The sequence below is a fragment of the Portibacter lacus genome, from assembly GCF_021533215.1.
GTDB lineage: Bacteria > Bacteroidota > Bacteroidia > Chitinophagales > Saprospiraceae > Portibacter > Portibacter lacus.
Genome location: NZ_JAJNKA010000003.1, coordinates 576,714 through 626,061 on the forward strand (window position 1 = coordinate 576,714; position 49,348 = coordinate 626,061).

Sequence of the window (49,348 nt, forward strand, 5' to 3'; positions counted from 1 at the left end):
CCGAATTCGCCTGGTGTACCGGAAGAAACAGCAGCGAACACTTTGATCGCTGAATACAATGACTTAGCGTCGGTTCAGGCTTTATTTAGCAAACATGATGACATCGCATGTGTAATCTTGGAGCCTGTTGCAGGGAATATGGGATGCATTCTTCCTAAGGATGGTTTCCTTCATGAACTGAAGGCATTGTGCCATAAAAATGGAGCGTTATTTATCATGGATGAAGTGATGACCGGATTCAGATTAGCACCTGGAGGAGCACAAGAATATTTCGATATTCAAGCTGACATCATCTGCTTTGGAAAAATAATAGGAGGAGGTATGCCTGTAGGTGCTTTCGGAGGTAGAAAGGAAATATTTGAACATTTAGCACCTCTTGGTCCGGTATATCAAGCGGGTACACTCAGCGGCAACCCTGTTGCAATGACGGCTGGAATCACAACATTGACCATTCTAAAAAACACACCAAGTATCTACACGGAGTTAACGGAAACCGTAAAGAATCTACACCAGTCTCTCGGTGAAATATTGAGCGAAAAAGGCATTGCTCATCATATCAATTCCATTGGTTCAATGATAAGTATTTTTTATACTGATCGAGAAGTGCATAGTTATGGAGATGCTAAGACAACCGATACTGAGTTATTTGGTAGACTTTTCCACCACGGATTAAAGTCGGGAATTTATCTACCGCCGAGTAACTATGAATCTTGGTTTCTAGGAAAAGATATTAAGGACAAAGAAGTTGAGAAAATTTTAGAAACCTTTAAGACTTTCTAATTCTAAAGAGTCCATCTGGTTTCGCAATTCGCAGGTCATATATATTATGATTTTTAATAATATATATTTGGTATTATTCCTCTTTTATTGAATATTTGCAGCTGATAAGGAAATAAAAAAGTATTTTTATGGCCTAGGAATTATTAAAGTTGAATGTCATTTAGTTTCAGCAGCCTATTGGTAAACCATTTGTAATTAAAAAAGCATAACCAATTTAGACCTGACTTTGACATGTTAAGCCACAATTTAAAATGCCGAAATTATTTTCAGTATTACTGATACTCTTGCCTATATTTTTGTTCGCAAATGAAATTCCTCACAGGGTTTTACTAGCAGATCGCACGAATATTGACATAAAAATCGATGGTTCCTTAGATGAGGAAGCATGGACTAAAGCCAATATAGCGGATAAGTTCACTACCTTAAATCCTAAGCCAGGTCTTCCTGCAAATTTCGAGACTCAAGTAAGAATTCTCTACAATGATAACTCCTTGTACATCGGTGCCTTACTGATTGATCCTGAGCCGGATCAAATCATGAGACAATTATGCGAGAGAGATGGAAGCACCAATGCCAGTTCTTTCGAAATAATGATCGATGCCTACCAGTCGGGAATCAATGGATTCGGTTTCAAAGTTTCCGCTGCAGGAGTTCAACGAGACTATTTATTAACTCCTGAAGGCTCGGATAGCAACTGGGACGCTGTATGGAATTCCAGTGTTAAGATCACGGAATTTGGTTGGGTAGTTGAAATGGAAATACCTTATTCTGCGCTAAGGTTTCCGAAGGCTGATGTACAGAAATGGGGCATTAACTTTAGCCGTGAAGTTCGAAGAACTAGAGAAACCAGTTATTGGAATGAAATCGACCCGACTATCGAGGGAATTCTAACTCAAGCTGGCGTTCTAGAAGGTATTCAAAATATAAAAACGCCGGTAAGGCTTATGGTGACGCCATATCTTTCCTTCGGTGGAAGTACCAACTTAAAGCAAGAAGGTTCTTTAAGCACAGGAATCAGTGGTGGAATGGACTTGAAATATGGTATAAATGACGCATTTACGTTAGATATGACCCTCATTCCTGATTTCTCTCAAGTGAAATTCGATGAACAAGTACTAAACCTTACACCTTTCGAGGTCCAATTCGATGAGAATCGTGCATTTTTCACTGAAGGAACAGAACTTTTCCAAAAAGCGAATCTCTTTTACTCTCGTAGAATCGGAGGGGCACCGCATAACAGCAAACGAATATTTGATAAAGAAAAGGAAGGAAACCGAATTACTCGGTATAATAATATCACTCAATTATTAAATGCCACTAAAATATCGGGTCGATTGCAATCGGGATTAGGAATCGGTGTATTTAATGCTGTGGTATCCGAAAGCACGGCAGATTATGTCACACAGAATGGAGAAACACAAAGTGTTCAAGTTAATCCATTGACCAATTACAATGTCCTTGTAGCTGATCAAAATTTAAAAAACAACTCTTTCATTTCGTTGATTAACACGAATGTACTCCGGTTCGGAGATGATTATGACGCGAATGTAACAGGAACCGAGTTTGACTTCAGAACTAAAAATCAGAAATACAGTTTCGCTGGTTCTTCAGCCTTAAGTCAGAAATACTATTCAGAATATACTGATCTAGGTTATACTTACAGTCTAACGGCTGGTAAAATTAGAGGTCGTTATAATTACGAGTTAAGCTATAAGGAAGAGAGTCCTAATTATGATATAAATGATTTCGGATTTCTACTAAGTCCGAATGAGCGGACGGTTTCTTTACGAGGATCGTATAATAATTACAATGCGAGGCCTAAAAATATAGACACTTACAAACTAACCCTTTCCAGTTTATATTCAAGGTTAGTTGCTCCGAATGTTTTTACAGATTTCTCAGTTACCTTAAATACTTTCTTGAGAACGAGCGATTTCACAGGTGCAGGTGCAACCCTTCGCTTAGAACCAGTTGTGACCTACGATTATTTCGAACCAAGAACACGAGATTATTCTCAGTATTATGCTTTTCCTACCAACTGGTATTTTAATTCATTCGTCAGTACCAATTACAACAAGCCAATTGCGCTTGATGCTAATATCAATGTAAGATCATGGAACGAAGAGAATCGAAATCTGGTTTCTTTCGAAATAGAACCAAGATGGCGGGTGAATAACAAAATAAGCTTGGACTGGAGCTATGGATGGTCACTGAACAAAAATGATGTGGGCTTTGTCGCTAATTCATATGATGTACCAGGTGTAGAAAACCCAGTTATTTTCGGAAAAAGAGACCGGAAGACGGTGGTAAATCAGTTCACTACGAAAATTCTTTTCAATGAGAACATGTACATTAATCTAATTGGTCGACATTATTGGTCGAAAGTACATTATAACAGCTACCATCTTCTAGGGTCAAAAGGTGAACTTATCGAAACATCTATCGATGATATTGCTGATGATGGTCGTAAAAAGTACGATGTTAATTTCAACTTGCTCAATATGGACCTCGTCTACAGTTGGCGATTTGCTCCCGGAAGTGATTTGATTTTCGTCGTGAAGAACTTTGCGAATAACGGAGCGGAAATAAGAAACTTAAGACCTAGTTATTCTAAGAGTGTTCAGTCAGTGTACGAATACAACAATAATTTCTCTATGAATATTAAAGTTTTATACTTCATAGATTACTTTAAAACTGCACAGAAATTTAATTCTTAGAAACCTTATCTGCGATTTCCATCCATTCCATTTCTAAGTCTTCGATCTCCGACATTAATATTCCCATTTCTTTAGATAGTTCCGACATCTTATCTGAACTTAGTGAAGAATCTGAAAACTTTTCGGTGATCTCGTCCTTTCTCTTTTCATTCTTAGCAAGCAACTTCTCTATCTCATCCATCCTGTGCTTGTCTTTGTAGGATAGCTTTTTTTGATTGTCAATGTTTTTCTGAGGTGCAGGAGCAGGTTCTACTTCTACAACTTTCTTCTTCTCAGTAGATTTATCAGGGAAGAACTCTTTTTCTCTCAATTTGAATTCAGAATAGTTACCATTAAAATCTTTAATAATGCCACCTGGTCGTAAAATGAATATGTGATCTACAATTTTATCCATAAAATAACGATCATGCGATATGATCAACAGACAACCCGTGAAAGATCGTAGATACTCTTCTAACACATTTAGGGTAACAATGTCCAAGTCATTCGTAGGCTCATCCAGAATTAAGAAATTCGGATTCTGCATCAGAACCGTCAGCAAGTAAAGCCTTCTCTTCTCTCCACCTGAAAGTTGTGAATAATAGACTTGCTGCTGATCTCTACTAAAAAGGAATTTCTCTAGTAAAGATGTTGCGGTCAATTTCATTCCTTTTTCAAGTGGAATATATTCCGCAATATTCCTTACCACATCGATCACTCTTTGATCTTCCGAAAGTTCTAGACCGTCCTGGGCAAATATACCAAACTTAACCGTTTCACCTACTACAACCTTTCCTTCGTCCGGTTGAATCTGCTGTGTTAACAATTTAATAAAACTTGACTTCCCTACTCCATTCGGTCCGACGACGCCAATCTTTTCACCCTTCTTGAATTTATAATAAAAGTCATTCAAAACTTTCAAATCTCCGAAAGATTTATGAACGTAATATGCTTCTAAAATTTTACTTCCTAGACGTTCTGATTGGATAACGAATTCAACTTCATCTTGCGTTATATTCTGATGCGCTTTTTCTTTGATTTCATCGAACTTATCAACTCTTGATTTCGCTTTCGTTCCACGAGCTTTGGGTTGTCTTCTAATCCAGTTTAACTCTTTAGAATACAGCTTCTTCATCTTCGCAAGATTCGCTTGCTCTGTCATCTGGATACTTGCTTTCTTTTCTAAGTATTCAGAATAGTTTCCTTTAAATGAGGCTAGCTTTCTTTCATCTAGGTCAATGATAATGTTACAAACTCTCTCTAGAAAATACCTATCGTGTGTTACCATAAACACTGTCAGATTAGGCTGTTGCAGAAATTCTTCTAACCACTCAATCATCTCTAGGTCCAAGTGATTCGTAGGCTCATCCAGAATTAAAAAGTCTGGATTGCTTATTAATACTTTAGCAAGAGAAAGTCTTTTCTTCTGACCACCAGAAAGGTGCTTCACTTTCTGATCAAGGTTAAGAATCTTTAACTTTCCCAGAATTTCTTTCACCTTCGCTTCTATGTCCCACGCCTTAAGATCTTCTATTTTAGTGATGGCATCTTGAATAGCTTCTTGATCCTTAGCCAGCATTGCTTTTTCATATAACTGAATGGCCTTAATCTGAGGGCTGTCACTATTCAGCGCTTCATCTAGAACACTTAATTCATCGAGAAGCTGAGATTCTTGTGTCAAATAAGCAATATTGATATCCTTCTTGAATAAGATTTTTGCCTGCTCACCTTCTACCGATTCTTCTCCATTAAGAATCTTGAGAAGTGTTGATTTCCCTGTACCATTCTTAGCAACAAGGGCAATTTTATCTCCTTCGTTAATGGATAAGTTCAGATCTTTAAAGAGTGTTTTCTCTCCAAAAGTCTTCGAAGCATTTTCTATAGTAAGGTAATTCATAATTCAATTTCGACCCGCTAAAGTAACGCTAATGCAGTAAACTATGATAACAATTGTTAAAGAGAACAAATTATTTAAAAGTTAACCGAATAATTCTGCATTAATATTCATTATTGCTATGTATTAAAACGGCATTATATCCCGAATAAGTGAACCTAAAAATTGACAATTATCAAAATAAATCCATTCTAGAGTAAATTTAATTAAAAACACAACACTACTCATAACAATCTAATTACCTGACTATTACGTCTATTAAACAACCCAACAAATAACTGTTTAAAGAAAAAATTGACCTTCAAAATAAAAAAATTATTAAAAACGTTTTGACATATCGGTAATTGTAGATACGTTTGTGTTATGGATTTGAAATTAGTGACTGAAATTAGCAAGTGTTTAGCAAATCAAACACGTATTGAAATTTTAGAATGGTTAAAGAATCCGGCGGAAAATTTTCCTCCACACACAAGCATTGACCACTATGATGATGGTGTCTGTGCGACTTATATTTATGAAAAATCTGGGCTTTCTCAATCGACGATTTCCAACTATCTTACCAATATGGAAAAATGTGGATTATTAGTATTAACGAGACATGGTAAGTGGTCATATTTTAAGAGAAACCAAGAGGTCATAAATGAGTATACTGAGTTTTTAAAATAGTTTTTTTTTACACAACATATCGATATATACAAATTTGACGATTTGAGATGGAAATATTTTTTAATGTAATCGGTTGGTTAGGATCTGGGCTTGTCATTACAGCTTATGCGCTAACATTGAAAAGTGAGAAATTTATTAAAGTTGGAAGGTATTTTAATTTAATAGGAGGAGTTCTAATCGCCTCTAATTGTTATTATTTCAATGCCATTCCACCATTTGTGTCGAACCTAATATGGGCCATCATTGCAACGTTCACCATTTTTAAATCGCGGAAAGAAGGAAAAATTATTTCAAATATATAAGAAAATTAAAGTTTTTTTCTGAGGAAAAAGCAAACTAGATTTTCTACTTTCCACAGCTTATTTGTCGGCATCTTACTAAATAGTATTAATTATTTAAGCAATCTTAGGGCTAGAAATAAATAGGGCTATGTAAATTATCACCTATCATCAATCAGTAAAGCCAAAAAAGAACAAAATGATTAAATTATTACGATTCGATTCGCTAGAAAATCGGGAACCAACTTATGCTGAAGTAGAAGGATTAGACTTAGTAGTCATTAGATATGAAGAAAATGTTTCCGTTTTATATGGTCGATGTCTTCATAGAGGTGCACTGCTTTCAGATGGATATGTAAAGGGTGATAACTTAATATGTGGCCTGCATGACTGGGATTATCGGATCGATACTGGGGTAAGTGAATACAATAATGAGGAGGTACTAGAGAAATTTACCTCTGAGATAAAAGACGGTTTCGTCTGGGTAGATGAACAAGAAATAAAAGATTACTTGAAAGAATTTCCACAACCTTTCAATCGGGATGCATATCTAGGTCTATATGCGGATACTCATCCAGAAAACACAGAACCATATACCTCATATATCAAGGAGCTATCCAGAAATGGATTAAAGAATTACGGGCATCATGGCCCTTCAGCTTCTATGGGAGTGGACAGAAACACGCTTCCGAAATGGAATGATATTCAGATCCTCCCTGCTCAGTTAGCAACGCGACCTTTATTAGATGAAGAAGAGGTTTCTACTCAAGTGGTCATAGGCAAAAATGCTAAAAAACCTTTGATGATCGATATTCCACTTTTTGTTTCTGATATGAGTTTCGGGGCACTTTCTAAGGAAGCAAAAATAGCTTTATCCATGGGTGCAGAAATGTCAGGAACGGGAATATGCAGTGGTGAAGGTGGGATGTTACCTGAAGAACAAGCAAACAATTCCAAGTATTTCTATGAATTGGCATCTGGAAAATTTGGCTTTTCATGGGATAAAGTAATGAAGGCACAAGCTTTCCATTTCAAAGGTGGACAAGGTGCAAAGACTGGGACCGGAGGACATTTGCCTGGGAACAAAGTCACGAAAGAAATTGCTGAAGTAAGAGGATTACAGGAAGGAGAGACGGCCATTTCACCTGCTGCATTTCCTGACTTAAAAACGGTGGATGATTTCAAAAAAGTTGCGGAAGAAGTGAGAGCAAAAACAGGAGGAATTCCTGTCGGATTTAAGATTGCAGCGAGTCACATAGAAGCAGATATTGACTTTGCATTAGCGGTAGGAGTCGATTACATTATTCTTGATGGTCGAGGTGGAGGAACTGGTTCAGCACCGACGATTCTAAGAGATCATATCAATGTTCCTACTATCCCGGCGTTAGCGAGAGCGAGAAAGCATCTGGATAAAATAGGTGCAGACAACATCACACTTATAATCACTGGAGGCTTACGTGTTCCAGAAGATTTCGCTAAGGCGATGATGTTAGGTGCAGATGCTATTGCTGTTTCTAATTCTGCATTGCAAGCAATCGGATGTCTTGGCATGAGAGCTTGTGGTTCTAACAACTGCCCAGTCGGAATTGCCACTCAGAAAGAAGATCTTAGACAAAGGTTAATTATCGAAGCATCTGCTCAGCAATTGAAAAATTTCTTTGGCGCGGCCAATGATTTAATCAAGGTTGTAGCAAGAGCTTGTGGATATGATGATGTGTCTAAGTTTAATCATAATGATCTATCAACTTATAATTATGATATGCATCGATTAACAGGAATCATTTATGCTGGTATGGTTTAGCGATATAAAACTTCGCTGACATTTAGACCAGTAAGCCAAGTGAAGCTTTGCGCATTAGCAAGGACTACTGAGCTAAATGTTAATTACAAGGTAAGTTATGGGTTTCTATTTTCAAGTTTATAGTTAACCTCTAATTTCATGACCTGGCATTTTTAATTAGTATATGCGGATAGGATGAAAGTGTCAGGTTTTCCATTCTATTGTCCTACTTCAACTTATTATGGCTCTACGATCTTAGCATAAACCCAAGTTCATATATTCAAGTATTCATCCAAGTTATATTATTAGTCAATAAAAATTCTTTCTATGGAAGGTTAACACTTAAGCTTCCCTTCTATTCATAACATTGAGAGGCTGACTGGAGGTCAGACTCTCAATTATTCGGCCCTATTCTATTCCTCGTCCTGGTGTATATGGCGCTCCTGCTTTACCTAGTTGTTGCTCATACTCCTCAACTGCATCTAGAAAGGCACTTAAGTCAATTTTAAATTGATCTAGTGCTGACGCTGCGTACTTTAAACTTTGCTTATAAGTTTCCGTTGGTTCTTGTGTTGTATCCCAATGGCCTCCTTTAACTTTCCATACATACGACATAATTGAGGCCGTTGTAGACTCATTCATTCCACTCAAAACTCGATCTCCATATAAACGTGTTTGCAAAATTTTCATTTTCTCTTCCAATTCAGCAAGTCCAGCAAATAATACTTGTGAAGCTTTTGGAGTTTTTAATAATGCAGCTTTCATGTATCTAAAACTTTCGCCTGCTTCTCCTAAATTCCTCCCTGCTATAGAAGCTTGTCTCGCAAGCTCACTCGTTTTTAATTGGAATTCACCTATTGCTTTATAATCTACATTCGAATCATTGCCAGCAACAGACTTCACCTTAAATTCTTGTTTTTCACCCTGAGGCAACAATTCTCCATCGTAGTAAATAAACAATTGAGCACTATATTTCCCTGGGACCACTAACGGTCCTTGTGAAGTACCAGCCCATGGTGGCACAAAATCAGGTTTGGATAAATTGATCGGATCTAAAGCTGGATGTCTTAAGTCCCATGTGATTCTATTTAACCCTTTCTTTGCCTGCGCTTCTATCCAATTAATTGGATCCCCATTTTCATTACTTATCAGGAGCATTGCCTGAGGATTACTTTCACTAGATTCTTTTCTTAACTGATCCCAACCAGGAAAGGGAATACTTACTTCCTTCTTATTCAATTCCTTTTCCGCATCTTGCCTTTTTGATTTTGAAGTCTCTGGAACCGAGCTTAAATAGTAGGTTATCATTGCTCCAAAATCAGGATTATCAGCAACATAATTGCTACTACCCAAAGTCGGCATACCTTTCGCTTGTAATGGTGCATTCGGAATATACCACCAAGCATCTCTTATTGGGAATAATGCACTCTTTTCTTCATTAACCACTCGACTCATTTCTCTCAATGGCGAATAATCATCTAGTATATAAAATCCTCTCCCGAAAGTAGCCCCCACTAAATCATTGTCTCTAGTATGCAATTCGATATCACGAAAAGCTATCGTAGGAACACCATTTCCAAGTTTCAACCAATTCACTCCCATATTAGGCGAGAAGTATAACCCATATTCTGTTCCTATAAATAAAAGATTCTCATCGATATGATCTTGTCTAATCGCCCACACAATCGTACTTTTTGGCAAATCACCTACTATTGATTTCCAAGTCTTTCCACGATCCTTACTCATAAATAGGTAGGGCATAAAATCGCCAAACTTGTGTCCATCTGCTGCGACAAACACACCATTTCCATCATGAACAGATGCTTCTACATCATTGATAAATACTCTTTCAGGAACTTGCGGCAGGTTGCTGATATCCGTCCATGTACTACCATCATTTGCAGTGACCTGAACTTTCCCATCATCTGAACCCGTGTAAAGTAACCCTTCCACAAGAGGTGATTCTGAAATAGCCGTTAATGTCGAATACTTAGACATCGCTCCATTATCGTAAAGCGCATCGACACTCCATACCCGATCGATCGTTTCTAATTCATATCTATTCGTATTCGTTGTAAGATCTTTACTTATTGCAGTCCATGAATTTCCTCGATCTTCACTTTTCCACACCCGCTGAGAACCAAAATATATTCGCTGATGGTTATGCGGACTAACTTGAATAGGACTATCCCAATTCCATCTTTCTGGATCATCTCCAGGTGCTGGCTGCGGTTGAATATTTAAAACTTCATGGTTTCGTTTGTCATAACGATGCAATAAGCCTCCTTGAATCTCCATATAGGCAATATGATCATCTTCAGGATCAAAAGTAGAATCATAACCATCAGCGCCAAGCGGAACTAACCATTCTTGATTTCGTATTCCTTCTATATTCGTCGTTCTTGATGGCCCAATCAGTGTTCCTAAATCTTGAGCACCTCCAATAATGTTATAGAATGGCTCTGCATTATCCAATCCCAATTTATAAAATTGAGAAATAGGCATATTCGAAAAATGTCTCCACGATGTCCCCTCGTCAAAAGTTTCATAAAGTCCAGCATCTGAACCTGCAAGCAAATGATTACCGTCATTTGGATCTATCCATAATGCGTGATTATCACTATGTTTTTCTCGTCCAGTCCCTAAGTAGTCAAAATGCTTACCACCGTCTCTTGTTACATGAAAGAAAACGTCCATCTGATAAACGAGATCTTCATCTTCAGGTGAAGCTTCGATTTCCTGATAGTAATGTGGACCTGTACCTCCTGAAATATAGCTATTTTGCTTTTCCCAAGACTCGCCTTGATTGACTGATTTATAAAATCCTTTCTCTTTATCATTTGCTTCTATAGTAGCATAGACAAGATTCGAATTAGCAGGTGTTACAGCTAATCCAATTTTTCCTACATCACCTTGTGGTAATCCTGTTTTTATTTTCTTCCAAGTCTTTCCAGCATCCGTGGACTTAAATATTCCTGATTCGGGACCACCTGCTAATAGGGACCAAACTTGGCGTCTTCTTTGATAAGCAGCAACATACATTACTTCTGGATTAGCAGGATTAAATTCAACATCCGTTACCCCAGTGTTTTCATCTATATGTAAAACCAACTCCCACGTCTTTCCAGCGTTTATAGACTTATACAAACCTCTATTGCGGCCTGAAGCCCATAAAGGACCTTCTGCAGCAACAAATATGATGTCGCTATTTCTCGGATCGACAAGTATTTTTCCAATGTGCTCTGATTTATCGAGTCCCATATTGGTCCAAGTAGATCCACCATCCCCACTTCGATACACTCCATCACCCCAAGCTACATGACGACCACTTACATTTTCACCAGTTCCAACCCAGACCACCTCTGTATTATTTGGATCTATGGTAACTGTTCCAATCGAGTACGATCCTTCATTATCAAAAACAGGATCCCAAGTTGTGCCTCTATTCGTTGTTTTCCATAATCCTCCAGATCCAACAGCAACATACCAAGTATTCAAATTTTCTGGATGAACAGCAATATCAGCAATCCGTCCTCCCATCATGGCAGGTCCAATGCTTCTTAATTTCAGATTATTTACTGCCTTTTCTAGTTTTTCTTTTTGGTCAATTTGGGCAGTGGTAATAGAAATTGAGAATATGAAAAATGAAATTGTTGTGATGATTGCAGCAGTGAGTTGATTATTATACATAGTGGATACTTTTTTACCATTTTATTGTCAAATGGTTTTCTTGATTCTAAAGTAAATATTTTTTTAGAGAAAGAGATAGAAGTTTAAATTTAGCTTCTATCTATAGTTGGATCTAACCAATTCAAAATTGATATCATCACTGAAAGAAATAACATCACAAGTATCATTTGGATATTATCGCCTTCTGCTTTCCAATTATAAAATCAACCAATATTGCAGTAAGTTTCGCTGTTAATCCATCAACGTCAAACCTTGGATTTAATTCCGCTAAATCACATGATATCACCTTGCCAGACTGAAACAAAAATGATAATACTTCCTGAACAAAAAATGGACTAAATCCTAATGGAGATGGAGCACTTACTCCTGGTGCAACTGCAGAAGTAAAACCATCCAGATCGATAGAAATATATAGGTAATCATTTCGCTCTAAAAACGGAGAAAGTTTCGCTTTAACTTCTGCTAGCTTCTGTAAGACAGCATCATGATTTAAGATATAACCTACCCCTTTTTCATCTGCAATTTCAAATAATGATTTCGGGTTAGAAGATTTTTGGATGCCAATTACAAAGTATTCTGCGGATTCATACTTATCTAAAATTTGCTTAAACGGAGTTCCTGAATTCGGTTTCGACTCTATAGGTCTTAAGTCGAAATGTGCATCAAAATTGATAACTCCTATTTTATGTTTATCGCTATCTTTAATCGCATTATAGATTCCTTTGAAATGCCCATATGCAATATCGTGTCCACCTCCGATTGCAATAGGAAAAATCTTCTTTTGAATTAAGCTCGATGTAACCGCAGCAAAGGTATTCTGACAAACCTCTAAAGCTCCATTAACACAAGAAACATCTCCTGCATCTAATAATTTAATATCAGAATGATGAAATGCCAATTTTGACAACTTCGCTCGAAATGACTTAGGACCATCGAATGACCCTATCCTACCCTGATTTCTTCTAACACCTTCCTCACAAGCATAGCCGAGTAGTGCAATTTGATTTCCATCTGATTCAATGCTTTCATGCACATCAACAATTTCAATGGCTTGATAATAATATTGAATTCCATCCTCCTCCCTTGTGATTCTGCCCTTCCATTGACTTGGCTTAGTAACTTGATATTCTTTTCTCATAATTATACTTCCTTCCCCTTTAAATATACTTTGTCAATGTTATTCGTCCCAAATGAATACGGTAAGACTCCATAGGAATTAATCTCCTTTGTCAATATTAGATTTGCCATTTTCCCCTTCGTAATACTTCCAACTTCTTTCTCAAGCCCCATGGCATAAGCGCCATTTATCGTCGCCGCATTAATGGCTTCTTCTGGTGTCAATTTCATTTTGATACAAGCGGTCGCTACCACAAAGTTCATGTTTCCCGAAGGAGCAGATCCTGGATTATAGTCACTTGCTAAAGCCAATGGTAACCCAGCTTCAATGATTTCACGTCCTGGCGTATATGGAATTCCCAAGAAATAGGAACATCCTGGCAGTGCAACAGGCATGGTTGATGTATTTTTCAAAGCTTGAATATCTTCCTTCCTCATCACTTCTAAGTGATCAACTGAAAGCGCATTAAACTTAACACCGGCTTGAACGCCTCCGATCGCATTAAACTGATTCACATGTATTTTGGATTTTAATCCATGCTTTTGTCCAGCGGCTAATATGTATGCTGTATCCTCCACAGAAAAGTAGCCTTTCTCGCAAAACACATCAACATAATCCGCAAGTTTTTCCTTCGCAATGATAGGCATTACTTCTTCTGCCATCAACTTAAGGAATGCAGCTTTGTCCGTTTTGTATGCTTCAGGAATAGCATGTGCTGCAAGAAAAGTAGCTTTTATTTCTATTGGAAAATTTACTTTAAGTCGTTTGATAACTTTTAGCATTTTCAATTCTGCTTCACGCGTCAATCCATATCCAGATTTGATTTCAAGAGCGCCAGTCCCCATTTGCATAACTTCTTTCAAGCGAACTTTACTTTGCTTATACAGCTCTTCTTCTGAAATTTCTTGAAGCTTCTTTGCTGAATTTAGAATTCCACCGCCTTTGTTCGCAATTTCTTCATAACTCATACCATTGATCCGGTCGATAAATTCTCCTTCCCGATTTCCAGCGTAGACCAAGTGACTATGGGAATCACACCAAGCTGGCAAGATCATTTTCCCAGTAGCATTCACAATGTTCGCTATGGTTATATCCGGGCAATCTTTCATTTCACCAAAATCTACAATCCTTCCTTCTCTGACCAATAAGAAGGCATTCCGAAGGGTCGGTAAATTTTGCATTTCGGCACCCGAAACAAAGGAACGGTCCTCGGTTCGAACCTGAATTAATTCCTTGATATTTATAAATAAGATTTCCATTGTTTCAGTACTTAATATTTATTCAAGCTTTTCAAAATGTCCATAAAAAGGTTATTACCTATTTAGTTTAGATTTCAGATCCATACGTTCATGAAGCACCCTTACTATTTCCATGAGCGGCCTTTCTAGTTTACGATAAAAAATAATATGCTTATTAATCTTTGCCCCTCTTAAGTCTTCAATTAATTTAAAATACGCTTTACCTTTTTCTGGATTTTCAGCCAACACGTCACATTCTGCTAGAATTTCATTATAATATTTATCAGCTTGTTTTTCAGACCAATTGTCAAAAGTATAATTCCATATATCTGTTAAATCTTTAACAGCACGTTTCGTTAATACGTATTTAGCCATGCTTGGTTCTTTGAAGTTTGAGCTGCTTCAAATGCTCCTCAGGATCGAAATCCACAGCAATACCACTATCTATCCCTTCTTGGATTACAGCCTTCAAAGCATAATATTTTTGCTCTTCTTCTTCTAAGAGTCTTAATCCTGCCCTTATTATCTCACTTGCATTTTTATACCTGCCTTCTTTGATTCGAAATTTGATAAACTCTTCAAAATGCTCTCCTAAAGCAACAGATGTATTCTTTCCCATGATTTCCAAAATTTTAATAAAATTACCAATTTTAGGTAACATAGTCAAATGGAACATTTTACAGCAATCCTTCCAGCAATCCATCATCCACCAGATTCGGAACCGTCACTTCTAAGTCTGGCGTCCTTGCCATTTCCCTTTTTATAGCAAATATCGCATCTTTATTCCTAGCCCAACTCCTTCTTGCAATTCCATTATTTACATCATAAAACAACATACTTTTTAACCGCTCATCTGCTTCCTCAGAACCATCCAAGACCAAGCCAAATCCACCATTCACTACTTCTCCCCAGCCGACACCGCCACCATTGTGAATCGAAACCCAAGTCGCCCCTCTAAAACTATCACCGATCACATTGTGTATCGCCATATCTGCCGTAAACTTGCTCCCATCATAGATATTCGACGTTTCTCGATATGGTGAATCTGTCCCACTTACATCATGGTGATCTCGACCTAAAACTACTGGGCCGATCTCGCCGCTTGCTACCGCCGCATTAAATGCAGAGGCGATTTTTGCTCTTCCTTCTGCATCAGCATATAAGATCCGTGCTTGCGAACCAACGACCATTTTGTTATCCTTAGCATCCTGAATCCATGTGATATTATCTTGCATCTGTAGTTGTATTTCTTCAGGAGCCGTTTTCATAATTTGAGTCAACACTTCTCCTGCTATTTCATCCGTTCGATCTAAATCAGAAGGTTTTCCCGAAGTACAAACCCACCTGAAAGGTCCAAAACCATAATCAAAACACATCGGTCCTAGTATATCTTGAACATAAGATGGATACTTAAAGTCAATCTTATTCTCTGCCATCACATCAGCTCCTGCTCTGGAAGCCTCCAATAAGAATGCATTCCCATAATCGAAAAAGTAAGTTCCTTTATGAGCGTGTTTATTGACTGCAGCTGCATGTCTTCTCAGTGATTCTTGAACCATTGACTTAAACACTTGCGGCTCTTCCCTGATCAATCGATTCGATTCCTCGAAGGTAGTGCCTACTGGATAATAGCCTCCAGTCCATGGAATATGCAATGAAGTCTGATCGGAGCCTACATGAACAAAGATATCTTCCTTATCAAATCGCTCCCAAACATCTACCACATTTCCAATAAACGCAATAGAAACAACCTCATTTTTGCTTTGGGCTTCCTGAACTCTGTTGATCAATTCATCCATATCACTAATTAGCTCGTCCACCCAACCTTGACTATACCGCTTGGTTGCCGCTTGTGCATTCACTTCTGCGCAAATCGTAATACAGCCAACGATGTTTCCAGCTTTCGGTTGAGCACCACTCATGCCTCCAAGCCCTGCCGTAAGAAAAATCTTCCCCGCAGGCGTTTCTCCTTTCGGTAGAATCTTACGGAAGGCGTTCATTACTGTTATCGTCGTCCCATGAACGATCCCTTGCGGACCTATATACATGAAAGATCCAGCTGTCATCTGGCCATATTGTGTGACTCCTAAGGCATTAAACTTTTCCCAGTCATCCTGCTTCGAATAATTAGGAACCATCATTCCGTTCGTCACAATGACTCTTGGTGCACTTTTCGGAGATGGAAACAAACCCATCGGATGTCCTGAATACAAATGCAAGGTCTGATTATCAGACATCTTTGCAAGGTATTGCATGGTCAGTAAATACTGAGCCCAATTCTGAAAGACAGCTCCATTTCCACCATAGGTGATTAATTCTTCTGGGTGTTGCGCAACTGCAGGATTGAGGTTATTCTGAATCATCACCATAATAGCTGCAGTCTGAACGGACTGTGCCGGATAATCTTTAAGCGGCCTTGCATACATTTCATAATTAGGCTTAAATCGATACATATAGATACGACCGAAATCCTTCAACTCTTGTGCAAATTCTCCCGCCAATTCTTGATGCCAAGCTTTAGGAAAATAACGCAGTGCATTTCGAATCGCCAATTTCTTTTCTTCATCACTTAATATATCCTTCCGCTTCGGCGCATGGTTTGCCTCAAGATTATACGATCTTTTCTGAGGAAGTTCTGACGGAATACCTTGTAATATTTGTTCTTGAAATGTCATACTTTAGATTTTTATATCGCTACTGCAAAGGCTCTGTTCTTTACCAATTCGATTAAACGATTAATGTCATCTTTCAACTTTCGATCTGCTTCCAATTTGGAAACATGTTGTCTGATCAATTTATGATTCTCTTCGATGATATCTGAGCATTGATTAGGCCTTCTGAATTCAATCGCTTGCGCGCCATACATCAGTTCGATGGCCAATATTTTCTCAATATTCCCGAGTATTTGATTGAATTTTCTTCCTGAAATGCTACCCATAGAAACGTGGTCTTCTTGCCCGAGGGAGGTTGGAATACTATCCGCCGAAGCAGGAAAACACAATGATTTATTTTCCGATGCCAATGCTGCAGTAGTGTATTGAGGAATCATTAACCCCGAATTGAGGCCGCCATTCAAAGTAAGTAATCGAGGCAAGCCATACTTTCCTTCTAACAACAAATAACATCTTCTATCAGAAATATTTCCCAGTTCTGATGCCGCGATCGCCGCATAATCCAAGACCATAGCCAGCGGTTGGCCATGAAAATTCCCACCAGAAATCGCTTCATCCTCACTCAACACAATCGGATTATCTGTCACTGAATTCAATTCTATTTCTGTCATCTCCTTTAAATGATTAAAGGCATTTCGCGAGGCGCCATGAACCTGAGGTATACATCTTAAAGAATAGGGATCTTGTACTCGTTCGCATCCTTCATGAGATTTCAGATTCTCAGAACCTTCAACTAATCTTCGCATTCTTTTCGCAACTTGAATGCAACCTACGAAAGGTCGTATTTCATGCAGCCTAGCTTTGAATGGATCAGCACTGCCCTGAAATCCTTCTAAACTCATTGCTCCTGCAACATCCGCCAGATCTAACAGATAGTCCATTTTATACAGACCCACAACAGCATGCGCCAGTATAAATTGTGTCCCATTAATCAATGCCAGACCCTCCTTCGCGTGCAAACTGATTGGTTCTAAATGATGCTCCGCTAAGCCTTCTGAAACAGGGATTAATGAATCCCCTTTCCAAAATTCTCCTTCACCTATTAAGGAAAGGAATAGATGCGATAATGGTGCTAGATCACCTGAAGCGCCTACTGAACCTTGCTCTGGAACCATCGGAATTAAATCATGGTCTATGAAATACAAGATTCTTTCAATGACAGAAAGTCGGATTCCAGAATATCCTTGACACAAAGCATGAACCTTGCAGATCATCATGATCTTAGACAACTTACGATCTATTGGATTGCCGACTCCTACGGCATGTGTGATCAATAGATTCTCTTGTAACTTACTGGTCTGCTCTCGAGAAATAAGCGTGTCGCAAAGTGGACCGAAACCAGTATTGATTCCATATACTGCCCTACCCGATTCAGCTAGCGTTTCTAATTTTACTCGACAAGCATTCACCCTTTCGATGGTTTCAGGAGTAAGTACACCTTTCAACTTCCCATTAGCAAGGTCAATGACTTTATCTACGGTCAAGTGATCGATACCATAATTGAATTCCATATGCAGTAATTTTAATTCTATAAAAATAAGCTTAGATTTGATACTTAACAAGATCAATAAATCATCAATTAATAACTATGTGTTATCAATTAGAACTTCGACATCTTCGCTATTTCTTAGCTGTTGCAGAGGACTTACACTTCAGGAAAGCAGCAGAGCGATTATTCATTTCACAGCCTGGGCTTAGTAAGCAAATCAAGGAAATGGAAGTCGGAATGGGTGTTAAACTTTTCGATCGACATAACCGAAAAGTTGAGCTAACACAAGCTGGGGAATTTCTAAAAGTAGAACTGAAGAATTACTTTAGTGGACTCGAACACATTATCGAACATGCGAAATTGTTGAATGATGGATTGTTAGGTGACTTGAAAATAGGCTATGTGGGTTCTGCTATGCAAAAGATCATCCCTGACTTACTGCTGGCATTCCGGAAACACCACCCGAAAGTCTTGTTTAATCTAGAAGAAATAGATAATCAAGGGCAGATCGATCGATTGTTTTCTCACGATATTGACATCGGATTTGTGAGGTTAGAAAAAATTCCACGTGGACTAAAATCCATACCCGTTCTCAATGAGACCTTTTCTCTAGTTCTACCTAAAGATCATCCAATCAACGATGAAAACTTTGTCAATCTTGCGCAATTAAAAGACGCCTCATTCATTTTGTTCAATGAAAAATATAGCCCTTCCTATTTCGAAAATGTCATGCAAATATTCGAAGACAACCACTTCACACCGAATGTAACGCACAATACGATCCATGCCAGTTCTATTTATAAATTGGTCGAAAATAATTTCGGATTATCTATTGTGCCTCAATCCTTAAAGCCATCTTTCGTGGAAGGTGTTAAATTCATTGACCTAGAAAATATTCCACAACGAACAGTATTGTCAGCAGTCTGGAACTTGAATAACAGGAATCCAATATTGAAAAACTTCCTTGAAAAAATAGAAAGTCACAAAGACAAAAACTAGGTTAATCTTGAATATTTCTCGGCGAGGCATTCAAAATTGTGATATTTTTAAATTTGAAATCAGAAGAACTATGCATCATTTTATACTTAAAAGTCTCCTTTTCATTCTTATTCCTACATCGTTTGCGATAGCGCAATTACCAGATAGTTGCAAGTTAAACATTGGAACAAACCTATCAGGCGTAGCTGATTATGGCACAGAAATACCATTTGTAAATTTGATGAAAGTGAGTCGAGAATGGTATACGAAAGGAGTTAATGATCCAGATTATCAATGGGATACTCAACTTGCTAGTCAACTGACTTACGATGAAAATGGATACCCAACTCATATTCCGCAGACCATAGAAGGAGAAGCTTTAGCTCAACAAGTTGCAACCGTATGGGATGGAACGGATGGCTGGCCTCCAGGAAAATATACGCTGCTTTGGGATGGAAACGGAGATTTCGAATTGTGGGGAGGACTTACGAACCTAGAGAAGGTGAATGATAACCGTTATGAGTTTGATTACTTAGATCCGATCGGTGGATTATTACAGATCATCATGACTTATTCCGACATCAACAATCCGGTTCATAACATGCGCTTATTAATGCCAGGCACTGAGGATACTTATGAGACTCAACCCTTCTACCAGTTGTGGTTAGACAAACTAGAACCGTTCCAGACGGTTCGATTTATGGACTGGGGAAACACTAATTTCTGGGGCCAAGAAGATGGTTACAACTGGGAAATACCTGAATTAGCAGACTGGGATGAGCGAGCGAAAATAGGACAATACACCTATACGGGACACAAGGGTATTCCCTATGAATATATGGTGGAGTTAATGAATCTAAAAGATATAGATGGCTGGGTCTGTATTCCGCATAGAGCGAGTGATGACTACATCCGTAAGATGGCAGATTTCTTCAGGGACAATGTTGAAGACGAACGACATATTTATGTAGAATTCAGTAATGAAATCTGGAATTGGATATTTGGTCAAGCACAATGGCTTAATAAATATGGCTGTGTAGATAAAGGGATTACTTGGCCAGAAGGAACGGTTCCTTATATTCAGAATGCACTAGATCACTGGACGGCAAGTTTTGCTGAGGAATCAGAAAGATTAACTCGAGTAGCTGCAGTTCAGACGGGATGGTTAGATGTAAGTGAACGGATTTGCTACAACTTGGCTCCGAATACGGTCGATGCCATTTCACCAGCCTACTATTTTTCTTATAATGAAGAATCAGAAGCCATATTAGATGGACTTGGTGCTAATGCAACCGTAAGTGATATTGCTCATCATGCCAGACTAGGGTTCGAGCCACACATGGAATGGATGCGAGGAATTAAAAGTATTGCAGACTCGATCGGCGTGCCACTCGCATTTTATGAAGGCGGGCAACATTTGACTCCTAATCCTTTCGGTGTAGAGCCTAGTTATAGTCAAGCATTGTTAGCTATTCAGCGTGATACATCTATGTATAATTTATATAATGAATGGTTTAATCAAGTAAGAACCTTAAATGATAGAAACGAGCCGATGTTGTTGATGAATTTCTCGTTTGTCAATCCTAGAAGTGCCCGGTATGGAAGTTGGGGTGTATTAGAAACGATGGATCAAGATCTTTCTGTTACTCCTGCGCCAAAATATCAAGCAACGATCGAGAATATGGGGTGCAATAGTCTTTCATCAAGCCAGATAGACATCGAACATTTATCAGAGCCAATTTACATCCTACCTAATCCAAGTAGCGAGGAAATAAGAATCATTGGCCTTGCAGAAAATCAAAATGTTCAACTTTATAATGCCAGCGGAATTTTGATTAGTACTTTTCATTTAGCGAGTGGAGCGTCGAATTATATAGACATTAGGACAAGAGCAGATGGTGTCTATTTCTTAAAATTCCATAATCCAGTCAATGGTAGAATAAGCATAGAGAAATTTATAAAAGTTAGTCATTAGTCTAAGAATTTCAAATATAACTATTAAACAAATAATCAAGTGTGAACATAACCATTTCAGAAACTAGAGATATTGACGTACATCAAATCATCGAATTGTACAAAGCAAATCAATGGAGTGCAGCTGAAAAACCTGATGTTCTATTTAAAGGACTGATGAATTCTCACTCGCTAATTTCCGCTTGGGAAGAAAAGCGATTAGTCGGATTAGGCAATGCTATTTCAGATGGTCATTTAGTGGTTTATTACCCGCATTTGCTAGTTCATCCAGAGTATCAAGGAAGGGGAATCGGTCAGCAAATCGTCTCAAAGATGCAAGAAAAATATGCTCATTTTCATATGCAAATGTTAACAGCTGATGGAAAAGCGATAGACTTCTATCAAAAAGTAGGTTTCGAAAAAGCTGGCGAAACAATGCCTATGTGGATATACAGTGGAAACGAGCATTAATCCTATGAAAAAATAGCTCAGAGACCATATTTCTATTGGTTTCTAAAAGCCCAACGATCATCCATTCGACTAGCATCAAAAGGCACAATTCGCAGCTCATCTATACTTTTCTACCATTCATCTACACTAAATGTCTTGGCAACCAATTTATAATTTTTAGTTGATATAATCCTTTAATTTTGAATCATATATTTTATAAACTATAAATATGAAGACACTCAAAGTATTATTAATCGAAGATGACATGATAGAGGTGATGAAACTGAATCGTGCGATTTCTTCATTAAAACTTCCGCATAAAATAATAGAAGCAAACAATGGTGAAGAGGCACTTGAATTGTTACAAGTAAAAGATAACATCCCTGATATCATACTCCTTGATCTAAATATGCCTAAAATAAATGGCATTGAGTTTTTAACCATTCTTAAGAATGATGAAACTTTGAAATATGTACCGACCATTATACTCACAACTTCTAGCAACGAGCGAGATTTAATAGCATGCTATGAAATAGGTATTGCCGGATATGTGTTAAAGCCTCTAAAATATGAGGAATATGTATCAAAAATTGAAAAATTATTAGAATATTGGAGTATTAACGAATTAAAGAAAATATAATGAAGGGGATTGTATTTACAGAATTTTTAGAATTAGTTGAAGATAAGTTCGGATTAGAAATGGTTGACACGATCATTAACCAATCGGAATTAGAATCTGGTGGTGCTTATACATCTGTTGGGACATATGAATTTTCAGAAATGCTTCAGCTTTTGCAGCACCTAAGTGACCATACTAACATTTCAATTGACAATCTACTGTTAGTCTATGCGGAACATTTCTTTAGTGTCTTAGAAAACAGTCATCCCAAATTAATAGCTAGGTATAAAGATCCGATCGAAATGCTAGCTTCTATAGAGAATCATATACATGTGGAAGTTCAGAAAATTTACCCTGATGCTGAACTTCCCACTTTTGAAGTTTTAGAAAAGACAGATACTTTGCTTATTATGATCTACAAATCTAGTAGATCCATGCACTATTTCGGATTAGGCTTAATGAATAAAACCTTCGAACATTTTAATTCTTCAGCCGATATTGAGTTCGAGAAAATAAAAGAGGATGGAACAGAAGTTAAGTTTATAATCCGAAAAAACTCATGAGTCAAGATCAAATTGACATATTAAAGCGAGCCCTATTAAGAGAAAAATCAGCTAGGAAACAAGCTGAAAAAATCTTAGAAAGTAAGTCTGCCGAACTCTTTGAAGTCAATCTGAAATTATCCCAAGCAAATAAGGATTTAGAAATCTTGCTTACAAGAACTGATTCGCAATTACAAGGTGTCTTTGAAAATATAGTTGATGCTTATGTCATCATAGATTTAAATGGTAATATTCTAAAAATGAATGATGCTGCTGTTTCTTTATTAGGTTTCCTAGATAATAAAGAAGATTTTAATTTATTAAAGATGGTCCAATCTAATGAGAATGAAAGGGTCACAGCAGCATTTACCAAACTTCTTGAAACGGGTTCGATAACCGATTTCCATGTCAATATCATTACGAAAACCAATGAATCAAAGATTGTCCACATCAATGCAAGCGTCATTTACGATCAAGGTATCCCTGTTGCTGCTCAAGGAATCGTAAGAGATATAACCAAAGAGAAAGAAGATGAAGTTCAGTTAATCAGATCTGAAAGTAGGCTTTCTACACTTATTCTTAATTTAGATAGTGGAGTTGTTCTCGAAGATGAAAATCGAAAGATAGTGCTAACGAACAATAAGTTCACAGAGATTTTCAACATCCAAATCCCACCAGACAGTCTTAAAGGGATAGATTGTACTAAGGCCTCTGAGCAAAACAGCGTCTTATTTAAAGATCCTGAAGCCTTTATCAGTCGAATGAGAGCAATAGACGCGAAAAAAGAAATCGTGATAGGTGAAGAACTGGAGATGAAAGATGGAAGGATATTAGAGCGAAACTATATGCCCATCGTGAATGGTGATCAATCAAGAGGATACCTATGGACTTTTAAGGATGTTACGCTTAATCGAACTTATCGAAAAAGTCTGGAGAATGAGAAACAGAAATACTATAATATTATTTCTAACATGAATCTTGGACTCGTCGAGGTAGATAAAAATGACGTGATACTAATGGTCAATCAAAGTTTCGTTAACATGACTGGCTATTCTAAAGAAGAACTCATTGGGATTAAAGGAAAAGATTTACTTCCTTTTCAAGAGGATCGAGAATTAATGGATGAAAAAGTTATAGAGCGTAAAAAAGGAAAAACAGAACTGTACGAGCTTAGGATCCAAAACAAACAAGGTGAAACCAAATACTGGTTAGTAAGTGGTGCACCAAACTACAATATTAATGGTGAATTTACTGGATCAATCGGGATCAACTTTGACATTACGGATATTAAAAATTTACAACATCAAAAGGAAAATCTACTTAAAAAATTAGAAAAAAGTAATGATGAACTCCATGAATATGCTCATGTAGTTTCGCATGATCTAAAGTCTCCTTTGCGCAGTATTAATGCATTAGTGAGCTGGTTAAGAAACGATAATGAAGATAAGTTAGATGAAGGAAGTCTGGAAAATATTGCATTGATAGAAGCAACGCTAGAAAAAATGGAGCAACTGATTACCGATGTGTTGCAATATTCAAGTATTGGGGCAGAAAACCTTGAAAAGACAGAAGTAAATATTAATGATATGCTTAATGATCTATTGAGAATCTTATACTTACCAGACCACATCAAAGTTAATTTCCTGAACAAGTTTCCGACCATCCATGGTAACAGAACAAAGCTACAGCAGCTATTCCAGAATATAATCAGTAATGCTGTGAAATTTATAGATAAAGAAAACGGCATCATAGAAATCACTTCCGAAGATAAAGGCACGCATTTCCAATTTTCAATAAAGGATAATGGTATCGGAATTGATAAAAAGTTTCATGATAAGATTTTCAAAATATTCCATTCTTTAAAGAAAAGTAAAGATTCAACTGGGATAGGATTATCCATCGTCAAAAAAATCGTCGAATTACATCAAGGCAGTATTTGGTTAGAAAGTGAACCAAGTGTTGGTACAACATTTTATTTCACTTTAAAAAAATAGTAATGAAAACGGTTCAACTTAAGAAAGAAAAAAATAAAGATTGGGAATATATCACACCGAAACAAGATCTTAAAAATCCATTAGTCTTGGCTTTTGGAAATAGATTTCTATTGGAAAATCCTAATGTCTACGAAGAGATAAAGGAAGTTTATCCCGAGAGTCAAGTGGTTTTTGGATCTACATGTGGTGATATCACAGCAAATTCTGTACATGAAGAAGCGATTTCATTGACGGCTATAGAGTTTGAAAAAAGTAACTTCGTCATTAAAACAAGTAATGTTTTAAACTCTGAACGAGATAGCTATAAAACTGGAAATGAATTGATAAAACAATTCCCAACCGAAGGCTTAAAATTCATCTATGTGATTTCTGATGGAAGTTTCATCAATGGTAGCCAACTGGCAAAAGGAATGAACTCTGGAATAGAAAGCAATGTACTTATTACTGGTGGATTAACAGGTGATGAAGCCCGCTTCGAAAAAACCTTGGCTTCCTACAATGAGAATCCCAAGCAAGGAGAAATCGTTGCAATCGGTTTTTATGGTGAAACGTTAGAAGTAACATTCTCTATTCATGGAGGATGGACACCTTTCGGACCTGAGCGTGTGGTCACTAAATCCGAATCCAACATTTTATATGAATTAGACGGATTACCAGCGCTAGATCTTTACAAGAAATATTTAGGTGAAAAGTCAGAACAACTTCCTGGCTCAGCTTTATTATATCCTCTTAATGTAAAATCAAAAGATGAAGACCAATCTATCGTAAGAAGTATTTTAAATATAGACGAAGAGAAAAATGCGATGATATTAGCAGGTGATATTCCTGAAAATTCGATTGTCCAACTGATGATGACCAATGTGGATAATATCGCAAATGCTTCAGAGCGTGCAGCAAGGCAAGCTTTAGAGTTAAGAAAGAACGAACCTGAATTAGCTTTACTCGTCAGTTGTATCGGGCGAAAACTAGTCCTTGATCAGAGAGTAGAAGAAGAAATAGAGGAAGTAGTGGCCGTAGTAGGTAAAAGCACGACCGTTTCTGGATTCTATTCGTACGGCGAAATTGCGCCATTTCATGGTGAAAATAATTGCCAATTACATAATCAGACCATGACGATAACGCTAATTAGCGAATAATGAATTCCCTTTTAAAAAGACAAATACGAAAATTTCTAAGTGATGATCAAGCTGCTAGCCCCGAACTAGGGCCATTTCTAGACGCCATTGAGCGATCTTATAATAATTATGATGAACAGTTTTCTATGTTGCAGAGAGCTATGGCTCTAAGCTCAGAAGAATTATTCACTGCTAATAAACAGCTTAGACAAGAAAGTACCTCGCAGAAAGAAGTAATCGATAAGTTAAAGCACGTTATCGAGACATTGAAATTCTATGAATTACCCGAGTCGCAGATTTCGGAAAACATCGATTTAAACGGCTCAAAGTTGGTTGACTTTATTGATAATCAAACGAAAGAGATTGTCGAAATCAATAAGCAACGAGAAAAATTATTAGTTGAATTAGCACATCAAAATCAGGAACTTAGTGATTATGCACACATGGTTTCTCATGATTTAAAATCACCTCTACGAAGCATTGATACACTTACTGCATGGCTAAAAGAAGATTATGAAGATACGATAGATGAGAGCGGAAAAGAAAGTCTACAGTTGATTAGGAACAATGTTGAAAAAATGGACTCGCTCATTAATGGCATCCTAGAATTTTCGACCATTAGTCAAAACAGCTTTGAATTTTACAATGTAAATATCAATACCCTTCTGGAGGATATTTTAAATATTATAGAAATTCCTGAACATATTACGATTACAAACAGAGGTAGTTTGCCAACCATAAAAGGTGATAAATATAGGCTGCAACAGCTTTTCCAAAACCTTATCACTAATGCCATAAAGTATAATGATAAAGAAGAAGGCTTAGTAGAAATCGGTTATCATGACAAAGAAGAATACTGGGAGTTTTTCATTAAAGACAATGGAAAAGGAATAGAAAACGCTTATTTTGATAAAATCTTCAAGACCTTTGTGAAGTTAGAAAACAATCCAGAATCTACGGGTATCGGCTTATCTATCGTTAAAAAAATCGTGGATGTTTATAGCGGAAAGATCTGGTTAGAATCCACTTTTGGTATTGGAACTACCTTTTATTTTACTTTAAAAAAAGAGCCATATGGAACAACCTAATATGAGTTATATCCAGAGCATGTCTGGTGGAGATACAGCCTTCGAACAAAAGTTACTCGATATTATAAAATTAGAATACCCAGAGGAAAGAGAGACCTACATTTCTAATTTCACAAATAGAGAATTTAAAGCAGCAGCTGACAACGTTCATAAACTTAAACATAAAATTAGTATTTTAGGTCTTGAAAAGAGTTATGGGATTGCATCAGATTTTGAAAACAATCTACTGGAAGGGAAGACTGACCTAAGTATTGAATTCAAATCTATTCTTGATACCATAACCGAATATCTGCAACAGATTTAATACGTAGAATGAATTGTATTATCATTGATGATGAGGCCACAGCAAGAGCAATCATAAGGCAATTATGTGCACAAGTAGACATCCTAAATGTTTTAGAAGACTTCCCGAATGCTATGCAGGCTATTAAGTATTTGAATCAGAACGAAGTCGATCTCATTTTCTTAGATATACATATGCCTGATTTTTCGGGAATAGATTTTATCGAAACCTTGAAAAACCCTCCTAAGATTATTCTTACTACTTCCGATACCAATTTCGGGATCCAAGCATTTGAGTTTGACTGCATTATCGATTATTTAGTTAAGCCTATAACTCCTCAACGGTTCCAGAAAGCGATCCTTAAAGCTCAGTCTTTTATGCCTAAAGCAGTAGAAGTCGAAAGTTCAGATCAAGAAGAATCCAGTTCAGAAACGGATCTTTACGTAAATATCGACAGGAGATTAGTGAAAATCAATATCGCTAGTATATATCTAGTCGAAGCAAAAGGCGACTACATTAATGTAAAAACAGAAACTAAAAATTACATTGTCCATTCTACTTTGAAAAAAATAGAAGACAAATTACCACAGGATCTCTTTTTAAAGATTCATCGATCCTATGTCATCAATGTAAAAAAAATCGTAGATATCGAAGACAATAGCGTCCTTATCAAAAAAGAAGTTATTCCAGTTAGTCGTTCGAATCGACCAGAATTAATGAAGCGGCTGAATCTCTTATAGATTTTTTTTCAATTCCGATCTTAATCCTTATCCTTTTCAGGACAAAACATATTCTCTAGCCCCTTTCTTTGATCATTGATGAGATTTCCTTTAAATGAAATCCGGAACTAAAAGCTAATATATAGAAATTGTCATCCTTCTAAACCCGTTCTATAGTTTAGACCAGCATTTGCCGCTACCAATAGTAATGATAGGCATCTAGCTCAATACAAACGGCAATTAAAATTGACATAAATCAGGTATAAAAAGTTATAAAACAGCTTAGCCATTATCAATATTCACACATCTTAAAATACAGCACAACTACACAAATCTACCACTTACCGACACTAACTCTTTCCCAATCGAAAATTAAAAATTCAACCTTCATTTGTCCTTAAATTTGACATATAAATAATTATAAATAAATGAGAACATTTACATTGAGCATAAAGAACACGTGGCAGCTAAGCTTATTATTTATCCTTTCAAGTCTAGCACTGAATGCGCAAGAAATTCCATTTAATTGTGATTACAGCGCTTATTTATTCCAATACAATGATGTCTATGCAATCGATCTTGCTTCAGGAAATTCATACGTTGTTGCGGAAGATGTAACTCCTGGAAATATAAACGCAACCGCTTACAATCCAGCGGACGGATATATCTGGGGATCATTATCTACTCCAAGTAAAACCATAGTTAGAATAGGTAAAAACTTCACTACGACCACCTATTACATTCCTGAATTACCAGACAGTGGTCGTTATGTAGGTGATATCAATAGCGAAGGCGTGTACTATTTAAAGGGAGGTGGATCCACCTATTACAAAATAAACTTAGATCCAGCATCTAGTGATTATTCTAAATTCATCGCAACAGGCAAACTTTCCAAGAACATCAGCATCCACGACTGGGCATTTAATGCAGTAGATGGAAATATTTATGCAGTAGAAAAGAATACGAACATACTTTATAGAATTAATCCAGAAAACGGTGATGTATTAGCTTTGGGCGAAGTACCAATCTTATCCGGACTAAGTTATACTTATGGTGCAGTTTATTTTGATGCATCTGGTCGTTTTTATGTTTCTGCAAACCAAACAGGAACCATTTATGTCATCCAAAGTGTCCAAGACATTAATGATACAGCAAGTATTTCTTCTAATTTATTTGCCTTCGGGCCTTCTAGTGCGAGCAATGATGGTGCAAGATGCCCAACTGCTCCAGTAGCACAAGAAATCTGTGATAATGGAATAGATGATGATGGTGACGGCCTGATAGATTGCGAAGATCCTTCATGTTCAGGTTTCGGAGATTGTGCAGTAATCGAATTACCTACCTCAGGTGGAAATGCGGGTGGATTAGAAAGCAATAATAGACTTTCCACTTTAATCAACAAACGAAATTTCAATAGAGCAAAAAATAGCTACCAATTTAATACTGCGACAGCACCACGAGTGTATAAAACACAGAATTATTCATTAAGAGATGGTGAAACAGAATTCGAATTAAAAGACTTTATACCTTTAGAAATTATAGCTGAAGATGAGGCCATCGAATCAACACCTGCTGATTTAGCAACGATTACCAATGCAACCGAAGTATATGCTGTCGATTATCTAAAAAATGATGCAAGCGTCGCTTCGATTCTAGCACTAAAGACAGAGAATGGAGTTTATGAGCATACGAAATACATCTGTGATCGGTTGTTAGGGGCTGAGTTAATTTCTGTTTCTACAATAGACATTAACGAACAACCATTTATCAAGTCTATTATTAAAAATGCAGATGGCACTTTTGAATATGTATTAAGTTTCTCTGCTAAGCTTATCAATAAAGACAATAATTTCTCTATAGAAAGCCACTGGAACTTAGATCGTTATGAGCAAGAAGTAACTTTTTATAATTTTCAAATTTGGACCAATTCATTAGATGATCTTTTTCTACTTGGCGAGGAAGTGCTAAATCTTATTAATGTTGTCAATCCAATTTCTGAGTATAACAACACAAAGGCTCCAACAGTATTTGTAAGGAAAGGAAAGTATACTAATGGTGCTTTAGACTTACAGATTATCAATACCAATGCGACTGAAAACGTAATATTAGATGCAGGATTCAGAACTTCTGAGACAAGTGACTTTGAATATTCAGAATCTAACATTGACTTAAATAAAAATTACATTACGAACATTCAAGTACCAACTGGCAACTTGTTTGACATCGGATTCAGAATCGGTGATGGAGAAAATATGCCTGATGATTTATTCATGTCTGACGGACCATGGGGAATCGATGATTCTTCACCTGAAACGATTGTAGAAAGTTATGAAGTCCATATTAATGAGAACAACTTCGAAAGTGATGAATTTCCTATCGAAAGAAATGTGTCTTTATCTGCCACAACGAGCGATTATATTGCAGTTTATAGAGCATTAACTCCTAGATTCAAAGCAGTTAATTTATCGGATTTCAATAGTCTTAAGTTTAATGCTAAAGGAACCGGTGAGCTTCAAATCACTTTTGTAAAACAGAGTATTACTGAATGGGAATCACAATTCACAGCTACGATTTTGCTAGATGAAGAACTACAATCTTATGAATTACCATTCTCCAAGTTCACTTCTACTACAGACCTTGACATGATCTTAAATGATGTGGTAACGATTGTTTTCACTATGGTTAGTAAAGATGGTAGTATGACAACCAAGAAACTAGCATTAACAGATGTTCGTTTCTCGAAAGAATTAATAATAGAAAGTGTAGACCATAATGGTATTGCGACACTCCAGGCATTTCCAAATCCTGCAACGTCCAGAACAAGCATCCACTTTAATGCTGATCAAAAAGAGGAGATGGAATTAGTCATCTATAATCAAACAGGAAAAATCGTGTTCCAAGATGGTATCACTGCTGTTACTGGAAATAATGAAATAGAATTTAACAAACAAAACTTAACTGCTGGACTCTATTATTGCCAGCTTCTAAGTAGTCGTTCTCATTACGCACCACTCAAATTGGTCTTTAAATAAGAAAATGAATTCAAAAGGTTTTAAGGATGTTACAGGTTTAAGGGTATTAAGGTGTTTTAGTTTTTAGGTACACAGTTTAGAGTATTAAGGGTGTTTTAAGTGTGTACCAATTTTTAGGTTTTTAAGGTGTTTTTTTTTTAAGGTACACGTTTTTATTATTAAGGGTGTTTTAAGCGTGTACTAGTTTTTAGGGTTTTTAAAGGGTTTTTAAGGGTGTTTTTATGGTTTTGTGTTTTTTATCGGGGCAAAAGAGCGGTCTTTTGCCCTTTTTATTTGCCCCTTTTTAATTCATGTGATCAAGAACCATACTAACTATAAAATGATTTCCTCGAAATAAGGACTCTAAAATTGACCTAAAAAATTAGAAGTCTAAACTAATCTAACAGTAATTTAACCTCCGAGTAATTCTTTAAATCTCATGTATTTTGCTCAGAGCAAATACGATATGTTAGTATTGATTTTCATTCAAATAGGTACTTCTTTTTCTTCCTAACCTATATTGAAAATTTTCCACACCTAACTTTCATTTCTCACTTCTCAACCTGCGTTGCTCCAATTATAACTGCATCATTATTAGGCATTAAAGATATGTTTTGCTTAGAAATGTATTATTTATAAAGCAAAAGGATAGTAATGTAATAGTACATGACAATGATTCAATTACAGACTAGTTTATTCTTAATAAAGATCGATGAAAAGAAGGTTTTGAATCAATGGAGATTCTATAGAATTTTCAGCAGTTTAAAGGCACATATCCAACTATTGACCTTTATAAATATCTAAACTCCTATTTGTTTCAACCAGAAAAGAATCTGTGAAAAGAAACACCTAAGTTTGACTAAAGAATATCTATTACGCATACTACCTTACCTGGAAGTGATGTCGAATATTCGTGGAAATTATGCTACCACGCTTTAAACATTGACCTAAAAGCAAAAAAATGAAGTATAATAGGAAGGAATTGCGAGCCTCAAGCTGCATTAGAATATTAACGATTCGTGAGTAAGATGACAAATCAATAAAAGTAGCTGAATGCGAACTGGATCACCACGAGCGCAAACGTAACTTCAATCTCAAATGAATAGTAAGGATTATTTTCTGAAAAACGGTGTTTCGAATAGATACCATTTCAGTCTTAAGCCAAGCTCCGTAAAAGTAAACCCAGCAGCAGTTGCCGATGCAATATTACTATGCGTGCCATACAGATTAACCAAGAATCTTTTATTGACCTTATAACCTAGCTTCCCTTGCAGTCGATAAGTCCACTGTTGATCACTTTCTTCTATAAACTGGTATCCTGTTGCTGCCGTAAACTCATAAAACCATTCTTTAGGCTTTACAACTACTTCATCGCTAATGATATTCATAAAAATTTCAACAGCATTAAACTTCTTAGGACTAAAATATATCGTAGGTAGCTGCTTAGAAAAGGTAATATACTGGTAATTCAAGCCTGCTTTTAAACTTGGTTTCTTTAATAGATTATAGTATAAAGAAGTGAAAAACAAGTTTCTAGTATTATCGTCATTTTGCAAGGTATAATAGTATTGCGAATACCATCCCAGTTTGAAATTAGTACTCATATTATAGTTCGCATAGAAGTTATTCATCACGATTTCTCTATCCAATAATTCAGCATTAAAACTCTGAATTTCTCGCTTGTAACCTACATCTAAGATCTGCAGTTTGTAAGGAATGATATGGAAGGAAACATCTGTAAGCAGTTGGGCGTAGTTCTGTGTTTTAGCATTTGCGGAAGAGACACCAGAACTGCCTTTGAAAGTTAAATTGTTCGCTAACTGATAAGAGAAACCAAGTGATACATTGCTTGAGGTTGCTTCATTCACGGTAATCTCGTTAGATGTATTTCGGTAACCAAAATTAGACATCAGGCTTAACTTCGTCGAAAGCGGAACTTCCACCGTATTCTGAAGTGCGTAGGCGATGTTATCTCCATTGTCGAAAGTATAAGATGCCTTCGATTCTAGGAAAGTGGTAAACCTCGTATTCAAGTCTTGGATAAAGGCTGTTGCATCTTTCTGGTTTTCATAATATACTAGTGTGGAATCCGCATAACGATAAGCATCATTATAATAACCCAAGGCCTTCAGTGCGTTCGCATTTCCGAGATTCCCATCAAAAGATTTCTTCTCATTATCTAAGATTTGCTCGTAATCTTTCACACTCTTTTTAAAGTCACTCTTGTAGATATTCAATGTTGCTCTTAGTGCTAATACCCAATTTTCGTCTGGCTTAATCTCCACCAATTGCTGAATCTGAGCATCCGCTTCTTTATATTTATTGTTCCATATCAGACTCTGGATATATCGTTCCTGAGTCTGATTAGTGATTGTTTCTTCTTGTGTCGTATTTAATGCCTCGATAGCTTGCTCACTTATAACTAATGCTTCCTTATCTTTTCCATCTAGATGCGCAACGAGTGCCAACCCATTTAAGCCTTTTAACTGACTTTCGGGCATTTCAGCGATTTTCGAATAAGTCGATTTCGCTTTATCTAGTTGATCTGCGATGATGTACAGATTTCCAAGGTTCAGCATCGTTTCCGTATCCATCTCGAACAGCTCTAGATTTTCTAAAAGCAAGGCTTCGGCTTCTTCATAATTTTGCTGCTGTTGATTTTGGTAGGCATAACCTAGATATATGTATTTTTTCGAGGTCAATGCATTAGGATTTCCAGGCAAAACTTCTAAGGCTTTGTTGACATACACTAAAGCATTTTCAAATTCTTTCAAGTTCGATAAGGTATTCGCATAACCTAGTAATGCTGGGAAACTACTTGGGTTATCCTCCACTAAATCGGTATAATAAGACTTCGCTTTCGAAAACGAATTATTCCATAGTAAAGACTCACCATAGTTAAGTTGGACTTCCAGATCATCTGGATGCTCAGCCAATAGTTCAGCAAAAACCTCATTGGCTTTTTCGGCATTGTTGTTTAAGCCTATTGCTCTACCATAACATATCCGCGCCGTTTTATTTTCAGGATAGTCTGCCAAGATCTCCTTAAAGAAAACTTCAGCTTGGCTATACTTTCCAGTTTCTAAATATGTAAATCCTTCATCCATATTTTGTCCATGAAGACTGAAAATGAATAGGAAAAATGTTGCGGAGAATAGTGATTTTATTGTCAATGTAATCTGTGTTTATGATGAATGCAAGTTACGCATTCGTTTTCAATCATTCATCGACACCAATCGTCGACTCACCGAAATAAAAAGGTTCTTGGGTGATTGTCTCTCTATATTTGACACAGAATTAGCAGCAAGTACTGCTAAATGAACAACACAAATTATTTTATATGCAAGCTGTAGCTTTATTAAAATCGAGAAAAATATCTCCTGAGCAAATATTCATGCTTAGTGTTTTAATTGTCAATGGAGGGAATTACGTATACAACTTAGTCCTGGGAAGGATACTAGGCCCAGCCCAGTTTGCAGATGCTGCTGTTCTCATCACCTTTCTGCTTGTATTATCTTTTGTAGCCATGACCTTCCAGTTGGTCACTGCAAAATTTTCAGTGCTTATAGAAGATACGAAGTTTGGCGCTTTTACTTCTAGCATCTATAAAAATGCTACGGCAGTAGGAATAGGACTAGGAATCCTAATCGTTGTTTTCGCTGGCGAATTGCAAGCGCTTTTCCATACTTCTACATCCAGCATGTTTGTGATTTTTGGAATCGGAGTGCCGTTATATTTCATTATGAGTGTGAATAGAGGAATTTTTCAAGGTAAGAAAGAATTCAAATCTTTATCCATCACTTATCAAGGGGAAATGATCAGTCGTTTAGTCATTACATTATCATTAATCTGCTTATTTGATATTCAATCATCTATCGTTATTGCGATAGGTATTTTACTTTCCTTTGTATTTGGTTTGTTTCCGTTTAAAATGCCTAGCTTTTCCATAAAACAAGAACTGGTAGATCCAACTAGAAGGAAGCAAATTAGAAACTTCTTCATTCTAACTGCCTTTTATGAATTAACACAAATCATTATTAACAACAGTGATATTTTAATGGTGAAGCATTATTTCGAGTCCTATGAAGCTGGATTGTATGCGTCATTAGCATTGATCGGGCGAATCGTATACTTTATCGCATGGATGTTCGTGATGTTATTGTTACCTACTGTTGTTCAACTGAAAAAAGATGGAAAAGACACGGCACCTATATTGTTCAAATACTTGGGCTACATTGCAATTATAGCTTCTATCATTATTCTTGGTTGTGCCTTATTTCCTAAGACAGCCATTACTTTACTCTTCGGAGAATCTTACTTAGCGATGGCACCTTTATTATGGAAGTATGCATTAGCTACAGGCTTGTTTGCCCTTTCTAATATTTTCGCCTACTACTATCTATCATTGGACAAATATATTCCAGTGATCATATCAGGCGTATTCGGAATGTTACAGATGGGACTCGTTGTTTTCTTCCATGATAGTTTAGAACAAGTAGTTCATATGCAGATCATTGCGATGGTACTATTATTAGTCATCCAGCTTGCCTTCTTTGTATATGAGCAGAGAATCGCTAAAGTAGCAAATGCTTAATCTAACGAAAATTACCATTCGTCTACACCAATGTGCGCCTAAACTAATCTTGGCCTGAAGAGAGAGATAAAAAGCCCAAATTTGAAGTATAATAAAAAACATAAAAATGAAACTAGCAATCGTAACAGCATACCCACCAAGTAAAGTAACCTTAAACGAATACGCATACCACTTAGTTAGACAATTCAGACAAAAAGAAAATATAACCGAAATCGTTTTATTGACCGATAAAACAGAAGGTGAAAAGGACATCGCTTTTACAGAAGATGGTTGCAAAATTACCATCAAAGAATGCTGGGAATTCAATAGCTATACAAATATCATTAATGTAACAAAAGCGATCAATGCAACTGCCCCTGACGCGGTATTATTTAATCTTCAATTCATGAAATTCGGAGATAAAAAGATTGCTGCTGCATTAGGCTTAATGTTACCTATGGTATGTAAATTGAAAAAGATTCCAAACATTGTGTTGCTACATAACATCCTAGAAAAAGTAGACTTAGGAAGTGCTGGTTTCACAAACAATAAATTCATGCAGAAAGTGTATGGATTAATTGGAACAACGCTGACACGATTAATTCTTCAAGCGGACACGGTTGCTGTTACCATGCAAAAATATGTAGACATCCTTGAATCAAAATATAATGCGAAGAATGTAAAATTCATTCCACACGGTACTTTTGAAATTCCAGATGAGCCACAATATGATATTCCGAAATCACCAATGCAAATAATGACTTTCGGCAAGTTCGGTACCTATAAAAAAGTAGAAGGGATGATAGAAGCAGTAGAAAAAGTTAGAAAATCTACTGGTCTAGATCTAGAAGTTGTGATCGCGGGAACAGACAACCCAAATGTCCCAGGTTACTTAGCGAAGGTGCAAGAAAATTACAAACATGTTCCTCAAGTTCGTTTCACAGGTTATGTGGAAGAAAGTGAAGTTCCTACCATATTCAATGAAAGTGCAGTTGTTGTTTTCCCATACACTTCTACTACTGGAAGTTCTGGTGTATTGCACCAAGCAGGAAGTTTTGGAAAAGCAGTAGTCATGCCAGACTTAGGTGATCTTGCATTATTGGTTACTCACGAAGGTTACAAAGGTGAATTCTTTGAGCCTACATCAGTAGATAGTTTGGCAATTGCCATTGAAAGAATAGTTACGAACGATGACTATAGAATTGAATTAAGTAAGGCCAATTATGAAGCAGCGACGGCATATCCAATGTCTAAGATTGCAGACATTTACCTTGATACGTTTCAGGCGATTATGATGGATTCAGATGCAGCAGAAATGAAAGTAGCAAAAGAAGCTATTGCGTAGATATATATTTGTAGGAGGCTTTTCGTTCTCCGTGTTTATTGATAAACCCAAAGTGTTTTTGGGTTTCTTTTCTCCAAGGAAGTCGTCCAACGACTTCCTTCGGTATTTCTGTGAAATCATATAAAGTCCAAGACATGAATTGCAAGCCATTCGCTGCTATGATTTCTTGGATTTTCTGATGATAATTTGCTTGATCTTCCTCTGAAGAACCGAAAGGCTTCCAAAAACCGGAATAATTAGAAATTCCAAACTCTTGCAATACGATAGGCTTGTTAGGAATAGCTGCTTTTAGAACAGCAATACTCGCATCTAAGTCTTCCAGATTTTCGTAGTAATGAAAGGAAATAATGTCCACTTTATCTTTTAAAATAGTGCCACTTTCTATGTTGGACCAACCGATGGTAACTGGATGAATAGAATCAACTGACTTTACTAAATCAATCATATTATCAAGCCATGCTATAACATTCTCCTCGCCCCTATTTTCGAAATCTAAGTTAGGTTCATTCTTGATATCCCAGGCAATGATTGCTTTATGGTCTTTAAATGTGCTTACAATCTTTTCTGCGTGACGTTCATTAAGTGTCCAGTCCAACACCGAATAATCTCCATAAAAATCGAAAAGGGTAACCACAACTTTGAGCCTTGTTTCTTCAGCTGCATCCAGCGCAATCTTCAACTTAGCCAGTTTATCTGGATTCACTTCTGCCTTTCCAAAATCATTATACTGAATAAAAATCCGAATAGAATTTAGCCCTGCTTCTTTGATGAGCATAAAATCTTTAAGTAATAAGTCTTTATCGAATCGATCGCCAAACATGTCCCACGGCGTTTCTTGCGGATAATAATTAATCCCTTTTAAATTGATCGTGTCTGTATTAATCGCAATTGTTTCTGGATGGTATGCTTCGACTTCCTCTTTCACAAAATGTCTAATCCGCCAAAATCCATCTTCAAGCAAGAGAACGATTTTATAATCAGCAACCTCCTTCGTCTTTAGAATGGAAATTCCATCTTTATAAACACTCTTGTATTCTACTACACCTCGGTCCGTAACCACTGCTAGTTGTCCATCTTCACTGAAAAATTCTAGCGTAGGATGATGAGCCAATGTGGTCGACTCGATGTTAATTTTTGCTTCCTTATTTAAAGCAATGAATTTGTAAATATTTTCTCGGGCATTATCTGTGAAGTAATCTTCTATTCCGGCAGTGGTATTTGTTTTATACGCAACCTGCATCACATACCAAGCATCTAAGTAATCATTCTCGATTCCGTTCAAATTTTCTTCATCGATCGGTCGTCCTTCATTAGTTATCGGCGCCCATTGAACGGTAGGAATGTACTGATCGGCCTTTTTAATTTCTGTGTGAAGCATCGAACTTCTGTCTGCTCCAGTGTTGAGGTAGCTAAACAAAGCACTGACTCCTGAGACAATTAAAGCGATAATGCCTATATAAGAGGCGATTAAAGCAGTGCGTAATATGTTTCTACTGAAGCCTACCATAGTTTAATATTGTCTATTTTTTTATCCATGCCTGCCGCCTGAATCTGAAATCGATAGTCTCCGTTTTTATAAATATCCTCTTCTAAGTAAAATATTACATATCCTTCTACAGAGGTTTTTGGGATAATTTCTAGGAGTTGATCATCCTTATAAATGAATAATTTTACTTGCAGCCCATCCGGAATCATTTGCCCCATAAAACTCTGAAGTGGGCCCACAGTTAAAGCTCTGTTGTGGTCAGAAAAAGTAAGTTCAAAATCTTCAATGACTTGCTCATAATCTAAAACAACCGAATTACTCTCTGCTATTCCATCGATCATTGCGGTTACCCTCCAAGTTTCAGCTTTTTCTGGATGTATCATTTTGGCTGTCGCAATACCGCTCAGGGTTGTACCCGAAGAACTTAATGTATTTCCATCAGCATTAGCAATTAAAAAATTGACATATGTTCCATCGCTAACTACATTATCGTGCTTGTCTCGAATGATAGAAGTTGAGAAAGTTGTTATTTGATTTCCATCTGCATAATGGTGTGGTCGATGAGCTGAGATCGAAAAATCAACCGGAATCGCTGCAGCAACATTGATACTGAATTCTTTAGAATCTTCGCCTAAACAAGAAGATGAAACCAACATGCGGCCACTTTCCCTTTTTGAATATAGATTCTGAAAAGCAATTAAGTGCTTAGTCGCTACTTCTTCACTTTCTTCCACTTCTAGAAATTGATGCTGCACATTAACCAGCGTATTTTGTGGAAGCGGATTATCTAATGAATCAGTGGGAATAACAACCATCATCGTATAATCTGTTCCTCCAGCTTCTATACTAGGTGGGCCAATGTAAGTTTCTAAGGAGGCAACCGTATTTATTGGTTCCAAGGTAAATTTTCCAGTAAGTTCGTCTCCTTCCGATAAACACTTCCATCGAACGACGCCTATTTTGTCACTGATATTCGAAGGAAGTCTATACCATATTTCATTATCTTTTTCCTCGGGCGACAAGACTGTTGATCCATAACTACTGGTCAAGTAGATCAATGGTGATTCCCCTGCAACTTTTGAAAACTTTAATACGATGTCACTGCCTACTTCGTAAGTAGCTTCTAAGTTTAATCCATTCATATATGAATTACTCGTACTCATCTGAGCAAGGACTAAGCATGATATCAGAATTAGAACTGATAGCAGGAGATATGTGAGTTTTTTCTTCATTAATTAGGACTACCTATATAACTATTCATTTCTATTTTAATATACCCGAAATATGGATCATTGACTTTAATCAAGTGCGATTTCATATGATCTTCTATTCGATTTTGTACTATTTTCTTAGCGATCGCTTCATTCGGCAAGCCATTTACAAAAATATTCTTCATGTCATCATTAATCACTTCTACCGCTCCTCCATCTAATATTTTATAGTCAAATGCTTGTTTTCTCTGTTGGCGAATGCCAGCTTTTACAAATAAATGATCTACCCAGACCATGTTTTGATCTTTATCATAATAAGTGATCAATAGCTGAGGAATCGTAATTTCTTGAATCCCACTATTAAAAATAACACCGCTTACGGATTCAGTACCTACCTGAATTTCACTCAGGACCATATTTTTATACAAGTCAGACCCCGACACATTCCCCGCCACTTGTAAATTAAACTTAGTTGGTTGTTCTTCGAATTCAACAGGTGTAAACTCATCAGGATTAAATGTGTCCGGAATAGAGTCTTCTGTCTTAGACCACGCGATACCTTCGAAGTTAATTCTGAAGCTACTTGATTCCTTAGGCATCAACTTATGTTTCACATGGTATTTCGCATTATAAGTTGCTAATTCTTTATTTTCATCATTGTACAAAGTTCCTTTTAAAATAACATCCGCAGGGACATTATCGATGTTTTGAACATGGCCAATAATGGCATAATGACCATCATACTTGACTAATTTCGCAGAAACTACTTCTAATACAGGTTGTTTTAACACATCTTCATGATGGGTCTGTTCTGTGGTAATTCTTCGTCTACCTTGGTTGTAATACTTGGTAACATTATCTGAATACAATTGATCAGGGGGCAAATCAGAATTTAAGTCTTCGGGATGTAAATACCACTTGCCATTCAGCCTTGAAAGTTTTCTATAATCTATTTTTTCAATGTTTTCTAGTGGCGTAATCCACTCCGTTATCACTTTAGCAAATGCCGTACTATCATTGTAATTAGTAATCTCCGTTTCTATCGCATTCATTTTCGCGTAACTGCTTAAAAGGCCATCTGTTACTGAAACTTCTAACATGTATTGGGCAATAGATAAATTACTAGCAGGATGAATTAATTGATAAGCCTTGTTAAACTCCTTGAAATCAAGTGCGTCGTAGTAGGAGATCACTGCATTTTCAGGACTTCTTTGTGAGTCATTTTTGAGGTATAGAAGATATATTCCATAGCAAACCAATGCAGCTAAAAAGAAGGACCATATATGTGTTATCTTAAGTACACCACTGGAAAACTTATTATAGGGTAATGGATACTTTAGAAAGTCTGGAAGTGCTTTGATTCTAGTCTTTAAAGCATTGACCAATAGCATTTGTATATTAAGAATGAAAGCTATGAGCACCGTTAAAAACGGTATAATTCCCCAGTGTAATTTTAGCCACTGTGGTATCTTATCTTTTGGTAAAATAGAAGAGACTGGTGGTATATTCAAGCGTTCCCATACCATAATCCCATTTTCCAATTGACGTAGTCGCTGCCAACCACAGAAATATAGAATCGGATCATAAAATTTATCGTTCGAGAATATATATTTGAGATTGTACTTTTCAGGTGTGGTTAAAAATTGCTGAAGAGAGCCAATTCCTGCTACACCTTTAAACTTGGAGTTCTCTAGGCGCTCTATTGGCCGAGTCGTTAATTCAGGAAGCCTTCTTGCAGAATGATAATTTCCATCGACCGTCATCGCATTCGTCTGTGCGCTTAACCATGCCATTTGATCACCAAATCCAAGTGTCAAAAAACGCCACTTATCGTGATCATCTTGATTCAAGAAATTGACAATAGGCAACATTTTAATCTTCTGCGGTTGCGAAGGTCTGAAATAGCCTAAACTCATCGTGAATATGAACATAAAAACAAAGAGCCCTGCAAGCACTCCACCAATAATCCGATGATATATTGCCCCGAATTTAGATTGGATTAATTCCTTCAGATCTCCTTCCACGAATCGATAAGCAAACTCACCTAAAATAGGTAACGACATGATTGATGCCCATAGCGTAAAGCGATCTAAGGTCAATATATTAAAAGCTGTTTCTCCGAGTACTTTCAGTGGAATCGGTGTCGTACCACCCGTTCCTAGCACCGTCAAAATGGTGATAGATAGTCCAAAAAACAAGTAGCGTTTGCTATAATACCTGTAAAAAATATAGGGAAGTAAGATGAGTAAAACACCCCACGGGATTAAGAAAAACACCAAACCCGAAGACAGAATTTCTAAGAAATTATCTCGAGATCCATGTGGAATAGGAACTTGAGTAATCGGATTTGCTTTAGAGTTAATCCAGTATGGTAGAATGCAACCTATGATTAGGACTAGTGAAAGCATTCCGAAACTTACAATTCGCTTGAATAACTTTAGAAAACTATTCAGGAAAACCTTGAAAGTAACTTCCTTCATAGATGAAACTTGATCACGGGAAACATCCATTATGACCATTCCTATTAATGGAAATATAAAGAAGACCATTCCAAAGATAGGTGTCACATGATGAGATGTAACAGTAACTGCAATTAATGAAAGAGAAGTGGCTAGATACCATAATTTCCCTGTCTTCAACCAGAGATAAATTTCTGGTAATGAATGCATGAGTACAGAAATACCAATTATACTCGGCAGTTGTCCAAAAATATGCAGTGTTTCCACGAATGACGATGAAAAAACAGCTAATAATGCAGCGTATCCAGCTACCGTTTTATTAGACGTCATCAGCAAGGCAAAGCGATAGACACCTGTAATAAAGAGTAAAATCGCGATGATCGCTACGGCAAACATACCGAACTTTAATCCACCAATTAAAGACAGAATTCCTATGCTCTGGTGCACCAGCGGCGGATAACTCATTACGGAGAATCCAGTATACCACTCATAATTCCAAGGTTCGAACCAACTATTCGCATAATGATCCGCAAAAAACAAGTGAATTAATGCATCATAAGTTGACTCTAAAGTGAAAAATATAGCACTACCATGAAATACTAAACCCAACAGGAGAGCGGCAATCAAGTATTTGTTCGTAATTTCCTTCATATAAAGCCTCAGCTATATCTTCGGTGTAAAGATAAATAAATAAAACAGTGCTGCATTTCTAAATCAACTATAGTTATCTACCATTCGTCTACACTTAATTCCACTTAAACTAATTTTCATTATTTGAAGAGTCATCTAACGTAACTTTACATTATCAATAACAAAAAATATATCTTATTATGAAAGTTTTAGCAATCGATGATCAGCAATTAGTTTTACTTCCTTTACAGAAACGCCTTGTAGAATTAGGATACGAAGTAAAAATAGAAACTGATGCAGTTAAAGGAATCGAGTTATTCGATACTTTTAATCCAGATCTCGTGATTGTGGACATCAATATGCCTGGCGTATCAGGCTTGGAAATTGTTAAACACATAAGATTAACTGAAAAGTCTGAAACACCAATCATGGTATTATCAGGTGATACAAAAGATGAAACTATTACCGAAGGATTCGAATTAGGAATCGACGATTACATGAAAAAGCCACTAAGCCTAAATGAAATCTGTCTTCGAGTTAAAAGATTAATTGGAGCGCCAGAATTAGCAGATGTTGCTACTACGAATAATGTAATAATTCAAGAGCGATGTGTAGGTGTAGTGATACCATGTTATAATGAGGAAGAAAGATTATTGAGCAAAGAGTTCACGGACTACCTTGATGAAAACTCAGGTTACCATTTGTGTTTTGTTAATGACGGTAGTAAGGATAAAACATTAGAAGTTTTACATAAACTTCAGAAAGGAAGAGAAGATTATATTTCTGTCTATAATTGTGAAAAGAATGGCGGAAAAGCGGAAGCGGTACGTTTAGGGATGTTGCATATGGCTAAGAAAGAAGATCTAGATTACATTGGTTTCTTAGATGCCGATTTATCTACAGACTTAGCCGACTTTGATGACTTGGTTAAAACGATCGAAAATTCCGATTTTAAAATTGTCAGTGGTTCTAGAATTTCAAGAATGGGAGCCAATATTACTAAGGAATCAGCACGTAAAATTATAAGTTTAACAATCAACTTCATTATCCGAAAAATCCTAAAAATGGATTTCAAAGACACTCAATGTGGAGCGAAGATATTTCATAAAGATGTAATCGATATTGCATTCAGTGAAAAGTTCGTAACGCAATGGATCTTTGATGTAGAAATATTTAAGCGTATGAGTCTACATTTCGGATTAAATGAGGCTAAAGCAATGTTATGCGAACAACCTCTAAAAAGATGGATTCACGCTGATGGTTCTAAATTATCCATGAAAGACTCTGTAAAAATCGTTGGCCAATTAGCACAAATTGCTTGGGTATACAGAGGAAACGCAAATAATAATAAAATCAAGCCTAGCCTGGCTATCAATTCATAATAAGACTATTTTAGATTAATGGGCAAGTTTCGAGTAAGCTATTGTTAGCAAAAATTTACTGGCCTATTTTTCGATTGCTAGTATAAATTCATTCAGATACTTTTACATAAAAGGACTGAGTGAATTTTGCTTTTTTACACCCTTCTCCTTTTTCTATTCGGCTATCCATTTGAGGTTGTCGAAAGATCGGAACAATATATACACTGATTAAAATTGATTACATCGCTAAAAAAGCGCTGTCATCAAGAGAATTGTATATTTTGTTTCTGATTAATGAAAACGAATAGAATGACTATGAAAATTAAAGCTGTCATTATCCTTATTTTGATTGTTGCACCAATGCTTTTTATCGCTAGCACAAAGGAAAAAACGCAACCTAATCAGCGTCCTAATATTTTATTCTTCCTTGTAGATGATCAAAGAAATGACATGCTATCTTGCGCTGGGCATTCTATTATTCAGACGCCTACCGTCGATAGTTTAGCAGAAAATGGTGTGCGATTCACTAATGCTTTCGTTACTACATCAATATGTGCAGCAAGTAGAGCTTCCATTATCACAGGCCTCTATGAAAAGAAACACGAATACACTTTTGGAAAAGATCCGATTAACTCCGAATATGTACATCAATCATATCCCTACCTCCTTAAAAAGTCTGGATATAAGACTGGATTCATTGGCAAATTCGGGATTCGACTCGAAAAGCAAGATAGTATGCTTCCAGAAATGTTTGACCTCTATAAACCTTCCCCGAAATCTGGGCCACACTTTATAGATCTGCCAGATGGAAGCAAAAGGCATTCCGCTGAAATAAAGGGAGACCAAGCGATAGATTTCATTAATCATCAGTCTGTAGAGCAACCATTCTGTCTTTCGATTAGCTTCAATGCGGTTCACGCCGTCGATGGAAATAAAACGCCTGGCAATGATGGACATTATCCGTATCCTAAAGCTGTTGCCCACCTGTATGAAGATATTGAAATGCCATTGCCGGAATTATCAGATCCTGAAATATTCGAAAATCATCCGGAGTTTATGAAAAATTCACTGAGCCGAGAAAGATATTTTTGGCGTTGGGATACACCGGAAAAGTATCAAACAAACATGCGTGCTTATTATCGGATGATCAGTGGGTATGATCAAGTGATGAAACGGGTACTTTCGGTTTTAAAGGAAAAGGGACTTGATCAGAATACGATCATTATCTTTGCAGCGGACAATGGATACTACATGGGAAATAGAGGATTTGCTGGGAAGTGGTCGCACTACGAAGAATCATTAAGGATTCCATTGGTTATCTATGATCCACGGAATCCTCAGGACACTCGCGGAAAAACAAATGATCAAGTTGCTTTAAACATTGACATACCAGCTTCTATTATGGATTACGCCGGTCTTTCACAACCTGATCTATACCAAGGTGCTTCTCTACTGCCACTTTTAAATAATGAAAAAGTTGAAAATTGGCGGACAGAATTTTTGTGTGAACATAGAATGGAACATCAACAAATCCCTAAGTATGTAGGAATTCGCGGAGAACAATATGTTTATGCCAACTACTACGAGCAAGTTCCTCCCTATGAGTATTTGCATGATCTAAAAGCTGATCCGAAGCAATTAGAAAATCTTGCGTTAAGAAAAGATTATAATACATTGCTAGAAAAGATGAGAAACAAATGCGATAGTCTAGAATTAGCGGTTTCCAAGTAGTTTTCATTCAGATAAAATCTTAACATTGACATAACTAAGAAGTATACCACTGGCTTAGTACTGCATTGTATTACCTGGTAAATTAGGCTAGATTATCAAGAAATTAAGCATCCCTTTAAAGTAAAATTTCCATTCATTTTATAGAATAGGTTCTGAAAGTTACTTGTTTTAATCCTCTCATTTCTTGTTTAAAAGAATCATTTTTCCATCATAATTAGCTTTAAATCTCATACAAGACACTTCCGATTCATTAAGCTAAAGTGAAGCAATTTGCAAGAAAGCACCTCCGTTTTCCTATCACTTTATAATATTTATTAAACAAAATAAAACTTATGACAATCAAAAATTTCAGTTTACTGTTCGCATTTCTTGGTGTATTCACATTTCTTACTTCATGCCAAAAAGATAACGATAGTAATGAAGAATTGAAAGGTTCGGCACAATTTGAAATTACGGATGCACCTATCGATGATGCTAATGTTAGTGCTGCATTTGTAACTATTTCAGAGATCAAAGTAGATGGCAAGTCTATAGAAGGTTTCAATAAGACGACCATTGATATTTTAGCTTACCAAAATGGAAATACGAAGCTTCTTGCAGATACCGATATCGAGGCTAAATCTTACAGCAATATTACTTTAGTATTGGATTTTGAAGAAGACGCAAATGGAAATTCACCAGGTTGCTATGTAGAAGAGAACAATGGAAGCGTGAAGCACAAGCTTGCTTCTACCTCCAATGAAATTACGGTAAATCATAACTTCAATGTTGAAGCTGATAGCCAATCCCAAATTGTTCTCGATTTTGATCTTAGAAAATGCATTAAAAAAGAAGACAATGAAAATGACAAATATGAATTTGTCTCTAGTGCAGAAATGGAAGCAGGAATTAGAGTTGTATCTAAATCAAATGTCGGAATCATCAAAGGAAATTGCAACGATATCATTACTGGTAGTGATAAGATCGTTGTATATGCTTACAAGAAAGGCGACTATAATAGAAATGCAGAAGTTCAAGGACAAGGTCAAAGCAATATTGAATTTGCTAATGCAGTAACCAGCTCATCTCTTGATGCGAATGGAAACTATGAACTACACTTTCTAGAGGAAGGTGAGTATGAAATTCATTATAGCGCTTACGAAGAAAAGAGCGATGGCGAAGTGGAATTAAAAGGGATGCTCATTGCTGATCTGATAGGTTCGCTTGATCTTGGAGCAGTAGAGGTAGATGCTTCAGCTTCAGTAACTGTAGATGTGCTCATTACGGGTATACTACCGCTTTAAATTAATTTTTATAAGTAAATAATATTGGGAGAGCTCATGTAGAAAATGAGCTCTCCTTTTTTAATTATTCAGAAAACGAATTTCTTTTTTTTATGTCAATTTAGATTTAAAAATTTGAGGATTTCCAGTTATATAGAAAGTTATTCAACACAAAACTCTAAACACCCTTTCTAAAATTCCCTGCGTTTATTAATTAATAGATAGCAATCTTAAAATAAAAACAACGAAATTATTTGTGCAGTCATTCAACTGCATTATATTAGCAGCCAAATAGCTGCATAAATGAAAACAAGACGTGATATTTTTCAAGCCATTGCTGACCCCACTCGGAGATCTATTCTAGCACTGATTGCATTGCAAGCTATGACTCCTTCTGCGATTGCTGCTAATTTTGACTCCTCTCGACAAACTATTTCTAAGCATATTCAGATTCTTACTGAATGTGAATTACTGGATAAGCAACAAAATGGAAGGGAAATATACTATCACTTCAATCCGAATAAAATGAAAGAAGTTGCAGAATGGCTTATGCCTTTTGCAAAGATGTGGGATGACCGGTTTAACAAACTGTAAATGATTATGAAAAATCATCAATCAAGCGACCAATGAAAATTAAAACCCAAATTCAGTCTGACGAAGACAAGCAAGAATTACTCATTACACGAGCATTCGACCTGCCAATCCACTTACTTTTCAAGGCATTTATAGACCCAGATATCGTTTCGCAATGGATGGGAACGAAAGTCATCAAGCTTGACATCCGAAAGCATGGTAGCTATCAGTTTATAACGACAGATCCAATGGGGAATAAGCATGGTTTTAATGGTGTAATCCATGAATTTGTTTTAAACAAAAAAATAACAAGAACATTCGAAATGGAGAATTCAAATTTTCCAGTCCAATTAGAGTTTCTCACCTTTCACCATGTGTCAGAAGAAACTTCAGAGTTGAAGATGCACATTATCTATAAAAGCGTGGAATATAAGAATCAAATGCTTCAACTTCCATTTGCCCAAGGCATTAATATGGCACATAATAGATTACAAGCTATTGTAAAAAAATTAGATCATGAATAAAAATAAAATCATTTATTGGGTCACTACAATTTGGTTGGCATTAGGAATGCTTTCTACCGGAATTGTTCAACTAATCAAAATGAAGGAAGAGGTGGATAACTTTATAGAGCTTGGCTACCCACTTTATTTAATGACCATTATTGGAATTTGGAAAATATTAGGTGTTATTGCAATACTGCTTCCTAAATTTCCCCTAATTAAAGAATGGGCTTATGCTGGCTTTTTCTTCGTTATGAGTGGAGCTATCATTTCACACCTCGTATCTGGGCATGCCATTCAATATATTTTGCCTCCTTTATTACTCTTAGTCTTAACCTTATTATCTTGGTTCTTCAGACCTGCAAGCAGAAAAACTATTACTGAACTTAATTAGAGAATACTATGAATCCAAAAGTTGATTTTTACTTTGAGAAAAATGAAAGATGGAAAGAAGAGATCACCTTGCTTCGACAAATTCTGCTTGATCTCGAATTAGCAGAAGAACTAAAATGGGGATGTCCTTGCTACACTTACGAAGGTGATAAAATTGTCTTGATCCATGTTTTCAAGGAGTATTGTGCCATTCTATTCTTCAAAGGTGTCTTGCTAAAAAACGCAGAAAATCTACTCATTCAACAAACAGAAAACGTCCAGTCCGCTAGACAAATGCGTTTCACTAGTTCTAAGGAAATTAAGGAACAGCAGGAAATTATTATAACCAATGTCTATGAAGCTATAGAAGTGGAAAAAGCTGGCTTAAAAGTGGAGATGAAAAAGACAAAAGAGTATGATGTTCCCGAGGAATTTCAGGTAAGGCTTGATGAAGATCCGTCTCTTAAGAAAGCTTTTGAATCTTTAACACCCGGAAGACAAAGGGCTTATCTGCTCTATTTCTCAAGTGCAAAACAATCCAAAACAAGATCTGCAAGAGTAGAAAAATACATTAACATTATTTTGGATGGAAAAGGACTAAATGATTAGGTGAAATACAATTTCACAGCGATGATTTTTTCGTTCTTTTTCATCAAAGGAAAAAGGACATTAACCATTAAGAAGTCCAAGATTGCTTTGAGCATTATATCCTATACAACTAAACCTTTAAACCAAAGTATACTTATAAATATAGTAGTGTCAACAATCTCGATAAACCTTAGCATAAAGT

The 49,348-nt window shown here is 36.6% G+C and carries 37 protein-coding genes (1 of these 37 running past the window's edge); 25 read left to right on the forward strand and 12 right to left on the reverse strand.

The annotated features are described in order from the left end of the window. Positions 1-780, forward strand: the 3' portion of a protein-coding gene (gene hemL, locus L2586_RS07485; protein ID WP_235292243.1) for a glutamate-1-semialdehyde 2,1-aminomutase. Its footprint begins 498 nt before the window's first position; 780 of the gene's 1,278 nt are visible here — the last part of the coding sequence; its start codon lies beyond the left edge, outside the window; the stop codon is at positions 778-780. Positions 781-1,031: 251 nt separating this feature from the next. After that, positions 1,032-3,497, forward strand: coding sequence for a DUF5916 domain-containing protein (locus tag L2586_RS07490; RefSeq protein WP_235292244.1), 2,466 nt, complete (start codon positions 1,032-1,034; stop codon positions 3,495-3,497). On the opposite strand, the gene L2586_RS07495 is transcribed toward L2586_RS07490, so the two are convergent. Next, positions 3,487-5,373 (reverse strand): ABC-F family ATP-binding cassette domain-containing protein, encoded by a 1,887-nt coding sequence (locus L2586_RS07495; RefSeq protein WP_235292245.1) that lies wholly within the window; start codon positions 5,371-5,373, stop codon positions 3,487-3,489. The two genes, L2586_RS07490 and L2586_RS07495, sit on opposite strands and share 11 nt — an antisense overlap. 360 nt (positions 5,374-5,733) lie before the next feature. Here L2586_RS07495 and L2586_RS07500 point away from each other — a divergent pair, with 360 nt between their 5' ends. The 3 genes from L2586_RS07500 to L2586_RS07510 all read left to right on the forward strand — a co-directional run bounded on the left by L2586_RS07500 (position 5,734) and on the right by L2586_RS07510 (position 8,115). Next, on the forward strand, positions 5,734-6,036 hold the full coding sequence (locus L2586_RS07500; RefSeq protein WP_235292246.1) for an ArsR/SmtB family transcription factor: 303 nt from the start codon (positions 5,734-5,736) through the stop codon (positions 6,034-6,036). Positions 6,037-6,083: 47 nt separating this feature from the next. Next, complete coding sequence (locus L2586_RS07505; protein ID WP_235292247.1) at positions 6,084-6,338, forward strand: hypothetical protein; 255 nt, start codon at positions 6,084-6,086, stop codon at positions 6,336-6,338. Between the two features lie 175 nt (positions 6,339-6,513). Next, positions 6,514-8,115 carry a glutamate synthase-related protein gene (locus L2586_RS07510; protein ID WP_235292248.1) on the forward strand — a complete coding sequence of 534 codons (1,602 nt, stop codon included), beginning with the start codon at positions 6,514-6,516 and terminating at the stop codon, positions 8,113-8,115. A gap of 387 nt (positions 8,116-8,502) precedes the next feature. Here L2586_RS07510 and L2586_RS07515 read toward each other — a convergent pair whose 3' ends face one another. The 7 genes from L2586_RS07515 to hutH form a co-directional block, all read right to left on the reverse strand. After that, positions 8,503-11,784, reverse strand: a complete 3,282-nt coding sequence (locus tag L2586_RS07515; protein ID WP_235292249.1) for a WD40/YVTN/BNR-like repeat-containing protein — start codon at positions 11,782-11,784, stop codon at positions 8,503-8,505. A gap of 163 nt (positions 11,785-11,947) precedes the next feature. Beyond that, a complete protein-coding gene (gene hutG / locus L2586_RS07520; protein ID WP_235292250.1) occupies positions 11,948-12,922 on the reverse strand; it encodes a formimidoylglutamase in 975 nt (324 codons plus the stop codon). Between the two features lie 2 nt (positions 12,923-12,924). Beyond that, positions 12,925-14,160, reverse strand: coding sequence for an imidazolonepropionase (hutI, locus tag L2586_RS07525; protein WP_235292251.1), 1,236 nt, complete (start codon positions 14,158-14,160; stop codon positions 12,925-12,927). A 54-nt stretch (positions 14,161-14,214) separates the two neighbouring features. After that, positions 14,215-14,514 carry a type II toxin-antitoxin system RelE/ParE family toxin gene (locus L2586_RS07530; RefSeq protein WP_235292252.1) on the reverse strand — a complete coding sequence of 100 codons (300 nt, stop codon included), beginning with the start codon at positions 14,512-14,514 and terminating at the stop codon, positions 14,215-14,217. After that, positions 14,507-14,758, reverse strand: a complete 252-nt coding sequence (locus tag L2586_RS07535) for a type II toxin-antitoxin system ParD family antitoxin (protein ID WP_235292253.1) — start codon at positions 14,756-14,758, stop codon at positions 14,507-14,509. Before L2586_RS07535 ends, L2586_RS07530 begins: the two co-directional genes overlap by 8 nt. Before the next feature lie 58 nt (positions 14,759-14,816). Beyond that, positions 14,817-16,814: a urocanate hydratase gene (locus L2586_RS07540; RefSeq protein ID WP_235292254.1), complete on the reverse strand. Its 1,998-nt coding sequence runs from the start codon at positions 16,812-16,814 to the stop codon at positions 14,817-14,819. An 11-nt stretch (positions 16,815-16,825) separates the two neighbouring features. Then, positions 16,826-18,322 carry a histidine ammonia-lyase gene (hutH, locus tag L2586_RS07545; protein WP_235292255.1) on the reverse strand — a complete coding sequence of 499 codons (1,497 nt, stop codon included), beginning with the start codon at positions 18,320-18,322 and terminating at the stop codon, positions 16,826-16,828. 77 nt (positions 18,323-18,399) lie between these two features. On the opposite strand from hutH, the gene L2586_RS07550 reads away from it, so the two are divergent. From L2586_RS07550 to L2586_RS07600, 11 genes are all read left to right on the forward strand, one after another. Further along, complete coding sequence (locus L2586_RS07550; protein WP_235292256.1) at positions 18,400-19,299, forward strand: LysR family transcriptional regulator; 900 nt, start codon at positions 18,400-18,402, stop codon at positions 19,297-19,299. A gap of 70 nt (positions 19,300-19,369) precedes the next feature. Next, the gene (locus L2586_RS07555; RefSeq protein WP_235292257.1) at positions 19,370-21,253 is read left to right on the forward strand and encodes a T9SS type A sorting domain-containing protein; all 1,884 of its coding nucleotides are present in this window, start codon (positions 19,370-19,372) and stop codon (positions 21,251-21,253) included. A gap of 41 nt (positions 21,254-21,294) precedes the next feature. After that, positions 21,295-21,702 (forward strand): GNAT family N-acetyltransferase, encoded by a 408-nt coding sequence (locus L2586_RS07560; protein WP_235292258.1) that lies wholly within the window; start codon positions 21,295-21,297, stop codon positions 21,700-21,702. Between the two features lie 208 nt (positions 21,703-21,910). Continuing rightward, entirely contained in the window at positions 21,911-22,321 is a 411-nt protein-coding gene (locus L2586_RS07565) for a response regulator (RefSeq protein WP_235292259.1), read from the forward strand. After that, entirely contained in the window at positions 22,321-22,863 is a 543-nt protein-coding gene (locus tag L2586_RS07570) for a heme NO-binding domain-containing protein (protein WP_235292260.1), read from the forward strand. The genes L2586_RS07565 and L2586_RS07570 overlap by 1 nt, the downstream gene beginning before the upstream one ends. Then, the gene (locus L2586_RS07575) at positions 22,860-24,836 is read left to right on the forward strand and encodes a PAS domain-containing sensor histidine kinase (RefSeq protein WP_235292261.1); all 1,977 of its coding nucleotides are present in this window, start codon (positions 22,860-22,862) and stop codon (positions 24,834-24,836) included. Before L2586_RS07570 ends, L2586_RS07575 begins: the two co-directional genes overlap by 4 nt. A 2-nt stretch (positions 24,837-24,838) precedes the next feature. Beyond that, a complete protein-coding gene (locus tag L2586_RS07580) occupies positions 24,839-25,972 on the forward strand; it encodes an FIST signal transduction protein (RefSeq protein WP_235292262.1) in 1,134 nt (377 codons plus the stop codon). Next, positions 25,972-27,039: a sensor histidine kinase gene (locus tag L2586_RS07585; RefSeq protein ID WP_235292263.1), complete on the forward strand. Its 1,068-nt coding sequence runs from the start codon at positions 25,972-25,974 to the stop codon at positions 27,037-27,039. Before L2586_RS07580 ends, L2586_RS07585 begins: the two co-directional genes overlap by 1 nt. Then, positions 27,026-27,343: a hypothetical protein gene (locus L2586_RS07590; protein ID WP_235292264.1), complete on the forward strand. Its 318-nt coding sequence runs from the start codon at positions 27,026-27,028 to the stop codon at positions 27,341-27,343. Before L2586_RS07585 ends, L2586_RS07590 begins: the two co-directional genes overlap by 14 nt. Positions 27,344-27,351: 8 nt before the next feature. Then, complete coding sequence (locus tag L2586_RS07595; protein ID WP_235292265.1) at positions 27,352-28,062, forward strand: LytR/AlgR family response regulator transcription factor; 711 nt, start codon at positions 27,352-27,354, stop codon at positions 28,060-28,062. A 407-nt stretch (positions 28,063-28,469) separates the two neighbouring features. After that, positions 28,470-31,073 (forward strand): DUF6923 family protein, encoded by a 2,604-nt coding sequence (locus L2586_RS07600; protein WP_235292266.1) that lies wholly within the window; start codon positions 28,470-28,472, stop codon positions 31,071-31,073. Positions 31,074-32,164: 1,091 nt separating this feature from the next. Here the strand turns inward: L2586_RS07600 and L2586_RS07605 are convergent. Next, positions 32,165-34,225: a tetratricopeptide repeat protein gene (locus L2586_RS07605; RefSeq protein ID WP_235292267.1), complete on the reverse strand. Its 2,061-nt coding sequence runs from the start codon at positions 34,223-34,225 to the stop codon at positions 32,165-32,167. A 167-nt stretch (positions 34,226-34,392) separates the two neighbouring features. Between L2586_RS07605 and L2586_RS07610 the strand changes: the two genes are divergently transcribed. After that, positions 34,393-35,646 (forward strand): oligosaccharide flippase family protein, encoded by a 1,254-nt coding sequence (locus tag L2586_RS07610; protein WP_235292268.1) that lies wholly within the window; start codon positions 34,393-34,395, stop codon positions 35,644-35,646. Between the two features lie 106 nt (positions 35,647-35,752). Then, positions 35,753-36,970 carry a glycosyltransferase gene (locus tag L2586_RS07615; protein ID WP_235292269.1) on the forward strand — a complete coding sequence of 406 codons (1,218 nt, stop codon included), beginning with the start codon at positions 35,753-35,755 and terminating at the stop codon, positions 36,968-36,970. On the opposite strand, the gene L2586_RS07620 is transcribed toward L2586_RS07615, so the two are convergent. From L2586_RS07620 to L2586_RS07630, 3 genes are read right to left on the reverse strand one after another with little or no spacing between them, the layout of a single operon-like run. Then, a complete protein-coding gene (locus L2586_RS07620) occupies positions 36,960-38,477 on the reverse strand; it encodes a glycoside hydrolase family 2 TIM barrel-domain containing protein (protein WP_235292270.1) in 1,518 nt (505 codons plus the stop codon). The genes L2586_RS07615 and L2586_RS07620 overlap by 11 nt on opposite strands. After that, positions 38,471-39,688 (reverse strand): hypothetical protein, encoded by a 1,218-nt coding sequence (locus L2586_RS07625; protein ID WP_235292271.1) that lies wholly within the window; start codon positions 39,686-39,688, stop codon positions 38,471-38,473. Before L2586_RS07625 ends, L2586_RS07620 begins: the two co-directional genes overlap by 7 nt. Beyond that, positions 39,688-42,777 carry a hypothetical protein gene (locus L2586_RS07630; protein WP_235292272.1) on the reverse strand — a complete coding sequence of 1,030 codons (3,090 nt, stop codon included), beginning with the start codon at positions 42,775-42,777 and terminating at the stop codon, positions 39,688-39,690. The genes L2586_RS07625 and L2586_RS07630 overlap by 1 nt, the downstream gene beginning before the upstream one ends. 179 nt (positions 42,778-42,956) lie before the next feature. On the opposite strand from L2586_RS07630, the gene L2586_RS07635 reads away from it, so the two are divergent. The 7 genes from L2586_RS07635 (at position 42,957) to L2586_RS07665 (ending at position 49,167) form a co-directional block, all read left to right on the forward strand. Continuing rightward, positions 42,957-44,138 carry a response regulator gene (locus L2586_RS07635; RefSeq protein WP_235292273.1) on the forward strand — a complete coding sequence of 394 codons (1,182 nt, stop codon included), beginning with the start codon at positions 42,957-42,959 and terminating at the stop codon, positions 44,136-44,138. A 294-nt stretch (positions 44,139-44,432) separates the two neighbouring features. Continuing rightward, the gene (locus L2586_RS07640) at positions 44,433-45,848 is read left to right on the forward strand and encodes a sulfatase family protein (protein WP_235292274.1); all 1,416 of its coding nucleotides are present in this window, start codon (positions 44,433-44,435) and stop codon (positions 45,846-45,848) included. Positions 45,849-46,180: 332 nt separating this feature from the next. Continuing rightward, the gene (locus L2586_RS07645) at positions 46,181-47,131 is read left to right on the forward strand and encodes a DUF4382 domain-containing protein (protein WP_235292275.1); all 951 of its coding nucleotides are present in this window, start codon (positions 46,181-46,183) and stop codon (positions 47,129-47,131) included. Between the two features lie 282 nt (positions 47,132-47,413). After that, complete coding sequence (locus L2586_RS07650) at positions 47,414-47,704, forward strand: ArsR/SmtB family transcription factor (protein ID WP_235292276.1); 291 nt, start codon at positions 47,414-47,416, stop codon at positions 47,702-47,704. A 32-nt stretch (positions 47,705-47,736) separates the two neighbouring features. Beyond that, positions 47,737-48,207 carry an SRPBCC domain-containing protein gene (locus L2586_RS07655; RefSeq protein WP_235292277.1) on the forward strand — a complete coding sequence of 157 codons (471 nt, stop codon included), beginning with the start codon at positions 47,737-47,739 and terminating at the stop codon, positions 48,205-48,207. Then, positions 48,200-48,580 carry a DoxX family protein gene (locus L2586_RS07660; protein WP_235292278.1) on the forward strand — a complete coding sequence of 127 codons (381 nt, stop codon included), beginning with the start codon at positions 48,200-48,202 and terminating at the stop codon, positions 48,578-48,580. The genes L2586_RS07655 and L2586_RS07660 overlap by 8 nt, the downstream gene beginning before the upstream one ends. A gap of 8 nt (positions 48,581-48,588) precedes the next feature. Beyond that, positions 48,589-49,167 (forward strand): YdeI/OmpD-associated family protein, encoded by a 579-nt coding sequence (locus L2586_RS07665; RefSeq protein ID WP_235292279.1) that lies wholly within the window; start codon positions 48,589-48,591, stop codon positions 49,165-49,167. Positions 49,168-49,348: the final 181 nt, after the last annotated feature.

Bases quoted from the DNA above. Each gene is read 5' to 3' on its own strand.
- L2586_RS07550 (WP_235292256.1), top strand. From the start codon at position 18,400: ATGTGTTATCAATTAGAACTTCGACATCTTCGCTATTTCTTAGCTGTT.
- L2586_RS07505 (WP_235292247.1), top strand. From the start codon at position 6,084: ATGGAAATATTTTTTAATGTAATCGGTTGGTTAGGATCTGGGCTTGTC.
- L2586_RS07665 (WP_235292279.1), top strand. From the start codon at position 48,589: ATGAATCCAAAAGTTGATTTTTACTTTGAGAAAAATGAAAGATGGAAA.
- L2586_RS07540 (WP_235292254.1), bottom strand. From the start codon at position 16,814: ATGACATTTCAAGAACAAATATTACAAGGTATTCCGTCAGAACTTCCT.
- L2586_RS07610 (WP_235292268.1), top strand. From the start codon at position 34,393: ATGCAAGCTGTAGCTTTATTAAAATCGAGAAAAATATCTCCTGAGCAA.
- L2586_RS07615 (WP_235292269.1), top strand. From the start codon at position 35,753: ATGAAACTAGCAATCGTAACAGCATACCCACCAAGTAAAGTAACCTTA.
- L2586_RS07490 (WP_235292244.1), top strand. From the start codon at position 1,032: ATGCCGAAATTATTTTCAGTATTACTGATACTCTTGCCTATATTTTTG.
- L2586_RS07580 (WP_235292262.1), top strand. From the start codon at position 24,839: ATGAAAACGGTTCAACTTAAGAAAGAAAAAAATAAAGATTGGGAATAT.
- L2586_RS07515 (WP_235292249.1), bottom strand. From the start codon at position 11,784: ATGTATAATAATCAACTCACTGCTGCAATCATCACAACAATTTCATTT.
- L2586_RS07660 (WP_235292278.1), top strand. From the start codon at position 48,200: ATGAATAAAAATAAAATCATTTATTGGGTCACTACAATTTGGTTGGCA.
- hutH (WP_235292255.1), bottom strand. From the start codon at position 18,322: ATGGAATTCAATTATGGTATCGATCACTTGACCGTAGATAAAGTCATT.
- L2586_RS07630 (WP_235292272.1), bottom strand. From the start codon at position 42,777: ATGAAGGAAATTACGAACAAATACTTGATTGCCGCTCTCCTGTTGGGT.
- L2586_RS07655 (WP_235292277.1), top strand. From the start codon at position 47,737: ATGAAAATTAAAACCCAAATTCAGTCTGACGAAGACAAGCAAGAATTA.
- L2586_RS07570 (WP_235292260.1), top strand. From the start codon at position 22,321: ATGAAGGGGATTGTATTTACAGAATTTTTAGAATTAGTTGAAGATAAG.
- L2586_RS07625 (WP_235292271.1), bottom strand. From the start codon at position 39,688: ATGAAGAAAAAACTCACATATCTCCTGCTATCAGTTCTAATTCTGATA.
- L2586_RS07600 (WP_235292266.1), top strand. From the start codon at position 28,470: ATGAGAACATTTACATTGAGCATAAAGAACACGTGGCAGCTAAGCTTA.
- L2586_RS07510 (WP_235292248.1), top strand. From the start codon at position 6,514: ATGATTAAATTATTACGATTCGATTCGCTAGAAAATCGGGAACCAACT.
- L2586_RS07620 (WP_235292270.1), bottom strand. From the start codon at position 38,477: ATGGTAGGCTTCAGTAGAAACATATTACGCACTGCTTTAATCGCCTCT.
- L2586_RS07500 (WP_235292246.1), top strand. From the start codon at position 5,734: ATGGATTTGAAATTAGTGACTGAAATTAGCAAGTGTTTAGCAAATCAA.
- L2586_RS07575 (WP_235292261.1), top strand. From the start codon at position 22,860: ATGAGTCAAGATCAAATTGACATATTAAAGCGAGCCCTATTAAGAGAA.
- L2586_RS07650 (WP_235292276.1), top strand. From the start codon at position 47,414: ATGAAAACAAGACGTGATATTTTTCAAGCCATTGCTGACCCCACTCGG.
- L2586_RS07565 (WP_235292259.1), top strand. From the start codon at position 21,911: ATGAAGACACTCAAAGTATTATTAATCGAAGATGACATGATAGAGGTG.
- hutG (WP_235292250.1), bottom strand. From the start codon at position 12,922: ATGAGAAAAGAATATCAAGTTACTAAGCCAAGTCAATGGAAGGGCAGA.
- L2586_RS07595 (WP_235292265.1), top strand. From the start codon at position 27,352: ATGAATTGTATTATCATTGATGATGAGGCCACAGCAAGAGCAATCATA.
- hutI (WP_235292251.1), bottom strand. From the start codon at position 14,160: ATGGAAATCTTATTTATAAATATCAAGGAATTAATTCAGGTTCGAACC.
- L2586_RS07590 (WP_235292264.1), top strand. From the start codon at position 27,026: ATGGAACAACCTAATATGAGTTATATCCAGAGCATGTCTGGTGGAGAT.
- L2586_RS07640 (WP_235292274.1), top strand. From the start codon at position 44,433: ATGAAAATTAAAGCTGTCATTATCCTTATTTTGATTGTTGCACCAATG.
- L2586_RS07495 (WP_235292245.1), bottom strand. From the start codon at position 5,373: ATGAATTACCTTACTATAGAAAATGCTTCGAAGACTTTTGGAGAGAAA.
- L2586_RS07530 (WP_235292252.1), bottom strand. From the start codon at position 14,514: ATGGCTAAATACGTATTAACGAAACGTGCTGTTAAAGATTTAACAGAT.
- L2586_RS07585 (WP_235292263.1), top strand. From the start codon at position 25,972: ATGAATTCCCTTTTAAAAAGACAAATACGAAAATTTCTAAGTGATGAT.
- L2586_RS07635 (WP_235292273.1), top strand. From the start codon at position 42,957: ATGAAAGTTTTAGCAATCGATGATCAGCAATTAGTTTTACTTCCTTTA.
- L2586_RS07535 (WP_235292253.1), bottom strand. From the start codon at position 14,758: ATGGGAAAGAATACATCTGTTGCTTTAGGAGAGCATTTTGAAGAGTTT.
- L2586_RS07555 (WP_235292257.1), top strand. From the start codon at position 19,370: ATGCATCATTTTATACTTAAAAGTCTCCTTTTCATTCTTATTCCTACA.
- L2586_RS07645 (WP_235292275.1), top strand. From the start codon at position 46,181: ATGACAATCAAAAATTTCAGTTTACTGTTCGCATTTCTTGGTGTATTC.